This is a genomic window from Klebsiella sp. 141153 (assembly GCF_032601995.1).
Taxonomy (GTDB): Bacteria; Pseudomonadota; Gammaproteobacteria; order Enterobacterales; family Enterobacteriaceae; genus Klebsiella; species Klebsiella aerogenes.
In genome coordinates, this window is the sequence record NZ_JAQIRJ010000001.1 from 1 (window position 1) to 56,299 (window position 56,299).

Below are 56,299 nucleotides of genomic sequence, written 5' to 3' on the forward strand. Positions count from 1 at the left end.
ACCGAAGGGCCGTGTCAGACGCGAGCGCAGCAGTCGACGTTATTGGTACCAATAACGGCGCGCGCGAATTTTTGCATCACGTAGTTGGTTTCATTACCGGTCCCGCGGGAGGAGCCGGTGGTCTGGATCGCGTCCGGGCCATATTTTTCTTTAATGGCGCCAAGGCGGGTGGCGACGTAATCGAGCGCCTCGTCCCAGGAGACGGCTTCCAGTTTGCCGCTGCGCTTACGACGGATCATGGGGGTTTTGAGACGCGGGGTCAGGATCTGGGTATCGTTAATGAAGTCCCAGCCATAATAACCTTTCAGACACAGGGTGCCCTGATTGTTTTTCCCCATGGCCGCTTCGGCGCCGACGACCATGCCGTCGTCCACCACCAGCCGCAGCTTACAGCCAGCGGCGCAGTAGGGACAGACGGTGGTTACTTTTTCCATCGTGTGACTCCTTAAAAATAGTACGGCAGCAGATAGATAAAACGGCTGTTAATTCCGAGGGTAATGGCGTCCTGGATGGCGGGAACCGCCATCAGGGCCATCATCAACAGTGCAAAAAGCAGACGTTGCGACATAGACATAATCACTCCTGGCCGTCAGCGGCGGTTTGACCTTTCTGTACCTTGCGCAGCAGTAGCCACATGCGCACCGTACGCACGGCCATGTTGCGGGCAGCCGCGCTCGGCGGCGCCGGGTCCGGTTCCGGGACATCGTGAGAAATACGGAACGGCACGCTGCCGTTCAGCGTCAGGTTGGCGACAATCGCCGTCAGGGTGCCGATAGTGATGCCGCTATGCAGAAACAGCTGCATCATCGGCGGGAACTGGGTAAACAGATTCGGCACCAGTACCGGCATCATGCCGAGACCAAGGGTGAGCGCGACGACCATCCCATTGTTATTGTTGCGATAGTTGACCTGGCCGAGAGTACGAATACCGGAAACGGCAACCATGCCGAACATAACGATACCGGCGCCGCCGAGGATCGGTTTCGGAATCAGTACCACCAGCGCCGCCATTTTGGCGAAAATGCCCATTAGCATCAGGATGACGCCCGAGACCGACACCACGAAGCGGCTGCGTACGCCGGTCAGGCCAATCAGGCCGACGTTTTGCGCAAAGGCCGCGTAGGGAAACAGGTTGAAGAAGCCGCAGATCGTCGTCGCCAGTCCGCAGGTATTCAGGCCGTTACGCAGCATGCTGGCCGTGACCTGTTTACCGACGATATCGCCGGTCGCCATGATGGACGACATGGTTTCGACCATCACCACCACCATGACCATCGACAGCAGGGCGACCGGCACGATATGAAACTCAGGCCGGGCGAACTGCATCACCTGTGGCAGATGCAGCCAAGGCGTAGCGTTGACGAGGTTAAAATCCAGCGGCTTGAAGAAGCTCCATAAAATAGTGCCGATCACCAGCCCGATCAGCACCGAGGTGTTCTTGACCACGCCGGTGGCGAAGGTATAAAGGTTAAGAATAATGACCAGCGTGATGGCCGCCATCAGCAGCGAGAAGAGATCGCCGAAACCGGCCATCTCGCTGCTGCCGCCGCCAATCCATCCTCCCGCGACCGGCATAATAGAGAGGCCGATCAGCGTCACAATGCCACCCATCACCACCTTCGGAAAGAAGCGAATGAGACGGCTAATCCACGGCGCGCAGCAGAGGATAAAAATGCCGGAGACGATAACCGAGCCGGAGATCGCCCCGATACCGTACTCTTTGCCGATAAGCACCATCGGGATCAGCGCGGCGAAAGTACAGCCCTGGATCAGCGGTAAGCGGCAGCCCAACCACTGCTTGATGCCCATCGATTGCACGATGGTTGCGGCGCCGCAAATAAACAAATCGGCGCTGATTAATAAAATAATATGCTCCGCAGGCAAACCGACCGCGTTACCCACCACCAGCGGCACCGCCACCGCCCCGGCGTACATCACCAGCACGTGCTGCAATCCATAGAGAATCATTTGCGTAATTGGCAGGACCTCATCGACCGGCGCGACAGTCGCCGTATTGCGTGAGGCCGGAATGGCAAAATCTTTCATGAAGTAGTTGTCTCCTTTACGACTTCTTCCCGTGCCGAACTGAAAGGGCAGAAGTTACGATTCGAAGGCCATTGCCTCCCTCTGCTGATGATGTTCACCAGCGTATAACGCGCACGGAGTTGCTTATGCGTTAGGAGGGTTATGCGTAAGCTGTGCCAAAAATGAGCGAAGCGGCAGTGGAAGAATATATTTGTGAAATCAATCACGGGTTGGCATGTTTATTTCTTGCAGGCCCGTTTAACGCTGCGAGCGGGCATCAGAAATAAAAATGGCGAATATCAGTTTGAGATATATGCCGTCTCATTTTGGTAGGCGAAATAAGCGCTAAGAAGGTAAAAATGATAAAAAGGCAGGGCGGGCTTGATATGCCATCCCGGTGATTTGATGAGCTTTTATTTATTCGAGAGTGACAGGCGAGTAATAATTTGAGCTGACTCGCAAAAATGAATGGCAGCAGAAGGTGAGCGCCCAATATCGCCCGAATATTGCAATCCATCCCTGAGACTATTCCAGAAGAATAAAAGGGAAGCAAATGAATCGATTTATTGTGGCCGATGTTGCGAACTGTATTGGATGTCATGCCTGCGAAGTAGCCTGCGTCACGGCGCATCATCAGGATGCCTGGCCGGCACAGCGCAGCGCCTTTGTTCCGCGCATCCATGTTGTCTTCCACCGGAATGCCAGTACTGCGACCACTTGCCACCATTGCAACGACGCGCCTTGCGTCACCTCCTGCCCGACTCAGGCGCTGTATGTCGCCAACGACAGCATCCAGTTTACCCAGTCCGAGTGTATCGGTTGCAAAAACTGCGTCGTCGCTTGCCCATTTGGCGCAATCGAGATGGTCGCCAGCGGGGAAGATGGCCCGCAGCTGGCGCAAAAATGCGATCTTTGTCGCGAGCGCCCCTCCGCAGAACAGGCCTGCGTGGCCAGTTGTCCAACTCAGGCGCTGCGCGTAATGGACGAGAGCGCGCTCCAGCGGTTACAGCGGGAAAGACAAATCCGCTCCGCCCAAGGGCAGCCGCTGGCCGAGCGTCGTGGCGCAAGGCGCGAAGCGATCCTGGATAAAGCGCCGCGGGTGGGGGCGAAGAAGCTTGCCGCGGAGGAGCGAAAAGCGCATTTTGCCGAGATCTACCAGCGCCTTAGCGAATGTGATGCCGAATATGAAAGCGAGCGTTGCCTGTACTGCGCGCAAAAAGCCTGGTGCAACTGGACCTGCCCATTACACAACCATATTCCCGATTTCATCCGACTGGTGCGTGAGGGCAAAATTATTGAGGCCGCAGAACTCTGTCATCAAAGTAGTTCGCTTCCGGAAATCTGCGGCAGGGTCTGCCCACAGGACAGGCTATGTGAGGGCGCCTGTACGCTGAAAAACGAAGGCGGCGCGGTGGCGGTTGGCAATCTGGAACGCTATATCACCGATACCGCGCTGGCGATGGGCTGGCGGCCAACCACAGGCGAGGTTGCGCCGCGTCGGGAACGCGTGGCTATTATCGGCGCCGGACCGGCGGGACTGGGCTGCGCGGATATTCTCGCGCGCGCCGGGGTACAGGTTGATGTTTTTGATAAACATCCTGAAATTGGCGGGCTGCTGACTTTCGGCATTCCGTCTTTCAAGCTGGAAAAAACGGTAATGGCGCTGCGGCGTGAGATCTTCAGCGATATGGGGATTCGTTTCCATCTCAATCAGGAAGTGGGGCGCGACGTGGCCTTCAGCGACCTGGTTGCTAACTATGACGCGGTCTTTTTAGGCGTCGGCACCTATGGGCTGATGGGCGCTGGTCTTGATGGCGAAGACGCGCCAGGTGTTATTCAGGCGCTGCCGTTCCTGATTGCCAATACCCGTGAGGTGATGGGGCTTGAAGAGAGCGCCGAATATCCGTTAACCGACATTAAGGGTAAGCGGGTGGTGGTGCTGGGCGGTGGCGATACGGCGATGGACTGTCTGCGCACCGCGGTGCGTCGCGGAGCCGAGAGCGTGACCTGCGCCTATCGTCGCGATGAGTTAAGCATGCCGGGCTCGAAAAAAGAGGTGGTGAACGCGCGGGAGGAGGGCGTGGCGTTTCAGTTTAACGTTCAGCCGCTATATATCCTGCGTAACCGTAAAGGCCAGGTCAGCGCCGTCGGGATGATCCGTACCGAAATGGGTGAACCAGGGCCGGATGGCCGCCGCCGCCCGCGGCCAATTGCCGGTTCAGAATTCGAACTCCCGGCCGATGTGCTGGTGCTGGCGTTTGGTTTCCAGGCCCATGACATGCCGTGGCTGCGGGGGCACGGCATCAAACTTGACCGCTGGGGGCAGATTGTGACGGGCGGCAAAGGTCGCGGCACCACGCAGACCAGCCATGACAAAATCTATGCCGGCGGCGATGCGGTGCATGGCGCCGATCTGGTGGTGACGGCAATGGTTGCCGGGCGCCAGGCCGCAAGCGAAATGCTGGCGCGATTTGACCATAAGGAGCGGTGATGACCCATTTTATTCTTGCCAGTTCACAGGCCTGTATCGGCTGTCGTACCTGCGAAGTCGCCTGCGCACTGGAGCATGTGGCGGAGGGGGCGGAATTTCATCCGCGATTGAAGGTGATGCGACTCGACACGTTGAGCGTGCCGGTGATGTGCCATCAGTGTGAGAACGCGCCATGCGTTGGGGTCTGTCCGACCGGCGCATTGGCGATGGGCGCCGAACGGGTCGAGGCCGATGCCGGGCGTTGTATTGGCTGCCAGAGCTGTGTCGTCGCCTGCCCATTTGGCGCGATTACTATCGAGACATCGGCGGCGCATCCGCCGGTTATCGTGAAGTGCGATCTCTGCGAGCAGCGAGACGGCGGCCCGGCCTGCGTATCGGTATGCCCAACGGCGGCGTTATCGCTAATGACCGATGACGCGCTGGCGGCGCTGCAGAAACAGAGAACGATCGCCAGCGCCAGCTTGTTGAGTTTGTAGGAAAGTCCCGGATGGCGACGCGCCGCGCGTCTTATCCGGGCTACCCGAACGATGTTTCTGCGCTATTTATAGCCCCGCTAGAAGCCAAAAAATAAACCCGGTACAGCGACCGGGTTTTGTTTTTGCGTGATGGGATTACGGCAATGCATCCATCCGCTGCCACATCTTCTTCGCCACCTTCCGCGCTTCGGCGAAAATCGTATCGCAATCAATAGCGAACTGCCGATCCTCATAGACCATGACGCCATTCACCATCACGCTATGAACGTGGCTGGCCCCCATACCGAAGGCGATGTGCCCGGCGAGATTAGCCGCCAGCAGCGGCGTCGGCGGAATATAATCGCTGATGGTTAAATCCGCCTTATAGCCCGCCTCAATACGGCCGAAACGGTCGTTAAAGTTGCGGCTAAGCAGCGTGTTGCCGTTGCTTAATGCCTGCGCAAAGCTATCCGGCCACAGCGGCCCGCCGGCATCACGGTGTTTAAAGAAGGCGAACTTGAGCTCTTCAAACATATCGGAGCCGATACCGTCGGTGCCCAGCGCCAGGTTGCGAAATGCCGTCAGCTGCTGGTTATAGCCAACATGGTTGTTCATGTTAGAGCGGGCGTTATGGACAAGAAAACCATCGTGCGCGTTCAGTAGTTCAATATCCGCGTCCGACAGATACAGCCCGTGAGCCACCAGCGTTTTACTATCGATGAGATCGAACTCCGCCAGGCGTACCAGCAGATCTTTACCGTAGTGATGGTGGCTGTGGGAAACGTCGTAACGGTCTTCCGCCATATGAATATGCAGGCCGCGCCCGGTTGCTTTTAATGCTTCGCGAAGCATCAAAAGCCCCTCATTGGGAACCGTAAACGGCGCATGGGCGCCGATATGCGCTTCTACCAGATAGGGTTCGTCGCCGTTTTCCCGCGCCCGATCGATTTCGTGGGCAAAACGGATATTTTCCTCCACGCTTGCCTGAAGTTCCTGCTGGCCGCCGTTACGGTCGGTGGTTTCAAAACAGGTCATGCCGCGCAGGCCGACCTTGATGAAAGCGTTACGTAACTGACTTAATGATCCAGCGATATAGTTCGGCGACGCGCTGTGGTCAATGACGGCGGTACAGCCGCTGCGAATGGCCTCCAGCGAACAGATAAGCCCGCTGTAGTATAAGGACTCCTCATCCAGCGCGCGGTCCAGGCGCCACCACAGGTTTTTCAGCGTGGAGATAAAATCGGGACTCGGCGCAATATTGGCCTGAATTCCGCGCGACAGTCCGGAATAAAAATGGTTATGCGAGCAGACCATTCCCGGCATCACCAGCCGGCCGCGCATTTCTTTAATACGCGCCTGCGGATAACGCTGGCTCAGGTTCGCGCCTGTTTCGATAATTCTGTCATTTTCGATGACGATATCGACACCTTCTTCCACTTTTGCCGGATGAAGCTGGGCAAGGGTGGCATTTTTAAGCACTAAGATACTCATACTTCGACGGCTCCCAGCAAATAGTGATGATGTTGATGGACGTGGCTGATGATGCGGCACATGGCATCCAGCTGCGGCGGAACTTCAGCGAACTGACCCTTAGTATCGATTTCCAGCTGCCAGATCAGGCCATCCTGACGGACATGAACCCGCTGCTGTTCCACGAGGAAACCAGGATTGCTGCTGTTGTTGAAATCCTGTTCGAGGCTAAAAACGGTGACTTTGTCCTTATAAGGTTTGCCTTGCCATGGGCAGAACTGCGCGCAGTTGCCGCATTCGTTGCAGTACGCGTCGAGGTGCAGCGTCTGGAAGCGGTTGTCGAACCCCGGCACCGCGATTGAGACGTTGGCGCGGTTCGGGCAAACATCCACGCACTTGCTGCAGACGTAATTACATTCGAGGCAACGCTCCGCCTCCTGCGCGACAAAGGCATCGCGGTCGTCTTTATCAACCTGAGCGATAGCAATGGTTCCTTTGCGGCGGTAAATATCCGCGGGATCGACGTTATTCCACTGTTTATCGCCGAAGTGGCTGCGGATATTCTCGCGCTTCAGGATCGCATCGCTGGCGCGACGGGCGTTGCCTATCGCCGAGACGATCGAAGAAGGGCCATGCTGTACATCGCCAATCAGGAAGACGTTAGCCAGACGGCTTTCGCCATCAGCATTGACCTCAGGCCAGCCGTGGTCGTTGAGCGGGATCCCCATCGCCGCCAGCGCTTCGCCATCCTGCTGTTCGCCGATAGCGGTAATCAGCGTATCGACCTGCAGCGTCCAGGTTTCATCGGTGGGCAATGGGCGACGTCGACCCTGTTCATCAGGTTCGCCGAGGGCCATGGCGCGAACGGTCAGCGTGCCGTCAGCGGCGAAGTGCTCCGGGTTACTGAGGAAGCGGAACGTAACGCCATCCTGAAGGGCTTCTTCGTACTCCTCGCGCCATGCTGGCATCTCCTGCTGCGAGCGGCGATAAATCACCGTCGCTTTCTCAACGCCGGGGATGTGCAGCGCCGCGCGGGCGCAGTCCATTGCAGTATTGCCCGCGCCGACAATGGCCACGTGTTTACCCACGTTCAGGCGATCGCCGCGGTTGAACGCGCGCAGGAAGTTGAGCGATTTATGAATATTCGTGTTGTCGCCGCCAAGCTTCACGCCGCTGTTTTTGTCGGTACCAGTGCCGACCAGTACATAGCGATAACCCTCCTGACGGAGTTTTTCGACGGTGAGATGCGGGTCGCAGCCGTAGACAATATTGACGCCGTGATTAACAACGAACTCGATATCCTGCTGGATAAGTTCCGCGGGAATGCGGAAATGCGGAATGATGTTTTTTACCACTCCGCCAGCGTTAGCTTCGCGCTCAAATAGCGTGACCGGGTGGCCGGCGCGGGCGAGGAAGTAACCCGCCGCCAGCCCCGCCGGGCCTGCGCCAATCACCGCCACCGGGTTACGGCTACCGGAACCAGCCGGTTTATGCCAGCGGCGTTGGTATTCCGGCCAGCCTTTCTCAAGGGCGATTTTTTTCAGCTCGCGGATATTTAACGCGCTGTCATAATCAAGACGCGTACAGTTGTACTGGCACTGGTGATCGCAGATATGGCCGGTGATCGCCGGCAACGCGTTACGTTGATAGATAAGCTCCAGCGCATCGGCATAGCGCTGCTCGCCCATCAGGCGAATGTATTCCGGAATATCCTGTTTGATGGCGCAGGCGCTGACGCAAGGGGCGACGTAGCAGTCGGTTAACGGCAGCGGCTCGCCAACGTCGATGCGATCGTCCGGCTTCCAGTGTTTTTGCGTGTACTCCATGCTCACCGCTTTTTCCGCCAGCGCGTTCAGGCGCTTGACGTCGACCTGATTCATTTCCCAGCCATCGGCCGGTTCCAGCTCGCGCATGCACTGGCTAAGACGCAGGTAACCACCGGGTTTTAGCAGATCGGTCGCCATGGTAATGGGGCGGATCCCGGTTTCAAAGATATCGCGGATATTGAGCTGGCTGGCGCCGCCGGAGTAGGAGATCGGGAGTTTGCCGTCGAATTCACGCGATAGCAGCGCCGCAACGTTGATGGAGAGGGGGAACAGGGCGCGGCCGGACATATACATCTCATCGCCGGGCAGCGCGCCTTTATTGTTGACCGTGCCGAGGGTGTTGGTTAGCTTCACGCCGAAGCCGAGTTGTTTACTTTTCGCCAACGCCATCAGACGCGTCAACATTTCCAGCGCCTGGCCGATTTTAAGATCGTGTTCAAAAGATTCTTCATTCAGACCGATATAGTCAAAGCCGCAGGTGTCGAGAATTTCGCGTACGCGCGGGTAGCCCAACAGCGTCGGATTAAGCTTCACGAAGGTGTTGAGCTGCTTCTCTTCCAGCATATAGCGGCAAATGGCTTCGATTTCATCCGGCGGGCAACCATGCATGGTAGAGAGAGTAACCCCTTGTACCAGTTTTGCCGGAATGCGTTCCGCGAGCGTCGCCAGCCGCGGGCGGATATCATCCAGCGACAGGCGGGCAAGGAAGGCGTCATCATGCAGCCAGCGGTTCAGCGTGTCGCGGTACTGGGTAAATTTCGGCTGCCCGGCGGCGTTCATCATATTATCGATAAACTGCTGCATCGGCGGTTGTTTGATGCCTTCCAGGTTATAGCCGACGCTCATATTGAAAATAAATGACTTGCCGTTTTGCGCCGGCGTGAACGGGAAAATCTCTTCCAGCAGATGCAGAATAAACCATGCTTTAAGGTATTCATCCCACGCTTTTTGCAGCGTGAATTCCGTAGACCATTCGGTATTGAAACATTCGTCTTCAGCGTCGATGCAGGGTTTTTCCAGCTCAAGCCGGTCGAGGATCTGTACGGTTTTCAACTCGATAAACCGCCCGCCGGTGAGCCAGGCGGTGATGATATTCTGCGCCAGTTGGGTATGCGGGCCGGCGGCCGGGCCGATTGGGGTGGCGCAGCTTTCGCCGAAGACGCTTACCCGGCGTTGGTTGGTGGGCGAATAGAACTGCTGCTCAGGAATACCAAAAATGGAATGGTGTTGTTGATACTCATCGAAAATGCGCGTCAATAATTCCTCAAACGGGACGGGACGCATGATATCCCCCATAACCCTCTCCTTTATCTGTGCAATCAAATTTGCCGGTTAGTGGTGCTTATTCCGACGGATAGTTAAGGAAGAGCAACAATCGAACCAGTTATTAAAGGCAGAAGGTTTGAATAATTAAAAATGTGAGAGAGATCTAAAGAACACCTGGCTTTGTGAATAGGCTCACGCTATGGTAATGAGAATTAAAATCACTCTATATTTTTATCCGCCGGGATTTCTCAAAATAAACGGCGAAATATCACAATGATAATTTCCCGACAAAGGCATTATTAATCCTGGTTTTGCAGGCGAATAAAATCAGCAGGGGTATCGATATCCCAGACCATTTGCGGAAAATCTAACTCCAGACAGCGATGGCGGCTTTGTAATAACCGTTTGCGCATTGAGCCGGGTCCATCGTGAGTGATAAGTTGGCGCAACTGCGTGCCGGCAATAAGGATTGGATGACCCGGTACGCCTTGATATTGCGGAAGAAGCGCGCTGTCGCCCCGTTGTTGCCACAGCCGCTGGAAAAGCGCAGTCGGCAGGCAGGGTAAATCGCCGAGGGTGATAAAACAGTAGTGGTTTCGCACCTGGCTTGCGCCGGCGCAAACAGAAGTAAACAGACCCTGCTGATAGTTGGGATTATAAACCAGGGTTATTTTCGGATGCGCCGAATAGCGTTGATGTAACTCCTCTGCGCGAAAACCGCTCACCAGAATAATACGCGAGCAGAATTGCAGGGCGTTTTTTATACTTGCATCAAGTATTGTCGTTCCGCGCCAGGGTAACATCATTTTCCACTGTCCCATCCGGGAGGACAATCCGGCGGCGGTAATAATACAATCGACCTGTTTCATACTCCTCCCTGAATAATGGAATCCTGTCCAGCGCATGGAAAATATACCGCATCTGCAATCGCTGTTTTGTGATTTAGGCGTAAATGATGGTCCGCTGCTGATTTCCGCCGTCGGCGCGGGAGGTAAAACCAGTACCTTAATGTGGCTGGCGCAGCGTTTTCGTGAGGCTGGCCGGCGAGTTCTGCTCACCACGACCACCCACATGTATCTTCCGACAACCCTACCTGTGCTGATTTGCCGCGATCCGCTGGCGCTGCCTGACGAGGTTTGGCTGCGGCCGCTACAGGCCTGCTACGCCTCATGGCTCGCCCCTGCGGGTAAAGTTCGTGGGTTTAGCCCGCAACAGCTTGATGCGCTGGTTGCCGCAGGTTGCGTGGACGTGGTGCTGGTAGAAGCTGACGGGGCTCACGGTTTCGCCTTAAAAGCGCCAGCTGAGCACGAACCTTGCATACCTCAATCCTGTTGCTGCGTTATTGCCGTCATGGGGGCCTGGAGGCTCGGGCAAAACGTTGGGCCAGCGACCGTTCATCGCTGGCCCCTTTTTTCCCGGATAACCGGCGCGGCGCCGGATACAGCGCTGAGGTGGCCGATGCTGCATCGCTTGATCGCGCATCCGCAGGGAGCGTTTAAAGGCGTTCCGCCCGCCAGTCGCCGGATCCTGCTGCTGAATCAGCTTTCTCAAAATGAGAATTTACCGGAGGAGGCGCTGTTGCAGCAGTGGGGGATTAACGCACTGTGGGCGGGAGCAGTACAAGAGCAACCCGCGATAACGCGGCGACGAACAACAGAGTGACGCCCCGGCTTGGGCGCATGGCGGATATCCATTGAGGTTGTTATGAATATTTTCTCTGAAGCGGCAAAACTCGAAGCACAGAATCGCCCGTTTGCCCTGGCGCAGATTGTCGATAGCCGCGGCTCAACGCCGCGCCATTCGGCGCAGATGTTAATCCGTGAAGATGGTTCGATAGTCGGCACCATCGGCGGCGGCATGGTTGAGCGTAAAGTGATTGAACAGGCGCTGGAAGCGCTCAGCGAAAAAGCGTCGCGCATGTTTCATGGGCGGATGGCGCGCAGCGGCAGCGATGCGGTCGGCTCCGATTGCGGTGGGGCGATGTCGGTCTATATTAGCGTACATGGCCTGCGCCCGCGGCTGGTGCTGATCGGCGCCGGGCACGTTAACCGCGCGGTGGCGCAAAGCGCGGCGCTGCTGGGTTTTGAGGTGGCGGTGGCCGATATCTATTCTGAAAGCCTGAACCCCGACTATTTTCCGCCGACAACGCAGTTGCTGCATGCTGAAACCTTCAGCGAGGCAGTGGATTCCCTGGCGATCCGCGGTGATGACTTTGTGTTAATCGCCACCAATAACCAGGACCGTGAAGCGCTGGATAAACTGATTGAACGACCGGTCGCCTGGCTTGGGCTGCTGGCCAGCCGCCGTAAAGTCCAGGTATTTTTACGCCAGCTGCGGGAGAACGGCGTTGCCGCAGAACATATTGCCCGCCTGCACGCGCCGGTTGGCTATAACATTGGCGCCGAAACGCCGCATGAGATAGCGATTAGCATTCTGGCGGAAATCCTGCAGGTAAAAAATCGCGCGCCCGGCGGCCTGCTGATGGCGGCTGCCACGCCTGCGCAGCAGCAGTTGGTCGCTATTCGCGGCGCCGGCGATATCGCCAGCGGCGTGGCTCTGCGCCTGTGGCATGCGGGGTTCAAAGTGGTGATGCTGGAAGTGGCGAAGCCGACGGTTATCCGCCGCAGCGTCGCTTTTGCCCAGGCAGTCTTCGACGGTGAAATGACGGTAGAAGGGGTGATGGCGAAGCGGGTGTCATCCGCTCAGGAGGCCATCCAGGTGATTGAGAATGGCGTGATTCCGGTATTGGTGGATCCGCTGTGCGAATCGCTGACTGAACTGCGCCCTGTCTGCGTCGTGGATGCCATTCTGGCGAAAGAGAATTTTGGTACGCAACGAGAAATGGCGCCGGCGGTAATTGCGCTGGGCCCGGGTTTTTGCGCCGGCGTGGATTGTCATGCGGTAATTGAAACCAATCGCGGCCATTGGCTAGGGCAGGTGATTTACGATGGCAAAGCCCAGGAGAACACCGGGATTCCTGGTAATATTCTTGGGCATACTTCACGACGGGTGATCCGCGCCCCGGGTGCCGGGGTGATGCATGCGAAGGTGGCGCTGGGGGATATCGTTAATGAAGGCGATATCATCGCCACTATCGGCGAGGTCGAGATTATTGCGCCACTAAGCGGTATGGTGCGAGGTTTGCTCAGCGATGGGTTAGTGGTCGATAGCGGCTTTAAAATTGGCGATATCGACCCGCGCGGCGCCAGCGCCGATTTTACCAGCGTCTCCGATAAGGCGCGCGCCATCGGCGGCGGGGTGCTTGAGGCGCTGATGACGCTGATGAATCAGCGGGTAAAAGAGAAAAGCGTATTGTTGTCGGTGGCGTAGATAGCGGCACGAAGCCGCTTTTTTGCCGGGTGGCGGCTACGCCTTACCCGGCCTACCATTCGTGCGACCGGCCTTTAATTTATTCACTACGCTGGATGAAGCCGGTGTTGGTGGCCTCAAAATCCCCGGTGGCGCTAACGCTTACCGGGGCTACAGTACTGTGCGGTCTGGTAGCCCGGATAAGGCGCAACGCGCCGCCTCCGGGAAAACAGTATCTACATTTCGTACCTTTTTACCCTTCAATAACCGTACCGGTGTTTCCTTCAATTCCTTCTTTGGCTTTATTTAATACGGTGATGAGCGCTTTGCGCCCCGGACGTGAACGGGCGAATGACGCGGCGGCCTCAACTTTCGGCAGCATCGAACCCTTAGCGAAGTGACCCTCACGAATGAACTGTTCGGCATCGCTGAGCGACAGCTTATCCAGCCACTGCTCGTTGGGTTTGCCAAAGTTGATCGCCACTTTCTCGACCGCGGTCAAGATGATCAGCATGTCGGCGTCGATCATCGCCGCCAGTTTAGCGCTGGCCCAGTCTTTATCAATTACCGCGCTGGCGCCGCGCAGATGATTGCCTTCGCGGATTACCGGGATCCCGCCGCCGCCCGCGGTGATCACCACGTGACAGGCATCCATTAGCGCTTTTACCGTCTCTTTCTCAATAATATCGACCGGCTGCGGCGAGGCGACAACCCGGCGATAGCCGCGCCCGGCATCTTCTTTCATGACGTAGCCCTGACGCGTGAGCTGTTCCGCTTCCTGCTCGGTGAAAAAAGAGCCGATAGGTTTGGTCGGATTTTTAAACGCCGGATCGTTGGCGTCGACTTCCACCTGGGTGATGATTGTCGCCACCGGGATATGCATCGATCGCGACAGCAGCTCCTCGCGCAGGGCGTTTTGCAGGTCATATCCGATATAGCCCTGGCTTAGCGCCACGCAGACCGACATGGGCAACATCGGGGTATGGGCCTCGGTTTTGGCTGCGGCTTCGAAAGCAAGGTTAATCATCCCAACCTGCGGGCCGTTGCCGTGGGTCACGACCACCTGGTGGCCATGGGCTATCAGGTCGACAATAGCCTGCGCGGTTTGCTTGACGGCCTGCATTTGCCCGGCCAGATCCTCGCCAAGCGCGTTACCGCCGAGGGCGAGTACAATTTTCTTACTCATGAATGCCTCACTTAAGATGTGGTTCCGCTGACCGGAAGGTGAGCGGTAGAAAAGGGATCGCGGCGTAAAAAACGCCCCTGGCCAGCGCTGCCGGTGAAGGTGCCGTTATCGAAAATAACCCGGCCATGCGATAAGGTCTGGCGAATCGCGCCCTGGCAAATAAAGCCCTCCCAGGGCGAATAGTCGGCGTTGTCATGCAACATCTCATGGCGGATCGTGGTGGTGCGCTGCGGATCGATTATGACAACATCGCCGTCTGCGCCGGGTGCCAATAGTCCTTTTTTCGGCCACAGGCCAAATAGCTTCGCGGGGGTGGCGCTGGTGAGCGCGACGAAACGCTGCGGTGAGATCCGCCCGGTCATGACGCCGTGGGAAAACATGAGCAACAGGCGGTTTTCCACCCCAGGTAGGCCGTTCGGACAGCGGCTGAAATCGCCGCCGGAGAGCTGCTGGCGTTGGGCCATTGAGAAAGCGCAGTGATCGGTCGCCACCACGTCGATCGAGCTATCGGCGATACCGCACCACAGCGCATCATTGTTGCTGGCGTTGCGCAGCGGCGGGCTTAACAAATAGCCCAACGCGTCTTCGCGTTCATAGCACCGGTCGTCAAGCAGCAGATATTGCGGGCAGGTTTCAATCCACACCGGCTGATGCCGCCGCTGGGCGAGACGCAGATAATCCAGCCCCAGGCCGTTGGAGAGATGAACGATATACAGCGGCGCATTGTCGGCGAGCTGGGCGAGGTTGATCATCCGCGCGATAGCCTCCGCTTCACACTCCAGCGGGCGGCTAAGGGCGTGGTAGCGCGGCGCGGTTTTGCCGGCCGCCAGAAATTCGGCCCGTTTACGGGCGATAGCGGCGTCGTTTTCCGGATGAACGGTGGTTAGCGCGCCGGCGCGATGGAGATGGCGCATCGCCTGCAGCACTTCGTCATCGTTCAACTTATACTGGTAGGTCAGGTAGAGCTTGAAGCTGCTAATTCCGGCTTCCACCATCATCGGGATTTCATCGAGGATGGCATGGTTGATATGCTGGATAACGCCGTGAAAACTGTAGTCGATCACCGCTTTGTAGGCGGCATATCCGTGATAGGCCTCTAGCTGGTGACGAAGCCGGCAGCCGGCGGGGCCGAAGCCCATATGGTCGACGATAGTGGTGGTACCGCCGCAGGCGGCGGCGCGGGTGCCGGTGAAGAAATCATCGCAGCTGCGGGCGTGCCCGGTATCGATATTAAAGTGAGTATGAACGTCAATGCCGCCGGGCATGACGTAGCAACCTGCGGCATCGATAGTCTGGCAAGGTTCGGTCGGGGTTATCCGTTCGGCGAGCTGGCTGACCAGGCCGTTTTCAATCAGCAGATCCTGTTTTGCCTGGCCGTCGGCGTTGACCACGATGCCGTTTTTAATCAGTACGCGCATAAAAACTCCAGACTCCCGCCGACGCGCGGCGGGAGGAATAACCGTACGAACTTACTCCGTTGCCAGCCAGCTCAGCGGGATTGCGGCGTACATAGCGGCGCAGGTCACCAGATGCTGTTTCCAGGTTTTTTCATTTGGCGCATGGGCTTCCGGCTCTTTACCCGGACCGAAACCGATAACCGGGATGCCGTGACGGCCCATGATGGAAACGCCGTTGGTGGAGAAGGTCCATTTGTCGACCACCGGCGCTTTACCGAACAGCCCTTCATAGGCGTTGCTGAGCGCGCGTACGGTGAAATGATCCTCTTCAACTTTCCAGGTCGGGAAGTAGCATTCCGTTGGATAAACCAGCCCGGTCCATGACGGGCGTTCATAGTTGTACATTGAGACCACGGCGCCAGCCTTCTGCACGGCAGGCAGGGCGCGGATCTCATCCAACGCGCCTTCCCAGGTTTCGCCCCAGGTCAGACGGCGGTCGATAGAAACCGCGCAGCTGTCGGCAACCGCGCAGCGGCTTGGCGAGGTGAAGAAAATTTCTGAAACGGTGAGGGTGCCTTTACCCAGGAATTCATCGTTGCCAAGGTTATGGGACAGCTCCTGCAGCTCGTTAAGAATCGGCCCCATTTTGAAAATGGCATTATCGCCGCGCTCCGGCGCCGAGCCGTGGCAGCTCACCCCCTGAACATCAACGCGAATCTCCATACGCCCGCGCTGACCGCGATAGATTTGGCAATCCGTCGGCTCGGTACTGACCACGAATTCCGGGCGAATGCCGGACTGCTCGATGATGTACTGCCAGCACAGACCGTCGCAATCTTCCTCCTGGACGGTACCGGTCACCAGCAGGGTATATTCATCTTCCAGACCGAGGTCCTTGATGATTTTTCCAGCGTAGACCATCGACGCCATCCCGCCTTCCTGGTCGGACGCGCCGCGTCCGCCGATCAGCTCATCGGTTTCCATCCCCTGGTAGGGGTCGAAGGTCCAGTTCTTGATGTTACCGATGCCGACGGTATCGATATGCGCGTCCATGGCGACCAGTCGCGGGCCGTGGCCGATATAGCCCAGCACGTTGCCCATCGGGTCGATCTCGACTTTATCGAAGCCGACTTTTTCCATCTCTTCTTTAATACGATGCACGACGCGTTTTTCGTCACAGCTTTCGCTGGGGATGGCGATCATATCGCGCAGGAAGCGGGTCATATCCTGCTGGTAGTGGTTTGCTTTTTCGACAATCAGTTTGAATGGAATGTGCTTAGCCATGAATTAACTCTCCGGTCCTGATTTCCCGCTTCGCGGGATGAATATGTTGAATAAATTGAACGTTTATTGTGCTGCCGGCAGCTTGCCTTCCCAGACGACCTCGCGGTAATGCTGCACGTCGGTGTCGCCTTCGGTGCTGATGACCAGCACCACGGAGTGGTTATCAAGCCCCAGTTTGTTCATCAGCGCCTGGCGCTGCGGATGGAAGTGGACGGCGGCCAGCGTCCCGAGCCCGACGGCGCCGGATTCCCCGGAGATAACCCGGTGATCATTGCCGACGGGATTACCGAGTACGCGCATACCGAGGGCGGCAACGGCATCCTGGCAGGAGATAAATTGGGTGGCGCAATTGCGCAGGATTTCCCAGCCCAGCGGGTTAGGTTCGCCGCAGGCCAGTCCGGCCATGATGGTGGCCATGTCGCCGCCGACGTTGACGATGTCGCCTTTTACCCCGGAGCGATAGATGCAGTCCGCCAGTTCAGGTTCGACGATCACCGAGTGCAAATCGCGGGCGCCGAAGACGTCGACCAGATAGCCGAGCACGCCGCCTGCCATCGCGCCGACACCGGCCTGCAGGAAGACGTGGGTAGGGCGAGCAATGCCCATCGCCGCCATCTGTTCTACCGCTTCATCGGCGAGGGTGGCGTAACCTTGCATAATCCAGGTTGGGATTTTGGTGTAACCTTCCCATGCGGTGTCCTGTACCACTTCCCAGCCGTTTTTCTGCGCGGTTTGCATGGTAAAGCGCACGGTATCGTCGTAGTTCATATCGGTAACGATACATTCCGCGCCGAGGCGCAAAATGGCATCCACGCGTTCCTGCGCTGAACCTTTCGGCATGTATACCACCGCGTTTTGCCCTAGCTGCTGGGCGGCCCAGGCGACGCCGCGCCCGTGGTTGCCGTCGGTGGTAGTGGCGAAAGTCATCTTCTCTTTGATGGTGGATTTCAGGGTATCAAACGAGAAGGCGTTAATATCGAGACGGTATTTTTCACACAACAGCTGGGCGATGGCGTAGGCGCCGCCGAGCATTTTGAAGGCGTTGAGGCCAAAGCGCTGGGATTCATCTTTTACCAGGATGTTCTTTACGCCGAACAGCGCCGCCAGTTCCTTCAGGGCATACAGCGGCGTCGGTTGGTAACCGGCGATTTTTTGATGAAAATGACGCGCCTGTTGCGCCTGCTGACGGGAAAACAGCGGCGAGGTTTCACCGGTAAAGAAGCGGTTGTCGGCAATATCCATTTTCAGCGAAAAAGCAGACATATTCTGTCCTTATCCTTCTTTGGAGTCGGGGAAGCCGGCCCGCAGACCGGCTTGCGAGGTTATTTGATGCGTTTTTGCGCGTCCTGCAGCAGTTGCTCCAGCAACTGACCGGGTTTGGCATATTTGCGACAGAGGATCATGGCGGCGATGATGTACGGCTTCCAGCTGGCCTCTTTATAGGTGGCGATACGGTATTTTTCGAACACCGCTTCGGTGACTTCGCCTTCCTCGCAGGAGACGCCGGTAATATCCGCCGGCAGGCAGTGCATATACAGCGCGTCACCGTCTTTGGTGTGCTTCATCATCTCTTCGGTACAGTGCCAGTCTTTGTGATTGGCGTTCTGGGCGAGACAGGCTTTTTCCAGTGCTTTCAGCCCGTCATGGTCGTTGGCGCGCAGTAGCTCGGTGCGCTGTTCCATCACTTTGTATGGCGCCCAGGATTTCGGGTAAACGATATCGGCGTCTTTAAAGGCTTCCGCCATATCGGTGACCTGACGGAAGCTGCCGCCGGATGCCGCGGCGTTTTTCTTCGCCACTTCGATAACATCCGGGATCAGATCGTAGCCTTCCGGATGGGCGAGGGTGACGTCCATACCGAAGCGGGTCATCAGACCGATGATCCCCTGCGGAACGGAAAGCGGTTTGCCGTAGCTTGGCGAGTAGGCCCAGGTCATGGCAATTTTTTTACCTTTCAGATTTTCCAGCGAGCCGAAGTGTTCACGCAGCCAGGCCAGATCGGCCATCGCCTGCGTCGGATGGTCGATGTCGCACTGCAGGTTTATTAATGCCGGGCGCTGCGGCAGCACGCCCTGTTTGTGGCCGTCATCCAGCGCTTCGCCGACTTCACGCATATAAGCGTTGCCGGCGCCGAGATACATATCGTCGCGGATACCGATGGCGTCAGCGCAGAAGGAGATCATATTGGCGGTTTCACGTACCGTTTCACCGTGGGCGATCTGCGACTTGCCTTCGTCGAGGTCCTGCTGCGCCAGGCCGAGCAGGTTTAACGCCGAGGCATAAGAGAAGCGGGTGCGGGTCGAGTTATCGCGAAAGACCGAAATACCCAGCCCGCTGTTAAAAACTTTGGTAGCGATGTTTTCCGCCCGCAGCGTTTTCAACGCCGCGGCAACATCCAGCACCTGCTTCAGCTCGTCCGGCGATTGCTCCCACGTAAGCAGGAAGTCTTTTTCATGCAGGTTGGAGTTGAGCTTATTGATATCCTTGATCAGTTCGTTAACAGTTTTCATATTTCGATCCTGGTAGTGAATGACGGCTTATTGATTGCTGTGCAGTCGAAATGACATTGATGTAAGTGGCGACGGCCAGCGCTGTATTACCACTAACAATAAGCGTGCCAGTTGTAATTCAGTCGCGGTGCGCGAGCGAAAAAGTCGGGAATTATGCGAGGCGGGTCACGAAAAATGGCTTATAACGGTCAATTGATAGAAATGAAATTCATTCGCCAGTTGTCACGATAAATTAAATTTGATCCATCAGACGAGCGTGGATATCGTTCTGCGACGGTGATTTCGACACCAAAATGATAATTTCGGCCTGTGGATTATCATATTGAGAGGAAAATGTGATACCTCTTCCATATTTTCTTTAAGCCGTAAAAAAGCGCAGGGTTGGCACCTTTTTTCAAGTTGTGCAGCGGTAGTATGATAAACGCAGAATAAAAAGAGTCGATCTTCAGCTTTTCTCTTTCGGCTACTGATATTAAAAGGTCAATTATGATTCCCTCCAATTCTCTATCCGTTTTAATGCAGATTCAGCCAACGATTCAACGTTTTGCCCGCATGCTCTCCAGCGTGTTACAACTCGAGGTCGAGATTGTCGACAATACGCTGTGCCGCGTCGCCGGTACTGGCGCCTACGGTAAATTCCTGGGGCGAAAATTAAATACAGATTCGCGACTTTTACGTTACATAATAGAAACAAAAAAAGAAAAGGTCGTGACTCATTCGCGTTTTGACCCCTTGTGTAAGGGGTGTACCAATAAAGAGAACTGTAAAGAGAAGGCATTTCTGGGCACTCCGGTCATTTATCAGGAACAGTGTGTCGGGGTTATTAGCCTGGTCGCCCTAACTCGCGAGCAGCAGGAGCGCATTAATGACAACCTCCACGAGTTCTCAGATTATGTACGACACGTTTCTTCAATATTTGTCTCCCGCCTGTTAGAAGACCAGGGTGGGGGAGACAATATGCTAAAAATGTTTTCCACCATGATTGAAAACATGGATCAGGGCGTGCTGGTGGTTAGCCAGGATCAAAAAGTTAAATTTGCCAATCAGGCGGCAATGAAAATCCTTGGCGCGAATCACGGTAGTATGATTGGTAAAACTATTCATTTTCGTCCGCTGACTTTTGCGCAAAATTTTATTCGCGGCCACGTTCAGCACGTCATTTCTTTTGATGATAAGAAAGAGCTGATTATCGGCCAGCTGCACGCTATTCAGGATCAATGGCTGTTCTTAATGGCCTTCCATCAGTCGCATTCGTCGGCCGATCTGGCGCCGCCGCAGGATGGCCCGCAGATTGAACAGATGGTTGGCGAATGTCGGCCAATGCGTCAGCTGAAAAAACTGATTACCCGTGTGGCGCCAAGCCCGTCGAGCGTAATGATCGTCGGCGAAAGTGGAACCGGCAAAGAGGTGGTCGCTCGCGCGGTACATAAGCTCAGCGACAGACAGGCAAAGCCTTTCATCGCCATCAACTGCGCGGCCATCCCCGAGCAGCTACTGGAGAGCGAGCTCTTTGGTTACGTCAAAGGCGCATTTACCGGGGCGTCGGCAAACGGCAAGACCGGGTTGATTCAGGCAGCTAATCACGGCACGCTGTTTCTCGATGAAATCGGCGACATGCCGTTAACCCTGCAGGCTAAGCTGCTGCGGGCGATTGAATCGCGCGAAATTCAGCCGGTGGGGGCGAGCCATCCGGTGCCGGTCGATATCCGCATTATTTCGGCCACTAACCAGAATCTTGAGCAGTTCATTGCCGAAGGCAAATTCCGCGAGGATCTGTTCTATCGGCTTAATGTCATCCCACTGCGCCTGCCGCCGTTGCGCGAGCGTCAGGATGATATCGAATTGCTGATTCACTATTTCCTGCACCTGCACACCCGGCGGCTGGAGCTGGTTTATCCCGGCGTGTCCCCGGAAGTTATCGCCTTACTGAAGAACTACCGTTGGCCGGGCAATATTCGCGAGCTGAGTAACCTGATGGAGTACCTGGTTAACGTGGTTCCCTCCGGTGAGGTGATCGATCTGTCGCTGTTGCCGCCAAATCTTATCAGCAGCGGCAAAGTCAACGAGCGTGAAAGCACCGGGGCGGCGCCAGCCAGCGTTGCGAAAGAAGAAGAGGGGGGAACGGCGCTGGAGGAGATGGAAAAGCAGATGATCCGCGATGCTTTGACGCGTTATAGCAATAAAAAGCAGGCCGCCGATGAACTCGGGATCGGCATTGCGACGCTATATCGTAAAATCAAAAAATATGAACTGGTCGGGGTTTGATAACCCGTATCACTCTGAGAGCAATGTTTATCAAAATCGCCGATCGTTATTGATCTGGCATGCATCACGCGCCGAATGCCCGGAAAAGAGAAAATCACTACCGATGATTTTCTCTTTTTTTACAGCTTTCAACTCCTCCCTCCTGGCTTAACTGTTCTGCTTGCTCGCTTCAGTCACCATTTTCTGTTCGTTTTTTCAGCAGGTGGCATTGTTCTTGCCTTTATCGTTTGCCATCGGCTGCTGCGATAGCCGGCAAACAAACATGATAAGGACAGGAACATGGTGCAGATAAATGAGAATCTCGCGACTCCGCCCGTTTCATCGTTGAGTCGTTTTTTTGCTAAGCCCCGCATTATTGCTAAACCTGGATTTAACCGCTGGTTGGTCCCACCGGCGGCGCTGGCGGTGCATTTGTGCATTGGTATGGCCTACGGCTTTTCAGTCTACTGGCTGCCAATGTCGCAGCTGATCGGCGGCAGCGCGCCGCTGCAGTGTCCGGTCGATATGTCATTCTGGCAGCAACTGGTTACCCGCCAGTGCGACTGGAAAATTTCCCTGCTTGGCTGGACCTATACGCTGTTCTTCGTTTTTCTCGGCTGCTCCGCGGCGCTCTGGGGGAGCTGGCTGGAGAAGGTTGGCCCGCGTCTGGTGAGTTTCGTTGCAACCCTTTGCTGGTGTGGCGGCCTGCTGCTGGCGAGCGCGGCAATCTATTTTCATCAGCTGTGGCTACTGTGGTTGGGCGCCGGTGTGATTGGCGGCATTGGCCTGGGGCTTGGCTATATTTCGCCGGTCTCAACGCTGTTGCGCTGGTTTCCCGATAAGCGGGGGATGGCCGCGGGAATGGCGATCATGGGCTTCGGCGGCGGGGCGCTGGTGGGGGCGCCGCTGGCGAATTGGCTGATTAATTTTTTCGCCGATGGTCAGGAAACTGGGGTATGGCAAAGCATTCTGGCGCTGGCGGTGATTTATGCGCTGTTTATGCTCTGTGGGACATTCGGCTATCGCCTGCCACCGATGGGCTGGCATCCGCGCGGCGCGAAAGCGCAGCAAGTCATCGGCAAACAGCCAACCATTCAGGTTCACGTCAGCGTCGCGTGGCGCACTCCGCAGTTCTGGCTGCTGTGGCTGGTGCTGTGGCTTAACGTTACCGCCGGGATCGGCATTCTCGGCATGGCCTCGCCGATGCTGCAGGAGATTTTTGCCGGTAAGTTACTATCGCTGGATCTGGGCTGGCAGGAACTTAATACAGAACAGCTGAAGCGCATCGCGACGATGGCGGCGGGATTTACCGGCCTGCTCAGCCTGTTTAATATTCTGGGGCGCTTTTTCTGGGCTTCTGTTTCCGATATGTGCGGCAGGAAGGTCACCTTCGCGCTGATCTTCTTTCTGGGAACCCTACTTTACGGCACGCTGCCGCTCATTAACCACGGCGGCTACGTGGCGTTTTTTGTCTGTGCGCTCTGCGTGATTATCTCTATGTACGGCGGCGGGTTCGCGACCATCCCGGCGTATCTCGCCGATGTATTTGGCTCACAAATGGTTGGCGCGATCCATGGCCGTCTGCTGACTGCCTGGTCGGCGGCCGGGATCAGCGGCCCGGTGCTGGTCAACTATTTGCGTGAATACCAGCTGGCGCAAGGCGTGGAACCCGCGAGAATATATGACATCACGCTGCTGGCGTTGACCGGGTTGCTTATCATCGGCTTTATTTGTAATCAGCTGGTTCGGCCGATTTCGCAGAAATATGCCATGACCGCGGAGCAACAGCAGCAGGCGAGGGGCCTGTATACTATCAATAAAGACGCGCAGCTGAGCTGGGAACCGACGCCCGCGCCGCTGCTGCTGACGCTAAGCTGGCTGGCGGTCGGCATACCCTTGCTGTGGGGGATGGGGACCACCTTGCAACAAGCGGTGAAGTTCTTTATGTAGACCCACAGAGGTAAGCACCCAAAGGAGAGGTTGGGTGCTTATTGTGCAGCTATTACCAATAACGATTCCCATTCTGCGCTTCGGTGATACACTAACTAAATGTGATCTTTGTCATATCGTAATTACTACAGAGAAAAGAGACACTGCTATGCAACATATCATTGAGGGCTTCCTCAACTTCCAGAAAGAGATTTTCCCGCAACGCAAAGAGCTCTTCCGCAGCCTGGCGTCGAGCCAGAATCCTAAAGCGTTGTTCATCTCTTGTTCCGATAGCCGCCTGGTTCCGGAACTGGTTACCCAGCAGGAACCTGGGCAGCTGTTCGTTATTCGTAATGCCGGTAATATTGTGCCCTCATTTGGACCGGAGCCGGGCGGCGTGTCTGCCACCATTGAATATGCCGTTGTCGCCCTTGGCGTGACGGATATTGTTATCTGCGGTCACTCCAACTGCGGCGCGATGAAAGCCATCGCCACCTGCCAATGTCTGGAACCAATGCCTGCCGTTTCCCACTGGTTGCGCTACTCCGACGCGGCGAAAGCGGTGGTTGAGAAGAAAACCTGGGCCAGTGAAACCGATAAAGTGAACGGTATGGTGCAGGAAAACGTCATTGCCCAGTTGAACAACATTAAAACGCATCCATCGGTCGCGGTTGGCCTGCGTGACAAAACCCTGCGTCTGCACGGCTGGTTCTATGATATCGAAAGCGGCGATATTCGCGCGCTGGATAAAGACACCAAAACCTTCGTTTCATTGTCGGAAAACCCGGAAGTCTACTTCGAATAATATCCCCCAGGGCAAGGAAGCCCTGAGCATCGTAATAGATAATTCATGAGCCCATCTCATAGGTCTGTTCGTTAACACCTGGCTAATCAACGCCCTGCCAAGTTTCTATAATCCTCTTCTCCTGTCGATACTTTCCGCTTGGAGAACAAACGATGCAAAACCCATTGAACGCGCGCCAACAGGCGCTGATCCCGGTTGGCGCCCTGGCCGCTGAAGGCAATATCGCGGCATTGGCCCCGGCGCTGGAGACCGCGCTTGATATCGGCCTGACAATAAATGAATTAAAAGAGACGCTGGTGCAGTTGTATGCCTACTGCGGCTTTCCGCGGAGCCTGAATGCGCTCTCCTGCCTGATGAGGGTGATAACCGAGCGCCAGGCGCGAGGCGTTATTGATAACGAGGGGGCGACAGCGACCCCGTTACCGGAGAACTGGGATAGCCTGCAGGCCGGTAGCCGTAATCAGACACAACTGGTAGGGCAAACGGTCAGCGGACCGCTATTTGATTTTGCGCCGGCCATTGACTGCTATCTGAAGGCACATCTGTTTGGCGATATTTTCCAGCGTGACGTTCTGGATTGGTCGACGCGCGAGCTGGCGACGATCTCAATGCTGGCAGCGCTATCCGGCGTGGAAAGCCAGCTGAAGAGCCATTACGCGATTAGCCTGCACAACGGCCTGACGGCGCAGCAGCTGCGCGGATTTATTAACGTGTTGGCGACAAAAGTCAGCGCTGGGATAGCGGATAAGGCCTCGGTGGTGCTGGAACAAGTGGTTATTGAGCAGCAGCAGGATGGAAAAGGCGTTTAATGGCTGCGGTCTCTTCCAGCCGGTTGAATCATTGGCGGAGAGTACATCTCATTAATGGTTGGAAGAGGTGAACGACGGAGGGGACAACAAAATTGTCTTCGCTAAAAAGCAGCGCGGCGCGCCAGAGAGAATGTCTGACGCGCCATGCTCGCACTATTATTTGCTCAGTTCGGCAGTCATATAGACGCGGTTATTGAACTGGGCGCTGGTGATTTTATAAGACGCGCCTTGCTCTGCAGCCTGCGCGGCAATTTTCGCTTCCGCACGGTCGAGGGTCGAAGCGGTTGCCGTCACGCTCTGCGCGAAAGCACCGAATGACATCAGGGACAGAACGGTAACAGCAGCAAAAGTTTTGATGGATTTCATGGTCATATTCCTTAAATTTTTTGTTTGGGGAGGAGCACTGTTGCTCCGATGTGATAAGAATAGAACCAATGCCGGTTGTTTAAAATCGAAACAATTTGCGTATCTCATTCAAAATTTATGATCAATATTGGCGGCGAATGTTTATCTGAAACGGAGGCGGGGATGATAGGGCGGGCTGATAGGGTGGCGGCTTTACAAAGCCACACAAATGTTGAAGGAACTTGCCGTAAAGCGTGCTACTCTCTATCTGAAGTTGTTGAATTTACTACGGAATGGTTAACGCCTGAAGGAGAACGCTATGGTAATGACCACGCTATCCCCCTTAGTAGTGACGCGTTGGAGTGAAAGCCCGGCGGTGCAGGAACTACAAGATACCCAATTGCTGCGGCCTTGGGCAAAAGCCACCGCCTGCTGTCGTAGCAAGAAAGCCTGGAAGAGGCGTTATGTCACTCGCCAGAAACAGGCCGAATAAACCGAAACGGTATTTGCCGGTCTATTCCTGGTGTTGCGGTTGATAGCGTAGTGGATACTCCGCAAGTGGATGGGGCAGGTTCATATTATGGCTGCCCTCAATCTCGGCAACGATGGTTTGATAACCGGCAATCCAGCGTTGCCCCTGCGCTTTAGCCTGCTGGTGTTGCAGATGGTTCATCATCATTTCCATAGACTGTCGGTCACGCCAGTAGTAATTATTGATGATTCTGCCGCTGGCGGCATCATGATAGCTCTCCATCCCGATAAACCCTTCTAGCGACCGGGTGTAGCGTTCGATTACGCCGTCCAGTTGATAAAAGTCGTCGTCGTACTCTTTCTTCTCGAAGATAAAACTGGTTAAAAATAGTGACATCGCCTGCTCCTGCGCCTGCCTTTACAGACTGATTAACGTGGACTGGTGACTCAGGCCGGGCATCATCTGCTCCAGTCCCTCGGTAAGCATCCGCCCGGCCTCATGCAGCGCTTCGAGCGGCATTTCCGGCAGGCTTTCCAGAATAAACCACATCTGCGGGTCGCGAGCGCTCAGACGGGTGCGAACTCCCTGTCGCCAGTTCCAGCGGCGGCAGGTAACGCCGCGATCGTCACGCCAAATGACTTCTCCCGGTTCCGCTGATTCAACGGCGGCTAAGCCTTCCTTCATCGTATCAAAAAGCTCAGAACCGTCGGCGATAACCAGACGCGGCGCGCCGCAATAGGCGGCGATGTTCTCACCCCCGACCGGAACGGCATACCGCAGGCTGACGGCATTGTAGAGGTCAACGACCGGGTCAATTGCCGGCATGGCGCCCTCGCGCAGTACGCGTTTACGCAACGCCTCCGCGGAGCAGGGCGTGCGTTTTGGCTTAGCGCCAAACGCTTTGAATACCGTAGACCAAGCCGCGAGATGATCTTCCGCCCAGGCGGGCTGTCCGGCTAATACCGCCTGACAGGCTGTGGCCAGCGCGGCTTCACCGATAGAATCCTCACGTAGCGGTGCAGCGTTGACGGTAATACTCAGCGCCCGAAACCCCGGGGCGATCGCAGCTAACTGTGGGCTAATTGACGGTAATGGGTGAGACATTGCATAATCCTGTAACGACTGATTTAGAGCATAATATCGACCGATGAACGATAAAGTCAATATAACGACCGATAATAGCAACGACCTAAGCCGTATTAATGAGGCAGTATCGCGGCGTATTAAGCAGTTTCGACGCGAAAAGAAGATCTCTCTCGACGAGCTTTCCCGTCGCGCAGGCGTCAGTAAAGGGATGCTGGTGGATATCGAAGGGTGTCGGGCGAATCCCAGTATCGCGTTGTTGTGCAAAATCGCTGCGGCGATGGGGGTGTCGGTGGCGGAGTTTGTCAACGTCGCCAGTGAACCGATGGTTCATCTTATCGACCGTGACGCAATTCCGGTATTATGGCGCGGCGAGCAGGGCGGCAGCGCCAGACTGCTGGCCGGCACCAGCGGACCGGATATGCTTGAGCTCTGGCAGTGGCGGATGCTGCCTGGCGAATCGTTCCGTTCGCCGGGGCACCCGGCCGACACCTACGAGCTGCTATACGTGACCGAGGGGCAGCTCACCCTGACGGTGAATAATGACCAATATCAGGTGGCAGAGGGATGTTCTGCGGTAGCGCGTACTGATGCGCCGCATGAATATTGTAATGTTAGCCAGTTGCCCGTCGTCTTTACCATGACGGTGTATGAGAAAGGGCGCTGACGCGGACTCTGGCGTAAATCTGGCTTCACCACTACGCTCAATAATTCACTCCCTGGATAGAGATAGTATCCAGGGGAACGCGGTGAGCCAGAGGAAGCCTTATGAGTGAAGTCAAAATTGTTGCCACGCTGACCCCTTATCCTGAATATATCGATACCATCAGAAATGCGGCATTAGCCATGGTGCCGCCGACGCACAGAGAAGCAGGGTGCCTGCATTACGACCTGCACGAAAGCCGGGAGATCCCTGATGTCAGGCAGCTTTCCCAACAAGGAAAGATCTCATTTGTGTTTATTGAGCGTTGGCGTTCGGAAGACGATCTGAAACAGCACGTTGCGATGCCCTATCATGATGATTTTCTGGCGATACTGGACGGTAAACTGGAGAGTATTCAGGTACAGCGATTGATGGCGTTGTAGATAAAAGCAAGAGGAAAAAAGAGAAGTGCGCACCAAATCAATAATGATTGAAATGGTGCGTCCGAGTGGACTCGAACCACCGACCCCCACCATGTCAAGGTGGTGCTCTAACCAACTGAGCTACGGACGCAAATGGTGCGTTTAATTGGACTCGAACCAACGACCCCCACCATGTCAAGGTGGTGCTCTAACCAACTGAGCTATAAACGCAAATGGTGCGTTCAATTGGACTCGAACCAACGACCCCCACCATGTCAAGGTGGTGCTCTAACCAACTGAGCTATGAACGCAATGTTGTGGTGACAACGGGGACGCATATTAACGGCAGGGAGGCCATGTGGCAAGAGGCAAACGTCACTTTTCTTGCAGAATAGACGCGTTTGCAGAACTTTTATCCATGTCGCACATATTTTACTGATGATAAAGGATATTTCTTCAGCAATATCCCGCTTCGTTGCGTTTTTCTGCCCGGATTGGCAGGGGAGACGCTCACCGACTTTATGCTAGAGTGTGCGGCAAATAAACGACGGAGCGCAGTAATGAAAGCAATTGGCATTTTTTGTGGTTCTTCTACCGGGGACAACCCGATTTATCAGATTTACGCGCAACAGGTTGGCAAGGCGCTGGCGCAAGCCGGGGTGGAGCTCGTGTATGGCGGCGGTAAAGTAGGACTCATGGGCGCCGTGGCAGACGCGGCGTTAGAACACGGCGGGCGGGTCATTGGCGTGATGCCGCGCGGGCTGGTGGAGCGTGAGATTGCGCATAGCGGACTAAGCGAGCTGCATGTCGTTGAGAATATGCATGAGCGTAAAAACAAAATGTCGCTGCTGGCGGACGGCTTCATTGCCATGCCGGGCGGAGCCGGAACGCTGGAAGAAATTTTTGAACAGTGGACCTGGGCGCAGCTCGGTATTCATGAAAAACCCTGTGCTTTTCTGAATGTGAACGGCTATTACAATCCGCTGCAGGCGATGGCGGAAAAAATGGCCGCCGAAGGGTTTATGCACCGCCGCTATGCTGAGATGCTGACTTTTAGCGATGATGTGCAGGAGATTTTGACCGCATTCCACCGCTATGAGCCGCCGCAGCGCAAATGGCTTGCGAAGTAGCGCTATTTTTAAGTCGATTTATTATTTAACGCCAAAAAAAGGGCAAACCGCGTCAACGGCTTGCCCTTTTATTTAGCATTTTTGGTTAGCGCGCTGCGCGCTGCAGGATAATGCTGGACGGCTGACGCTGCAGGAAGCGCATGCGCAGCATCATCATGATGGCAGCGGAGGTCAGGCCGATGATAAAGCCGCACCAGAAGCCCGCAGGCCCCATCCGCGGCACCACAATATCGGTCAGCGCCAGCAGATAACCGCTTGGCAGCCCCAGTACCCAGTAAGCGGTGAAGGTAATAAAGAAGATCGACCGCGTATCTTTATAACCGCGCAGAATACCGCTGCCGATCACCTGAATGGAGTCGGAAATCTGATAAATCGCCGCCAGCAGCATCAGCTGTGAGGCCAGTAGCACCACCTCAGGGTTATCGTTGTACAGCAGGGCAATCTGCTTACGCATCAGGATCGTGAAAATCGCGGTGATCATTGCCATGCAGACGCCCACGCCGACGCCGGTACGCGCGGAGGTCTGGGCATCCAGCGTCGAGCCCTGGCCGAGACGAAAGCCAACGCGAATGGTCACCGCCGCCGCCAGCGAGAGCGGAAGAACGAACATCAGCGAACTGAAGTTGAGCGCGATTTGATGCCCTGCGACATCGATAATTCCCAATGGCGAAACCAGCAGCGCCACAACTGCGAACAGCGTGACTTCAAAAAACAGCGCCAGCGCGATTGGCAACCCCAGCTGTACCAGCCGTTTTAATACCGAAAAATCAGGTTTACTGAAACGCTCAGCGCAGCGGATATCGCGCATTGAGCGCGCGCGGCGTACCCAGGTCAGCATGCTGGCAAACATGACCCAGTAGACCGAGGCGGTCGCGACCCCGCAGCCGATACCGCCAAGCTCCGGCATGCCGAAATGACCATAGATAAAAATGTAGTTCACAGGAATGTTGACCAGCAGGCCGATAAAACCCATCACCATTCCGGGTTTGGTTTTTGCCAGCCCTTCGCACTGGTTACGCGCGACCTGGAAAAACAGATATCCCGGCGCTCCCCACAGCAGCGCACGCAGATACCCCACCGCTTTGTCGGCAAGCTGTGGGTCGATGTTGTGCATCGAGCTAATGATATAGCCTGCATTCCACAGCACCACCATCACCAGTACGGAGACAAAGCCCGCCAGCCAAAAGCCCTGGCGTACCTGCTGGGCGATACGATCGCGGCGGCCGGAGCCATTGAGTTGGGCGATAACCGGCGTTAGCGCCAGCAGCAGACCGTGGCCAAACAGGATGGCAGGTAGCCAGATCGAGGTGCCGATAGCCACGGCGGCCATATCGGTTGCGCTATAGCCGCCGGCCATCACCGTATCGACAAAACCCATCGCCGTCTGGGCGACCTGCGCCAGAATGACCGGGATAGCCAATGCTAATAACTGACGCGCTTCTATAAAGTACTTCTGCACGTGAACACCTTTATATTGTTGTTATTTTGAGACTAAAAAAGCCGCCTTAAATGGCAGCAAGAAGAAAAAACAGGAGGAATTTCCAGTCTATTGTAGCGAGGATTAGCCATTAAGCCAGTGAAAAAATGGTGGGGGCACGATGCGCGCTGGCAACCTGTTTGGTCAACTGTTATTGTTCCGCGTATATATAACGGTAATGATACCGTCACGATTCTCAACAGGAGCAAAGTATGTTTACTGGTATTGTACAGGGGACTGCGAAAGTGGTGTCCATCGATGAGAAACCGAATTTCCGCACCCACGTGGTGGAGCTGCCGGCGCATATGCTCGACGGCCTGGAGACCGGTGCTTCGGTGGCGCACAATGGCTGTTGCCTGACCGTTACCGAAATTGACGGCCCGCGAATCAGCTTTGATTTGATGAAAGAGACGCTGCGGATCACCAACCTTGGCGCTATCCATGAAGGCGATATGGTCAACGTTGAGCGAGCGGCGAAATTCAGTGATGAAATCGGCGGCCATTTGATGTCCGGCCATATTATGACCACCGCCGAAGTCGTTAAAATCCTCACCTCGGAAAACAATCGCCAGATTTGGTTTAAGGTACAGGACCCGGCGCTGATGAAATATATCCTGTATAAAGGGTTCATTGGCGTGGACGGTATTAGCCTGACGGTTGGCGAGGTGACCCCGACTCGTTTCTGCGTGCATCTGATCCCCGAAACGCTGCAGCGTACGACGCTTGGGGTGAAAAAACTCGGCGATAAAGTGAATATCGAAATCGATCCGCAGACTCAGGCGGTGGTGGATACCGTGGAACGCGTGCTGGCGGCAAAAGAAGCGGCGCAAAAAAGCGCGGAAGAATAATTAAAAAAGCCCCCGTAGAAGCGTATTTCTGCGGGGGCTTTTTTTAGCGAGTCTAGCGGGCTACGCGCAGGCCGTGTTCAACACCACGCGAGAAGACGACCTGCCAGAGCTGAATATCGCGGGCGCGGAAGGCACCGGCGCAGGCATTCAGATAATAGGTAAACATGCGTTTGAAACGGTCCGAATAGTTATCGGCAATATCCGGCCAACTGGCAAGGAAACGCTCGTACCAGGCCATCAAGGTGGTGTCATAATCGGCGCCAAAGTTATGCCAATCTTCCATCACAAAATGCTTCTCGCTGGCATCGGCGATATGGCGTACCGACGGCAGGCAACCGTTAGGGAATATATATTTATTAATCCACGGATCGACGTTGTGATCGGTAATTTTTGAGCCAATGGTGTGCAGCAGAAAACGACCGTTTGGTTTTAAATTACGATCGACAACTTCAAAATAAGTGGCGTAATTTTTAGGCCCTACGTGCTCGAACATCCCGACGGAGACGATGCGGTCAAAACTTTCGTGGAGATCGCGATAGTCCTGCAGCAGAATATTGACATCTAATCCCGCGCAACGCTCTTGCGCCATTTTTTGTTGTTCAGCCGAAATGGTCACGCCCGTCACGCTGACGTTATAGTTTTTGGCCATGTAATAGGCCAACCCACCCCAACCGCAACCGATATCCAGCACTTTCATTCCCGGCTCAAGCTGCAGTTTGCGACAAATAAGATCTAATTTATCCTGCTGCGCCTGCTCCAGATTTTCGGCCTCTTTCCAGTATCCGCAGGAATATTGCATATAGGGATCGAGCATGCGGTGGAAAAGGTCGTTGCCTAAATCGTAGTGTTCTTTACCAACAATCCAGGCGCGTTTTTTGCTTTGCAGATTGAACAGACGAGCGCCAGCGATACGTAGCGTATCTTTGAAGTGGCGGGGGAGTTGCTTATCCAGCCCGGCGCGCAATACCTTGTGAAAGAATATATCCAGGCGTTCGCATTCCCACCAGCCGTCCATATAGCTTTCGCCTAATCCGAGAGACCCTTCCTGTAACACGCGTTTAAAAAAGAGCGGGTTTTTTACCCGGATATCGGAGGGTGCGGAACCATTGATTTCAATTCCGGCACGGCCCAATAATTCAGCTGCAATCCGGTACCAATCATCGTTTGGTACACTTACTTCTTCTATACACGATGAACTCATAGCTTCTCCATCACGCCCAAGTGATCAGAACCTTAAAACAGCGTAGACGCTTTTTTGGCTTTGTGAGAAATCTCACGAAAAAATCGTGAGGGTGCTATCCGACGTAGAACAGAGGAAGGGAGATAACCCTTGCCGAAAGGCCTTCCATGGTTAAACGGGCTGCGTCCTGCCCCCGTTAATATCTAAAAAACTTTCTATTTATGTGATGCCGGATCCAGTATAGGCCGCTAAAAACCGCCTTTCAATAAAAATATATTAGCAGGCTAATGACTGGTCCGGGATATCCTTTAAAAATTCATCAAGCGTGAGATGATTCACTCACTAACTGTACGCGTCGTTGCTGCATCCAGAAACCGATGCCTGCCAGGACGATGGAAATCAGCATCACGCTGGTGGTGGTCAGAAGCGGAGTGGCGATAAGGCTTGAGACCAGCAGGCTTGCCAGGAAGCACAGGCCAAGCTGCAGCGTATTCTGCAGGGCGGCGGCGCGGCCGGTCGCCTGTGGAAAAGGTTTCAGCGCCTGGGCGACAACGATAGGGTAAATGCCGCCATTCACAATCGCCATAATGCAAAACGGAACCATTAACGCAACCAGCGACGGATGATCCTGTATTCCGGCAAGCCAGGTCGCGGCTACGCTCAGCGAAAAAACAACCAGCAGCCAGGGCAGCATCTGATGACCCTGCCATTTTTGCAGCGCCGCGCGGCAGCCGTAACCGCCGATCAGGAAGGCGATAGTTTGCGGCACGTAGCTAAGACCAATCACCGTCGGACCATAGCCCATTTCATGGAGGATAAATGGCGAACCGGTGAGCCAGGCGAAGAAGCTGGCGGAACACGCCGCATAAATGAGCACGTTACCGCTATATTCACGTGAACGCAGCAGGGACATAAAGGTAAGTTTCTGCTGGGTTTCGCCAGCAGGTTTGACGACCGCCTTCAGACGAAAAGCCGGTAGCATCAACAGTATGGTGATAGCGAACAGGGTGGCGAAGATAGCCTGCCATTCCAGATGGACTAACAGCCAACTGCCGAGTAACGGCGCCAGCGCCGGAGAGAGCCCGACCAGCGGCATGATCGTCGCGAAAATGCGGTTGGTGCGCTGGGCCGGATAGTAGTCGGTCACCATCGCCTGCCAGGTCACCGCGGCGGCGCATACGCCAATCGCCTGGACAAAACGCAGTACCAGCATCAGCGTCGCATCGCGTACCCACAGCATCCCAAGGCAGCCAAGAGCGAAGATAGCCAGCCCGGCGAGCAGAATCGGTTTCCGACCATAGCGGTCCGACAGCGGCCCCCAGAACAGCTGGCCGATCGCGAAGCCCGCGAGGAATAAGCTCAGGCTGGCGCTAACCGATGCGGCAGAGGTGTTGAGGTCTTGCTGAATGGCGGCAAAGGCCGGTAGATACATGTCGGTGGCCAGAAAGCCAAGCACGCTCAGGCCGCCCAGCCACACTAAAAATCCTTTCCCAGGTTGTTGCATAACGTTCTCTTTCTACTGATGCAGGTACGATGCCGCAGAGTGTAGGGAGTGTAATCCGCCTTGTGAAACGCTATTATTTGTCACATGCATTCAAAAATTTTGCAGGCAGAATATGTGGTCTGAATATTCCTTAGAAGTGGTTGATGCTGTGGCGCGTAACGGGAGTTTCAGCGCCGCGGCGCAGGAGTTGCACCGTGTACCTTCGGCGGTGAGCTACACGGTGCGACAACTGGAGGAGTGGCTTGCGGTTCCGCTTTTTGAACGTCGCCATCGTGATGTTGAATTGACCCCCGCCGGGCACTGGTTTTTGCAGGAAGGACGTTCTGTTATCAAAAAAATGCAGATCACCCGCCAGCAGTGCCAGCAGATTGCTAACGGCTGGCGTGGCCAGCTGTCGATTGCGGTGGACGATATCGTTAAACCGGCGCGGATGCGCCAGATGATCGTTGATTTTTATCGCCATTTTAGCGATGTCGAACTGATCGTTTTTCAGGAAGTTTTCAACGGCGTCTGGGATGCGTTAGCCGATGGGCGGGTAGAATTAGCTATTGGCGCGACGCGTTCGATTCCGGTGGGCGGGCGCTACGCTTTCCGCGATATGGGGATGCTGAACTGGCACTGTGTCGTCGCCAGCAGCCATCCGCTGGCGCAGATGGAAGGGCCGCTCAGCGATGACGTGTTGCGCAACTGGCCGTCCCTGGTGCGCGAAGATACCTCACGTTCGCTGCCGAAGCGCACAACCTGGCTGCTGGATAACCAGAAGCGGGTGGTGGTGCCGGATTGGGAATCTTCAGCCACCTGTCTTTCGGCAGGATTGTGCGTCGGGATGGTGCCTGGCCACTTTGCCCGCCCGCATATCGATAGCGGGGAGTGGACGGCTTTGACGCTGGAAAACCCATTCCCGGATGCCGCCTGCTGCCTGACCTGGCAACAAAGCGATACCTCACCCGCTTTGAGCTGGCTACTTGACTATCTTGGCGACAGCGAAACGTTGAATCGGGAGTGGTTGCGGGCGCCGGAATAACCGGCGCCGGGGGGAGGGCGTTAGCGGCGATAATCGACGAACGGGCCGTCGGCAACCGAGCGGCGCTCGATAAGACGCGGATGTACCTCGATGGACTGCGACTCTTCACGTTTATTAACAATGCGATCGAGCAGCATATTGAATGCCGCTTCCCCGAGCGAGTCCTTTGGCTGATGTATAGTGGTCAGCGCCGGGCTGAAGTAGCGGGCGTTACGCACGTTATCATAGCCGATCAGCGAAATGTCCTGCGGTACGCGCAGGCCCATTTCGTCGGCGGCGCAGATAGCGCCCATCGCCATGATGTCGCCGCCGCAGAACACGGCGGTTGGGCGGTGCTGCTGATTGAGGATCTGCTGCATGGCGCGGTAGCCGGATTCCGGTTCAAAGTCGCCCTGAACAATCCAGTTTTCCGGCACATTGATATGCGCTTCTTTCATCGCCTGCATGAAGCCTGCCAGGCGTCCGGCACCGGTGTTACGCTCAAGCGGGCCCGGAATAACGCCAATTTCGCGGTGGCCGCGTTCAATCAGGTAACGGCCGGCGATATAGCCGCCTTCAAAGGCATTATCGATAACCGAGTCGGTAAAGTCCGCTTTGGCTTCGCCCCAGTCCATCACCACCATCGGGATATGACGATACTCTTCAAGCATACTGAGTACGGACTCCGGGTACTCGGAACACATCACCAGCAGGCCGTCAACGCGCTTTTGCGCCATCATAGACAAGTAGGCGCGCTGTTTTTCCGGATCGTTCCAGGCGTTGCCCAGAATCAGGGTATAGCCTTTCTGGAAGCAGCTTTTTTCTACGGATTCGATAATTTCAGCGAAATAGGCCGCTTCGCTACTGGTGGCCAGCAGACCGATCGATTTAGTGTGATTGACTTTCAGGCTGCGAGCCACGGCGCTTGGCGAATAGTGGAGTTCTTTAATTGCCGCCCACACCGCATTGCGCGTCTCTTCCGCAACGAAACGGGTTTTGTTAATCACATGTGACACAGTTGTAGTGGAAACGTTTGCGCGTTTCGCTACATCTTTAATAGTTGCCATTACTTCTCACTCCAGACCTTGACCTGATCGTCTGATTATCGATACGTAAACGTTTGCCTATACACACCCTGTATACAATGATCAACATTGCAACACCTGGGAAAACGACACAGAACGACAGGAAGGGGTCAATGGCCGATACGCTTTCAAATTAGCGTGGGATTTTGTCCTATCTCGCGGCAAAGGGGAAGAGCAAAAATGTGCATCACTCTAAATCCGGGAAGATTTTTGCATATTTTTGTGCAAAAATGAGCAAGCTCACTTTCTATGTGGGGATAATCAGGGGAGAAAATTGATGGACACAAATTTAAAGTTTTCGCTGACAACGACGGTTATTGTTCTGGGTCTGATCGTCGCCGCCGCGTTGACCGCGGTACTGCACTGATTCCAGCAGGGAGGGGGCTTCCCCTCCCATCCCGCCATTATTAGCAGATCTGCAAAAATCTTTTGTCATTTCGTTTACTTCTGTTTTTCTGTGATTGATGTCATGCTTTTGGCTTCTGATGTAATGCCGTGTCCTGAATCGGCCTGATGGAGTCTCTGAATGAAAATCAACTTTCCCTTACTCGCGTTGGCGATCGGTGCCTTTGGTATCGGTACCACCGAGTTTTCCCCGATGGGATTACTGCCGGTTATCGCCAAAGGCGTAGATGTTTCTATTCCGGCCGCGGGGATGCTGATTAGCGCCTATGCCATTGGCGTGATGGTTGGCGCGCCGTTAATGACGTTACTGCTGTCGCATCGCGCTCGCCGCAATGCATTGATCTTCCTGATGGGGATCTTCACCCTCGGCAACGTGCTCTCTTCTATTGCGCCGGATTACACGACGCTACTGCTGTCGCGCATTATCACCAGCCTCAATCATGGCGCGTTCTTTGGCCTTGGCTCGGTCGTTGCCGCAAGCGTGGTGCCAAAACACAAACAGGCCAGCGCGGTCGCGACCATGTTTATGGGGCTGACCATTGCCAATATCGGCGGCGTACCGGCTGCCACCTGGCTTGGTGAAACCATCGGCTGGCGAATGTCGTTCCTGGCCACGGCGGGTCTGGGGTTAATTGCGATGGTAAGCCTGTGGTTCTCCCTGCCGAAAGGTAGCGCCGGCGAGCGTCCGAACGTGAAGCGCGAGCTGTCGGTATTAATGCGGCCTCAGGTACTCTCTGCGCTGTTGACCACCGTGCTGGGCGCCGGGGCAATGTTCACGCTGTATACCTACATTTCTCCGGTACTGCATACCATCACCAACGCTTCACCGCTGTTTGTTACCGCCATGTTGGTATTAATCGGCGTCGGTTTCTCGCTTGGCAACTATCTGGGCGGTAAGTTTGCCGACCGTTCAGTCTCCGGCACTTTGAAAGGATTCCTGTTGTTGTTGATTGCCATCATGTTGGCTATTCCGCTGCTGGCGCAATCGCAACTGGGTGCTGCCGTCAGCATGGTCGTGTGGGGCGCGGCAACCTTCGCGGTGGTTCCGCCGCTGCAGATGCGGGTAATGCGCGTAGCGCACGAAGCGCCGGGTCTGTCATCATCGGTGAATATTGGCGCTTTCAACCTCGGTAACGCGTTGGGCGCGGCGGCGGGCGGCGCGGTGATATCCGGCGGTCTCGGGTATGCTTTTGTGCCGGTGATGGGGGCGATTATTGCCGGGCTGGCGTTGGCGGTGGTGCTGTTTGGCGGGCGTTCTCAACCAGAAGAAGCATTAGCGAATAACTAAGTCGCACTAAGAAAAAACCGCAGCGGGGTAACCCTGCTGCGGTTTTGTTTTTATGCTGCCAGGTTAGCGGCAACAAATTTCCAGTTTACCAGCGCCCAGAAGTGTTCCAGATAATTAGGACGGGCATTGCGGTAGTCGATGTAGTAGGCGTGTTCCCAGACATCAACGGTCAGCAGCGGCGTCGCATCGGTAGTCAGCGGAGTGCCGGCGTTGCTGGTGGAGACGATAGCCAGGCTGCCGTCTGCGTTTTTAACAAGCCAGGTCCAGCCTGCGCCGAAGTTTTTTGCCGCGGCATCGGTGAATTTCGCTTTAAAATCAGCGAAGCTACCGAAAGATTTGTTAATCGCTGCGGCCAGTTCGCCTTCCGGCTCACCGCCGGCGTTCGGCGCCAGGCAGTTCCAGTAGAAAGTGTGGTTCCAGACCTGCGCTGCGTTATTGAAGACGCCGCCTTCAGAAGAGCGAACGATCTCTTCCAGAGATTTGCCTTCAAAAGCGGTGCCTTTGATCAGGTTGTTGAGGTTGGTCACGTAGGCCTGGTGATGCTTACCGTAATGGTATTCCAGGGTTTCAGCGGAAATGTGCGGCGCCAGGGCGTCTTTTGCATATGGTAATGCAGGTAATTCGAACGACATTGCTACTCTCCTTATAACTTTTTGTTTTTTCTCACATTAATTAGGTGAAGATTCACCTGAATACAGTATTTACTGTGTAACGCTGTCGCGAGTGTTACATGTTATTGTGTTGAGAATGTTAACATTTGCTGAAGTCAGTTAAAAGACTTACAACAACAAAGGTTATTCATTGCTAACGCGACTGATTAAGCCTTCGCCAGTCTGGCGCATGGCGAGCGATATGATTCGCAAATTCCCCATCGACGCGCCTGCCTACGACTAAAACGCTTCGTATCTTCACCGCCTGTTATCTTTTTAGATCGCTATAAAACATTAGCTTGCGAGCATTATGCGTAATGGGAATGACTTTCATGCCCAATAATCATTAGGATTAATTTTAATTGTATGACAAATATAATTGTCTCTGCAGGCAACGGACCTCGGAGTAAGAAATCGTTATTGAACAAGCATAAAGCTCATAATTGATGGATGAAAAGAGATGGCGCACAAACATGAAATGGTCAGTGAACATATCATTCCGATCGTCATAGATATTATCGAATGGATCGAAGACAACATTTTTACCGCGCTCCCCGTTACCGCGATCTCGCGAAAATCGGGTTATTCGCACTGGTATTTTCAGCGTCAGTTCGCGCTGATTACCGGTTATACGCTGGGAACATATGTGAGCCGACGCAAAATGACCATTGCCGCCGGCATTCTCAAACAGACGAAGGATTCGGCGCTGAGTATCTCATTGCTGCTCGGGTTTGAAGGCCAGGCGACATTCTGCCGTACTTTCCGTCGTCATTTTGGTATGTCGCCGACCAGTTATCGCCGTCACCCCGCGCTACTGGAGGAACGTATGCAGTATCCGCTGAATCTGCAAGAGGAGGGGAATGTACAGCAGAACGGTATGCCGCCGCAGCGGCAAACCGGGATCGGCGTTTCTTAACGAATGGTTTTTGGCGTCATCACGCGGCGCGCGCCGACGTAGTGGCGAACCCAGTAATCTTCGCTTAAAGAGGTTATCTGGATGTCACGGCCGGTACGCGGCGACTGGATAAACTTTCCGTTTCCAACGTAAACGCCAACGTGGTCGGCGGTGCCGCGTCCGCGGGTGCGGAAGAAGACCAGGTCGCCGCTTTGCAGTTCATCGCGGTCAACCGGGCGGGCATCGCGCAGGTGATACATTTCGTTAGCGGTGCGCGGAATATGAATTTTAACCAGATCTTTATAGGCGTAATAAACCAGCCCGCTACAGTCAAAACCGGTGCGCGGAGAGGAGCCTCCCCAGCGGTAAGGCTTGCCTAGCTGATCCATGAGTTTATTCATCGCGGTGCTTTGCGCTTTTTGCACCCGGGCTTTGTGCGCATCGGCAATCGTCAGATTCGGTTCATCGGCAACAGGTTTACAGCGCTTTTTGTAGCCTTTACGCACCACGCATTTGCTTTTTACGCTGTTTAACGCCAGCGTCGTTGCTTCGCTGGAGGTTACCGTTTTCGCACACTGCTTTTTATAACCTTTGCGCAACACGCATTTTTTGCTGGCGCCGGCGGCTTGACGATTAAGTGCGGTTTGGCTTGCTGCGGTAGTACGGGTAGGGTGCTTTGCGCTTGAGGTTTTTTTACGGGTAGTTTTAGCGGTGGATTTAGATTTATTCTGTGCCGCTTTCTTCTTACGCTCGGCGGTGGAGCCTTTCGCCGGATGCGCCTTCGGCGTAGCCGAAGCGTGCGTATGCCCTGAAGCATGCGCCAATGGCGTAAGCGAGATAGATGTAAACAGTAATGCACAGAGCGATATCGCGATTTTATTGAGCCGCGCCACTGAGCAATCCCCTGATTAAATTACAGACATATACCAATGCCTGACGGTGAATGACAAACCGGAATGATTCTAAAGCATAAAAAGCCAGAAAGTTAATACTCTTTTGTATCTAAAATGTCGTTTGGTTAACGATTGCAAAAAAATAAGTCAGAGAATCGCCGACCCGTACAGAAAGTGCGCAATTCGCCTCGCGGCGGCGTTACAAAGTGATATTTTTAAGGCAACTTCAGACGACAGAAGATAAAATGTGGTGAGTGAAAAAAATGTTATTATCGGTCCTGCGTCCAGGACGCTACAATGACAAATTACTGCCGTAAAGATGTTTAAGGAAGCACGACAATGAGCACCACTTTAGAAACGATCCAACGTCAAATCGCTGAAAACCCAATTCTGCTGTACATGAAAGGCTCTCCGAAACTGCCGAGCTGCGGTTTCTCCGCTCAGGCAGTGCAGGCGCTTTCCGCTTGCGGCGAACGTTTTGCCTACGTAGACATTCTGCAGAACCCGGATATTCGCGCTGAACTGCCGAAATACGCTAACTGGCCGACCTTCCCGCAGCTGTGGGTTGACGGCGAACTGGTTGGCGGTTGCGACATCATCATCGAAATGTATCAGCGCGGCGAACTGCAGCAGCTGATTAAAGAAACGGCTGCCAAGCACAGCGCTGACGAGCCGAAAGCAGAGTAATTCTTCGCTGCAAAGAAAAAGCGACTTCCCCGGAAGTCGCTTTTTTTATGGCTTATGCTTCGATCGGCGCTAGCGGCCAGCCGCCAAGGCGCTTCCAGCGGTTGACGATTTCGCAGAATAGCTGGGCGGTTTGCTCGGTATCGTACAACGCGGAATGGGCCTTGCTGCCGTCAAACTCCATTCCTGCGGCGATGCAGGCTTTAGATAATACGGTTTGCCCTAAGGCCAGCCCGCTCAGCGCGGCGGTATCGAAGGTCACGAAAGGGTGGAACGGATTGCGTTTCAACCCGGCGCGCTCGGCGGCGGCCATCGTGAAGCTGTGATCGAAAGTCGCGTTATGCGCCACCATTATCGCCCGGCTGCAATCGCTCTCTTTCATCCCTTTGCGGACCATCTTAAAAATAGCGTGCAGCGCATCGTATTCGCTTATCGCGCCGCGTTCAGGATCGTTTGGGTTAATTCCATTGAAAGCCAGCGCTTCTGGCTGCAGGTTGGCCCCTTCGAAGGGAGCCACGTGAAAATGCAGCGTTTCGTCCGGCATTAGCCAGCCCTGCTCATCCATCTTCAACGTAATAGCGGCGATCTCCAGCAGGGCGTCGGTTTTGGCATTAAACCCGGCGGTCTCAACATCAATCACCACTGGGTAAAAACCGCGAAAACGGCCGCACAGACCATTAAGTTGAGCGTTCTCGGACATCAGATTCTCTTAGCTGGAAAAAAGTAGCGCGCATTATGGCAAATTTTGCCGCGGCTTGCAGCAGGAAGGGAGAAAACATCGGGCGCGAACGCGCCCGATGAAATTGATGATAAACGTCATGCAATCAGTGGGATTTCAGATTGCATTAGACAAATAACAAGGAAAATCAATTTATTGATTTTCGGCTGATAACCACAAAGAAGGAAAAACCACGCTGTTTCCTTCTTTGTCAGCAGCCTGACGGGCGCGAATGCGCCCGAATTAACTTAGTTGCCGAGACCTTTTCCGGCATCTTTCTCTTCGATCAGCTCAATTTTGTAGCCGTCCGGATCTTCAACAAAAGCGATAACCGTGCTGCCGCCTTTCACCGGACCTGCCTCGCGAGTGACATTGCCGCCGTTCTGACGAATACGTTCGCAGGCTTCCGCCGCGTTATCGACGCTCAGCGCAATGTGGCCATAGGCGGTACCGAGCTCGTAGCTATCAACGCCCCAGTTATAGGTCAGTTCGATAACCGCGGTATCGCTCTCTTCGCCGTAGCCGACGAAAGCCAGCGAGTATTTGTACTCAGGGTTTTCGCTGGTACGCAGCAGCTTCATGCCCAGCACGTTGGTATAAAACTCAATAGAACGTTGCAGGTCGCCAACGCGCAGCATGGTGTGAAGTAAGCGCATAATTTCCCCTATGCAGTTTGTTTTGATACATCAGAGTCTTGAGTATAGCGGCGATGGTACGCCGCTATCAATGGAGGGATTACAGGGTTGGATAATCGGTATAACCTTCCGCGCCGCCGCCGTAGAAGCTTTCCGGGCGCTGCGGGTTCAGCGCCGCTTTCTTCTGCAGACGCGCCACCAGATCCGGGTTGGCGATGTAATCGCGGCCAAAGGCCACGGCATCGATCAGTCCTTTATTGATAAGGTCGTTGGCTTTCTCCACCGTGTAGGCGCCAGCACCGATAATCGCGCCCGGGAAACGATCGCGAACTTTCTGGCGGAATTCGTCGCTATACGGTTGACCGCCGGCCCAGTCTGGTTCGGACATATGCAGATAAGCGATACCGCGTTTCGCCAGTTGCTCAATAAGATAGAGCGCATCGGCTTCTTCGTTCGGGCCGTTATCGACGTTCTGGAAACTACCGATTGGCGACACGCGAATGCCGATACGGTCGGCGCTCCACTCTTTGCTGACGGCATCGACCACTTCCAGCACCAGACGAGCGCGGTTTTCAACGCTACCGCCGTACTGGTCGGTACGCTGGTTAGAAGAAGGCGACAGGAACTGGTGCAGCAGATAACCGTGCGCGGAGTGCAGCTCTACCAGATCGAAACCCACATCGCGGGCATTGCCTACCGCCTGACGGAAGTCATCAACGATGCCTGGGATTTCGTCCGTTTCCAGCGCGCGCGGCATCGATGTATCGACGCGAATGGCATGACCGTTTTCATCACGCAGCGAAGTACGCGTGCCTGCGCTCAGCGCCGATGGCGCAACCGGCGCGGCGCCGCCTGGCTGCAGACTGTTATGAGAAATACGCCCGGTGTGCCACAGTTGCACGGCGATATGACCATTTTCAGCATGAACGCCAGCGGTGATTTTTTGCCATGCGGCCATTTGCTCTGGGCTATGCAGGCCCGGCGCGCCGGCATAGCCTTTCGCCTGGGCGGAAATTTGCGTCGCTTCGGTGATAATCAGGCCGGAGCTGGCGCGCTGACGATAGTACTCAGCCATCAGCGGAGTAGGGATATCGCCAGGTTCGATGCTGCGCAGACGGGTCAGCGGAGCCATAAATACGCGGTTAGGTACGGTCACCGCACCGACTTTTAACGGGCTGAACAATTTAGATTCTGACATAATGACTCCTGAGTAGACCGGTCGTCTTGTAACTGGTTAAATAAAACGCCTGTTAAACCGCAGGCGCTGCAATGATCTGTTTGGCGTGAGCAAGGGCGCTTTCCAGCGGCGTTGCGCTACGCGTAATTTTGGCCTGTAAATTGGCTCCCAACCACAACGAGTACAGCACCTGTGAAAGGGTAATTGCTTCCCCCTCAAACAGCAGGCTACCCTCCAGGCGGCCTTTTTCCAGCGCTTCGCCCAACAGGGCGATAATCTGGCTGGCGCCTTTATCCATGGCGGTACGCATATCTTCCGACAAGTCGCACACCTCTGCCGACAGCTTCACGGTTAAGCAACCGCTGATAATGCCCTGTTGGCAAAACTGATTCAGCGTGTGCTGATAGTAGGCCAGCAGTCGGTCGCGGTAGTTGCCTTCGCCATGGTCAAAATGGTCAACCAGGCGCTGCAGATAGCCGGTGTAGTGATGTTCAAGCAACGCGACGCCGAAGGCTTCTTTTGAGCGAAAGTAGTGATAGAAAGAGCCTTTCGGCACTTCCGCGGTTTTCAGAAGTTCACTTAAGCCCATTCCGGTAAAACCACGATGCATGCATAGTTGTTCGCCGGTGACGAGGATGTGTTCTCGGGTATCGCATTCGCTGTGTCTGTTCATGGGGCACACTGTAGTAGACCGATTGGTCTAATGCAAGCAAAATGATCATTCTGCGAGGATAACAAACCAACAAAAGTTGCGCGCGAGCGGCAGAGCGTCTTCAATGAGAGACAGAGAGAATAAACGGGAGAGCGGTGGTGGCAGAGCAGCTTGAGTTTTTCCCGGTACAGAGTCCGTGCCGGGGAATATGTCAGTCCGATGAACGCGGTTATTGTCGCGGCTGTTTTCGTAGCCGTGATGAGCGCTTCAATTGGCAAAAGCTGAGCGATGCGCAAAAACAAGAGGTCCTGCGTCTGTGCCGCCAGCGTTTACTGCGTAAAATTCGCGCGGCTAAGCAGGCGCCCGCGGAAGAACCGCAGCAACCCTCACTGTTTTGAAGACAAATATGCGTATACTCAGAACACTTTTTTGTCGAGGAAGCGTTTATGGTTCAGCGTATTGCTATGGCTCCGCAGGGGCCGGAATTTTCACGTTTTGTTATGGGTTACTGGCGGCTAATGGACTGGAAAATGTCCACAGACGCGTTGGTTGGTTTCATTGAGCAGCACCTGGATCTAGGAATTACTACCGTCGACCACGCCGATATCTACGGCGATTACCAGTGTGAAGCCGCTTTTGGCGAAGCGATGAAGCGAGCGCCGCACCTGCGTAGCCGTATGGAAATCGTTAGCAAGTGTGGGATTGCGACTAAAGCGCGTGCGGAAAATACCATTGGTCACTATATCACCGATCGCGACCACATCATTCTTAGCGCCGAACAATCGCTGCGCAATCTGGCGACCGATCATCTCGATTTACTGCTGATTCATCGCCCGGATCCGCTGATGGATGCCGACGAAGTCGCAGAGGCTTTCCTCGCGCTACATCATAGTGGGAAAGTGCGCCACTTTGGCGTATCTAACTTTACGCCGGCGCAGTTTACGCTATTACAATCGCGTCTGCCTTTCACCCTGGCTACTAACCAGGTCGAGATCTCACCGGTACATCAGCCTCTATTGCTTGACGGTACCCTCGATCAGCTCCAGCAGTTGCGCATTCGACCGATGGCCTGGTCGTGTCTCGGCGGCGGACGCCTGTTCAATGACGAGAGCTTCCAACCGCTGCGCGACGAGCTGGCGCAAATTGCCCAGGAGCTCAATGCAGATAGCATTGAGCAAGTCGTCTATGCGTGGGTGCTGCGCCTGCCGTCGAAACCGCTGCCGATTATCGGCTCGGGCAAAATCGAGCGCGTGCGCTCGGCGATTGTGGCGGAAAAACTGCCTATGACGCGCCAGCAGTGGTTCCGCATTCGTAAAGCGGCGCTGGGTTACGACGTTCCTTAAACCATCTTACGCCTCCGGATGCCGCTACCTGGTTTACACTTATCAGGGATACAGCCAATCCGGAGGTGTTATGCAACGATGTTTACTCGCTATTTTCACTCTCGCATTTTGCGCTGGCGCGCAGGCCGCCAGTGAAGATGTCTCCCTTAATCTTGTCACCAGCCAGAGCGTTGGCCAGGCCGTCGGTAGCGTTAAAATTACTGAAACCGACAGAGGCCTTGAATTTACTCCTGATTTACGCGCGCTTCCGCCGGGCAAACACGGTTTTCATATCCACGCTGAGGGAAGCTGCCAGCCGGCGATAAAAGACGGTAAAGCGGTCGCCGCCGGCGCGGCGGGCGGTCATTTCGATCCGCAACATACCGGTAAGCATGAAGGGCCGCTGGGCGCAGGGCATCTTGGCGATCTTCCACTGCTGGTGGTCAACGACGATGGGGTGGCTAACCAACCGGTTATTGCCCCGCGCCTGAAAACGCTCGCGGAAGTGAAGGGCAAAGCGCTGATGGTTCATGTCGGCGGCGATAATATGGCCGATAGCCCGCAGCCGCTGGGCGGCGGCGGCGAGCGTTTTGCCTGCGGGGTGATTAAGTAGTCCGTTCGGTAATGGTGCCGGCAATTGGCGCCTGTTCCAGCTGCGATAGCGAGCAGTATAACCGCCAGATTATCGCTGCCAGCTCTTTAGCCGCCGGCTGATGATGATGGTTAAGGGTATCGCAGATCCGCTGCAACTCCAGCAACGTCGAGGCAAGTGGACGTTGCTGGACGCCGCGTTCGCTCATGACGTCGCGAAGCAGGCTGATACACAAGTCGCGTACTTGTGAGAGGGGGTCTGAACGTGTCTCCCAATCACGTAGTTGCCACACGACATGCGAGCAGTTGAGCAGCACTACGCCCCAGCGCAGCAGCCAACGTCGCGCCAGCGCGTCCTGGCTGCTGCTCAACTGGCTAATGTGGTGATACACCAGAGACTCAAATTCGTGCTCGCTATGCTGCGGGCGGCGGCTCAACTGATCGACAAAGTGACGCCGTAACGCACGGATATGGCGGCGACTTTTCCGCGCATCTGAGCCGGGACTGATAACCGCAAAGGCAAGCCACGCCAGACCAACACCGATAATTTTGCCGAGATTATCATTAAGAAACGAGGCAAAGTCATAAACCGGAGGGTTGGTGACCGAAATAAACGATCCCATAAAGACGATTAACTGCCCCCATAGCCCAGCGAACTTCGGCATCTGGAGTTTCAATAACTGCATGGTGGTGAGCAGCGGGAACAGAAACAGTAAAAACTGCCACAGGTCGGTTATCTGCACCATTAAGCCAAACTTCACCACAAAACTGAACAGCGACAACAGCACCAGGGTACGCATCAATAAGGTGAGCGATTTAAATGGCGACGGCGATATTGAGTAGAGTACGCAGCTAATGGCGGCGAGGGTGAGCGCGGCGGCGCAGGCCTGCCATTGGGTGCTGATACCCCAGGCGCCCACGGCCACCAGCGCGCAGAAGGTACGTAAGCCGTTCCATAACGCTTCAGCCTGATCGGTATGACGCGACAGCGCCGGCGCCGAAGGGACGTTAAACTCGGTGATAGCGCTGGCGTTCTCGATGCGGCGGATCCAGCGGCTGCTTTCGAGATAGATACGACAGAAATAACGCAGCCGTTTCCAGAACGCCAGATGGCGATAGTTGGCGTTAGGGCCGGGGGCCAGCGGTACCAGAATCCGCGCCACGCTATAAACATTTGCGTGCGGATTGGCGAGCTCGCTGAGTAGCGTTTCGAGCACCGCTCGCGTATTGCCAGGCGCATCCGGCCAGTTCAATAACATTCTTCGCAGGCTGGAGATGACGCTGGTCATTCGCAACTGCTGATGAAGCAGATAATTCAGCAAGGGATTCTGCCGTCTGAAACGGTAGTGGCTCCAGAAGGCCTGGATACGCAGCAAATTCATGGTCAGGATCTGGCCGATGACGCTTTCATGGGCGCTACGAATCGCATCGGTGGTTTCCGGCACCCACAACAGGCTGGCATGCTCTAATAGCCGGGAATGCATATTCTTCAGTGCCGTCAGCAGCGTGACGCCATCTGAGGTACTGGGCAGGATCATCATCATGAACCCGCCGGACAATATCCCCACAATCACTTCACAAACTCGCGACTGAGCGATAGTCCACAGTTCATTCGCGTCGGCAACATTAATAACCGGGAAGGCGATAATTGCGCAGGTATAGCCTGCCAGTTGAAAAGCGTAGGCGACGTTATTGGTGAACATCGCGCAGGCCCAGGTACAGAGCGCAATCCAGGCTGAGATACTGAACAAGAATAGCCACGGGTCGTTAAGGGTATGGCCGGCCAGCAGCAGGGCGGCGCAGGCGCCGAGCAGGCTGCCGGCGATACGGCCAAAGCTCTTGCTGATAACGCCGCCAACTGTTGGGAAGCTGACGACCGCGGCGGAGGTCATTGCCCAGTAGGGCTCATCAAGATCCAGCGCATAGGCGATGCTAAGCGCCAGACACATCGCAATGCCGTTGCGTAACGCGTAGCGCCATTGCGGACGGCTGGCTTTAAACCACGGCAGTGATTGCCAGCGCAGAGCCTGCAGCTTCATTACTGTCCGCCAATCGATACGGTGCAAGTGGTACCTGAAACCAGCGTGACGTCCGCAGGCAGCTTATCGAACTCAATACGTACCGGTACGCGTTGCGCGAGGCGTACCCATGGAATGTTGGGTTTAATATTAGCGACCAGCGCCGAACCGCCTTCGACGCTCTGATCAACGATGGCGCGGCCGATGCTGGAAACGTGACCCTGTAACGTTTGTTTGCTGCTATAGAGAACGACCTGAGCGCTAGCGCCTTCGCGGATGTGACGCAGTTTGGTCTCTTCAAAATAACCCAGGACATAAAAAGAATGACTATCAACCAACGCAAATACCGGGTGGCCGACGGAGGCGTAATCTCCGACCCGCGTTGACAAATTAGTGATCCAGCCATCAACCGGCGCTTTGACCTCGGTTTGCGTCAGCTGCCACTGCGCATGTTCCAGCGCGGCTTGCGCCACGCCAACCACCGCTTTAGCCGCCTCATAAGTGGTATTGGCGGTATTCAAAGCGGTATTAACGGTTTCCATATCTTCAGCGGAGATGAAGTTTTGCGAAAGACTGCGGCGGCGAGTAACGTCGCTGGCGGCCTTGGTTTGCTCGGCTTTGGCTTTTGCCAGTTCCGCTTTGGCTTTTGCCAACTGCGCCTGAGCGTTTAAAACCGCAATGCGATAGGGGGTATCGTCAATGCGGAACAAAACGTCGCCGGCTTTGACCAACTGGTTGTCTTTAACATTCAACTGCAAAATACTGCCGGAAACCTGAGGCGTAATGCCGACCTGTTCGGCGCGAATTTTGCCATCCCGCGTCCATGGTGACTGAGTGTAGTAATTCCATACCAGCCAGGCGGCGATAATCGCAATAGCGGCAATAATTAAGGTTGAGAGATATTTTAGTTTCTTCATGAAATGAGCATCACAAGAGAGTCAGGAGAACCAGCGCCAGGCAAACGGCCAGCGCAAACAGGGAAAGGTCCATCAGCAGGGGATGCCAGATTTCGCCGGCGTACATCCAGTCGCGTAGCTGACGATGAACGATTAACCAGATAAAGAAACCAAGCACGACGGCTTTAAATAACGGGGGAAAATAGATAGAAGCGCCGAACACCAGGTCCTGTAGCGACAATCCGGGAGTGTTAAGACTCAGTTTCACAAGCAAAAATCCTTTGCCGTTGCAGGGATAATGTTCTTGGTGATGAATTAGTTCACATTGTAAATCATTGTCTTGAATTTAGTGAATCAAGTAATTCATTTGTTTTGGTAATTTAAATGCTGCACACTATTCTAAAAGCAGTATAATAACTTAGCAAGCTAATTATAAGGAGATGAAATTGGAATCGCCACTTGGTTCTGATCTGGCACGTTTGGTACGCGTTTGGCGCGCGCTGATCGACCATCGCCTAAAACCTCTGGAGTTAACGCAGACGCACTGGGTCACGCTGCATAACATTCATCAGCTACCTCCTGAGCAGTCGCAAATCCAGCTGGCCAAGGCTATTGGTATTGAACAGCCCTCTTTGGTGCGCACGCTGGATCAACTGGAGGAGAAAGGGCTTATTTCTCGCCAGACTTGTGCAAACGATCGCCGGGCGAAACGTATCAAGCTCACGGAAAAGGCGGAACCGCTGATCAACCAAATGGAAGACGTGATCGGCAAAACGCGTGATGAAATCCTTGCGGGTGTATCTAAGCAGGAAGTCGAAACGCTGCTCAACTTAATCCGTAAACTTGAAAACAATATCCTCGATCTTCAGGCAAAAGACTAGCCGGGAAAAGGGCTTTGCGTTCGCAAAGCCCTTTCTCTTATTCCTGCCAGACCACCACGCGATTGCGGCCACCGTTTTTCGCCGCGTACATAGCCGCATCCGCGCGTTTGACGCACTCTTCAGCCCCAATGTTGGAGCTCGAAACGGTGTAGACCCCCATACTAATCGTCATCCGTTCCGGCAGTGATGCCTGCCCGGCGCTGACCATCTGGCGAATTCGCTCGGCTATCGCCAGCGCATCATCAGCATCAGTATTTACCAGCAACAGGGCAAACTCCTCGCCGCCGATACGGGCGGCAATATCCTCACGGCGCACATGAGTTTGTAGTACGCTGGCGGCAAACTGAATTACCTTGTCGCCCTGAACATGGCCGTAGTTGTCATTGATGCGCTTAAAATGATCGAGATCGCTGACGATGACCGATAGCGGTCGTGTTGCTGAAGTCTGCGGTAGCAAACCGCTGAGCGTGTCGTAAAAGTAGCTGCGGTTGTACAGTCTGGTCAGCGGATCGCGGATAGAGTTCTGATACGAATTGATGTATTTGTTGTTAGAGTCGCGATAGAGAATAAAAACGTCACTTAACAGTACGAACAGCATAAATAACGTACTCAAAGTTTCGAACAGGCGCGCCTGATTCCAGGCGATAATATGCTGACTACCTGTCGCTGTGAGTAATACGTTTAGCGTAAATATATAGGCAGCACAGAAAAATGCGCCGCTATACCAGAAGATATTACGTAGCTTGGTTAGTATAACCAATAATATCAACGTAAATACCCAGGCGAAAAATAGCAGCCAGCCCATCCAGTTATGCCATAACGGAGTAAAAGTGCTGGTGATGTCGTCGATAAAATCGATGCTTAATAATGGGCTGTTACTGGAGTGTAACCACGATAAAATAAGAATAGTAGCGCTAAAAATAAAACATCCCGTCAATATTAAAGTATGCGCGCCGGCCGCTTGATTAAGATACTGACGATAGCGGTATATAATAATGGCAGTGATGAACAACACGACCATCAAAATATTACGGAATGAGTAAAAAATCAGCGCGTCATTTTGTTTAACAATATATTCGCTGTTGCACAGTAGCCAGCCGGGATAGCTGCTCAGGGTGCCCAGCATCAGTAAGGCGGAGCTGGCAAAGGCGAAGGCGATAGGCATCAGATAGAGACGGCTTTTATCACACCAATACTTCATGCTCATGAAGCAGGAAATAGTAATGTGAAAAATCATTAATATAATTGTCAGCAAAGGAAAAAGTGGTGATGAAGTCGTAGGGATACGATTAACGACTGAATCAGATAGTATATCAATCGTAATAATTGCCAGGCTGCAGGCGATGATATAAGCGAATAAGCGGTGCGATAATCGATTTAAATTCAGAGGCACAGGTAAACTCCCGCGATAAAAATGGGGGGGGGTAAAAACGACGCGCAGGTCGCTAAATGAAAAAATCCACTTCAGGCTAACGAATTAATTAACGGGGAATATTGCGCAAACGCAAGTTGCCGTGCAGAAATATCAATAATATTGATATATGTATGATGAATATTTTGGTGGTAAATAATGAATCTGGAGAATTAATGCGGCCAATTAAGGCCGCATTAGAGAGGCTTAACGCGGGGAAACCGTCACTTGACTGCCGCTGCCGGCAATGGCTACGCGCTGACCAACGGAGAACGGGGTGCTGCCCTGTTTCTGAACCACCATGATGGTATTGCCGTCATCTTTGCGGATTTCCAGCTCAACGCCTTGCGTTTTGTTCATCGCGCCCTGTACGCCCTGACCGGCTACGCCGCCGGCAACCGCGCCTGCAGCGGTTGCAAGAGAACGACCGGTGCCGCCGCCAATGGTATTACCAAGGAAGCCACCGAGTACCGCGCCGCCAATCGCGCCGATAGCATTGCTGTCATCGCCGCTTTGGATCTGGACCGCACGGGTATGTACGATGGTACCGTAGGTCACGCTTTGCACCTGCTTGGCTTCTGATGCTGTGTAAACATCGCCAGATAGACCGCTGCTGCTGACGCAACCCGCCAGGGTTAAGCCAATCATCGAGACAGCCAAAACACGTAAAATCATTTATGAATCTCCTGTGTACCAAAAATGTTCCAGTGAACTTCCATGTGGTCAATTATATGGCATTTAAGCGTTCGCTGGCATAGCTTCCTTATGGACTGTTTAAAAATAATAAGGTTCGCTTTAACGACGAATAAACGTAAGTACTTTACCTAACAAATCGTCGCGGCAGAACTATTGTTAAAAAGTATTAGTGCGCCATAGCATTGAACCCTGCTTTATGATGCACTGATGGTTCTGCAAAAGTCATGGAATGAGGGTAGGCGTATGAAATCAGGTCGTTTTATTGGCGTAATGTCTGGCACCAGCCTTGATGGCGTAGATGTCGTTCTGGCGGCGATAAATGAAAACATGGTGGCGCAGCAGGCGAGCCTCTCGTACCCCATCCCGGTCAAACTGAAAGAAGAAATATTAGCGATTTGCCAGGGGCAGCAGCTGACCTTGTCGCAACTGGGACGTCTGGATACCCGTTTGGGGCGGCTTTTTTCGGATGCAGTATTAGCGCTGATGCGCCAGCAGAACCTTCAGCCTGAAGATGTTGTCGCCATCGGTTGCCATGGTCAGACTGTGTGGCATGAACCGACCGGCGATGCCCCGCACACCATGCAAATAGGCGATAACAACCAGATCGCTGCGCATACCGGCGTGACCGTTGTGGGGGATTTCCGCCGCCGCGATATGGCGCTTGGCGGTCAGGGCGCGCCGCTTGTCCCGGCCTTCCATGAGGCTCTGTTGGCGCACCCGGTTGAAAGGCGCATGGTGCTTAACATCGGCGGCATTGCCAACCTCTCGTTGCTGGTTCCGGGGCAGCCGGTACGCGGTTATGACACCGGGCCGGGGAATATGCTGATGGACGCCTGGATCTGGCGCCAGTGCGGTAAACCCTATGATAAAGACGCGCAATGGGCCAGTGAAGGCAAAGTCTTACTACCACTTCTGCAGGATATGTTAAGCGACCCCTGGTTCGCGTTACCCGCGCCGAAGAGCACTGGTCGTGAGTATTTCAACTATGGTTGGCTGGAAAAGCATCTGGCGCGCTATACCCATCTGCGGGGGCAGGATGTTCAGGCCACGCTGACAGAACTGACCGCGGTGTCCATCAGTGAGCAGGTTTTGTTAAGCGGCGGCTGCGAGCGTTTGTTAGTTTGCGGCGGCGGGGCGCGGAATCCGCTGTTGATGGCGCGTCTGGCGGCATTGCTGCCAGGGACTGAAGTCACGACCACCGATGACGCTGGTATCAGCGGTGACGATATGGAAGCGTTGGCCTTTGCGTGGCTGGCGTGGCGTGCGCTTGCCGGTCTGCCGGGGAATCTTCCCTCCGTCACCGGCGCCAGCGAAGCGACAATTCTTGGCGCCATCTATCCCGCGAATCGAGCGCAGAATCAGAGTTAACTGAAGTCGCTATTTTTTATTTACCGGTAAACTGGACGAAATTCCGGGAGGGCGGTTTGCTCTCCTGACCGGGAAAGTCGAAGGCATACACATGAAAAAAATTCTTATTGCGGTAGTTCCTTTTATGCTCGCTGGGTGTAGCTATTACAACCAATTCGTTGAACGGATGCAGACCGACACCCTTGAATATCAGTGCGATCAAAAACCGTTGACCGTCCATTTGAACAACGCTCGTCAGCAGGTGAGCTTTATCTATGATAATCAGCAATTAAACCTGACCCAGGGGCTCTCGGCTTCCGGGGCTCGTTATACTGATGGCGTTTATGTGTTCTGGTCGAAAGGCGACAGCGCCACCGTTTATAAACGCGACCGCGCGGTGTTGGATAACTGCCAGTTACAGACCGCGAAACGTTGAGATTTCCGTAGCGGGGGCGCACAATAACGCCACCCTATGACAACGATCTCAATGGTTATGTCTGATAACGACGAATTGCAGCAAATCGCGCATCTGCGCCGTGAATATACCCGTGGCGGCCTTCGTCGCCACGATCTTCCCGCTGAACCCCTGACGTTATTTGAACGTTGGCTGCGTCAGGCCTGCGACGCTAAGCTCGCAGACCCGACGGCGATGGTAGTCGCGACCGTTGATGAAAACGGCCAGCCCTATCAACGCATCGTATTGTTAAAGCACTATGACGAAAAAGGGCTGGTGTTCTATACCAACCTGGGTAGTCGCAAAGCACATCAAATCGAAAAAAATCCCCGTATCAGCCTGCTGTTTCCCTGGCATATGCTGGAACGCCAGGTCATGGTAATAGGTCAGGCAGAACGTCTGTCGACGCTGGAAGTGGTGAAGTATTTCCACAGCCGACCGCGCGATAGCCAGATTGGCGCGTGGGTCTCCCAACAGTCCAGCCGTATCTCCGCTCGTGGGATCCTGGAAAGTAAATTCCTCGAGTTGAAACAGAAATTCCAGCAAGGCGAAGTGCCGTTGCCAAGTTTCTGGGGCGGTTTCCGCGTTAGCATCGAACAAATGGAGTTCTGGCAGGGCGGTGAACATCGTCTGCACGACCGCTTTTTATACCAGCGGCAAAATGATGGCTGGCAAATCGACCGTCTGGCGCCATAAAGGACGCAAAATGTTGTTTTAAGCGCTGGTGCTACGTGCTCCGGCGCTTTATTCTATGTACCTTTCGCGTCTGGCGAAAAGTCGTGTACCGGCAAAGGTGCAGTCGTTTATACATGGAGAATTTGATGGCAAGCAGTAACTTGATTAAACAATTGCAAGAGCGGGGGCTGGTAGCCCAGGTGACGGACGAAGAAGCGTTAGCAGAGCGACTGGCGCAAGGCCCGATCGCGCTCTATTGCGGCTTCGATCCTACCGCTGACAGCTTGCACTTGGGGCATCTTGTTCCATTGTTATGCCTGAAACGCTTCCAGCAGGCAGGCCATAAGCCTGTGGCGCTGGTCGGCGGCGCGACCGGTCTGATTGGCGACCCGAGCTTTAAAGCCGCTGAGCGTAAACTCAATACCGAAGATACCGTGCAGCAGTGGGTGGATAAAATCCGTAAACAGGTTGCGCCATTCCTCGATTTCAACTGCGGCGACAACTCGGCGATTGCCGCGAATAACTACGACTGGTTCGGCGGCATGAACGTGCTGACCTTCCTGCGTGATATCGGCAAGCACTTCTCTGTGAACCAGATGATCAACAAAGAAGCGGTGAAGCAGCGTCTGAACCGTGACGATCAGGGGATCTCTTTCACCGAGTTTTCCTATAACCTGCTGCAGGGTTATGACTTTGCTTGCCTGAATAAACTGCACGGCGTGGCGCTGCAAATCGGTGGTTCCGATCAGTGGGGCAACATCACTTCAGGTATCGACCTGACTCGTCGTTTGCACCAGAATCAGGTCTTCGGTTTGACCGTTCCGCTGATCACCAAGGCCGACGGCACCAAGTTCGGTAAAACCGAGGGCGGCGCGGTATGGCTGGATCCGAAGAAAACCAGTCCGTACAAATTCTACCAGTTCTGGATCAACACCGCGGACGCAGACGTTTATCGCTTCCTGAAGTTCTTCACCTTCATGGACATTGCCGAGATCAATGCGCTGGAAGAAGAAGATAAGAACAGCGGTAAAGCGCCGCGCGCGCAGTACGTACTGGCAGAGCAGGTGACGCGTCTGGTCCACGGCGAAGAAGGCCTGGAAGCGGCTAAGCGCATTACCGAAAGCCTGTTCAACGGCAATCTGAGCGACCTGAGCGAGGCGGATTTCGAACAGCTGGCGCAAGACGGCGTGCCAATGATCGAAATGGAAAAGGGCGCCGATCTTCTGCAGGCGCTGGTGGATTCCGAGCTGCAGCCGTCCCGCGGTCAGGCGCGTAAAACCGTAGCCTCCAACGCGGTGACCATTAACGGTGAAAAACAGTCCGATCCGGAATATGTATTCAGCGATAGCGACCGCCTGTTCGGCCGCTACACCTTACTGCGTCGCGGTAAGAAGAATTACTGCCTGGTCTGCTGGAAATAAAAAATAAAACCAGGGCGTGGGAAACCACGCCCTTTTTTCTTTTTAGGGTTGTGGTAAGAAAATGAAGAACATCCTCGCCATTCAGTCTCACGTCGTGTTTGGCCATGCGGGCAACAGCGCCGCTGAATTTCCGATGCGCCGTCTCGGCGCCAACGTCTGGCCCCTCAATACCGTACAGTTCTCCAACCATACGCAATACGGCAAATGGACCGGCTGCGTCATGCCGCCTTCGCATTTGACCGAAATCGTGCAGGGGATTGCCGATATCGATAAGCTGCAGAGCTGCGATGCGGTACTGAGCGGCTATCTTGGTTCCGCCGAGCAGGGCGAACATATTCTCGGCATCGTGCGTCAGGTGAAAGCGGCGAATCCGGCGGCAAAATACTTTTGCG

General features: G+C 54.6%; 55 protein-coding genes, 3 tRNA genes and 1 pseudogene (1 of these 59 cut by a window edge). 27 read left to right on the forward strand and 32 right to left on the reverse strand.

The window, feature by feature from the left end; translation table 11 throughout:
* Positions 1-17 precede the first annotated feature (17 nt).
* The 3 genes and pseudogenes from PGS10_RS00005 to PGS10_RS00015 all read right to left on the reverse strand — a co-directional run.
* Positions 18-434 (reverse strand): annotated as a pseudogene (locus PGS10_RS00005) (molybdopterin-dependent oxidoreductase); the annotation flags it as partial.
* Between the two features lie 11 nt (positions 435-445).
* Positions 446-574, reverse strand: coding sequence for a hypothetical protein (locus PGS10_RS00010; RefSeq protein WP_015366915.1), 129 nt, complete (start codon positions 572-574; stop codon positions 446-448).
* Positions 575-576: 2 nt separating this feature from the next.
* Positions 577-2,046 carry a nucleobase:cation symporter-2 family protein gene (locus PGS10_RS00015; RefSeq protein WP_015366914.1) on the reverse strand — a complete coding sequence of 490 codons (1,470 nt, stop codon included), beginning with the start codon at positions 2,044-2,046 and terminating at the stop codon, positions 577-579.
* A 532-nt stretch (positions 2,047-2,578) separates the two neighbouring features.
* Between PGS10_RS00015 and ygfT the strand changes: the two genes are divergently transcribed.
* Together ygfT and PGS10_RS00025 are read left to right on the forward strand one after the other, a co-directional pair.
* Positions 2,579-4,516, forward strand: coding sequence for a formate-dependent uric acid utilization protein YgfT (ygfT, locus tag PGS10_RS00020; protein WP_316422184.1), 1,938 nt, complete (start codon positions 2,579-2,581; stop codon positions 4,514-4,516).
* Positions 4,516-4,992: a 4Fe-4S dicluster domain-containing protein gene (locus PGS10_RS00025; RefSeq protein ID WP_047042737.1), complete on the forward strand. Its 477-nt coding sequence runs from the start codon at positions 4,516-4,518 to the stop codon at positions 4,990-4,992. Before ygfT ends, PGS10_RS00025 begins: the two co-directional genes overlap by 1 nt.
* Positions 4,993-5,127: 135 nt before the next feature.
* Here the strand turns inward: PGS10_RS00025 and ssnA are convergent, their stop codons facing one another.
* The 3 genes from ssnA to PGS10_RS00040 form a co-directional block, all read right to left on the reverse strand.
* The gene (gene ssnA / locus PGS10_RS00030; RefSeq protein ID WP_316422185.1) at positions 5,128-6,462 is read right to left on the reverse strand and encodes a putative aminohydrolase SsnA; all 1,335 of its coding nucleotides are present in this window, start codon (positions 6,460-6,462) and stop codon (positions 5,128-5,130) included.
* On the reverse strand, positions 6,459-9,563 hold the full coding sequence (ygfK, locus tag PGS10_RS00035; protein WP_315710211.1) for a putative selenate reductase subunit YgfK: 3,105 nt from the start codon (positions 9,561-9,563) through the stop codon (positions 6,459-6,461). The genes ssnA and ygfK overlap by 4 nt, the downstream gene beginning before the upstream one ends.
* A 269-nt stretch (positions 9,564-9,832) precedes the next feature.
* Entirely contained in the window at positions 9,833-10,402 is a 570-nt protein-coding gene (locus PGS10_RS00040; RefSeq protein ID WP_316422186.1) for an NTP transferase domain-containing protein, read from the reverse strand.
* 34 nt (positions 10,403-10,436) lie between these two features.
* Between PGS10_RS00040 and yqeC the strand changes: the two genes are divergently transcribed.
* Together yqeC and yqeB are read left to right on the forward strand one after the other, a co-directional pair.
* Complete coding sequence (gene yqeC, locus PGS10_RS00045; protein ID WP_045392537.1) at positions 10,437-11,195, forward strand: selenium cofactor biosynthesis protein YqeC; 759 nt, start codon at positions 10,437-10,439, stop codon at positions 11,193-11,195.
* A gap of 42 nt (positions 11,196-11,237) precedes the next feature.
* Positions 11,238-12,863 (forward strand): selenium-dependent molybdenum cofactor biosynthesis protein YqeB, encoded by a 1,626-nt coding sequence (gene yqeB, locus PGS10_RS00050; protein ID WP_047077694.1) that lies wholly within the window; start codon positions 11,238-11,240, stop codon positions 12,861-12,863.
* Positions 12,864-13,095: 232 nt separating this feature from the next.
* On the opposite strand, the gene arcC is transcribed toward yqeB, so the two are convergent.
* From arcC to ygeW, 5 genes are all read right to left on the reverse strand, one after another.
* Positions 13,096-14,028, reverse strand: coding sequence for a carbamate kinase (gene arcC / locus PGS10_RS00055; protein WP_289576498.1), 933 nt, complete (start codon positions 14,026-14,028; stop codon positions 13,096-13,098).
* Positions 14,029-14,039: 11 nt separating this feature from the next.
* Entirely contained in the window at positions 14,040-15,446 is a 1,407-nt protein-coding gene (gene hydA, locus PGS10_RS00060) for a dihydropyrimidinase (RefSeq protein ID WP_063415915.1), read from the reverse strand.
* A gap of 51 nt (positions 15,447-15,497) precedes the next feature.
* Positions 15,498-16,709: a YgeY family selenium metabolism-linked hydrolase gene (locus PGS10_RS00065; protein ID WP_015705213.1), complete on the reverse strand. Its 1,212-nt coding sequence runs from the start codon at positions 16,707-16,709 to the stop codon at positions 15,498-15,500.
* Positions 16,710-16,772: 63 nt separating this feature from the next.
* On the reverse strand, positions 16,773-17,972 hold the full coding sequence (gene dpaL, locus PGS10_RS00070; protein ID WP_045392528.1) for a diaminopropionate ammonia-lyase: 1,200 nt from the start codon (positions 17,970-17,972) through the stop codon (positions 16,773-16,775).
* A gap of 59 nt (positions 17,973-18,031) precedes the next feature.
* Positions 18,032-19,219 carry a knotted carbamoyltransferase YgeW gene (gene ygeW, locus PGS10_RS00075; protein ID WP_015366901.1) on the reverse strand — a complete coding sequence of 396 codons (1,188 nt, stop codon included), beginning with the start codon at positions 19,217-19,219 and terminating at the stop codon, positions 18,032-18,034.
* A gap of 486 nt (positions 19,220-19,705) precedes the next feature.
* Here ygeW and PGS10_RS00080 point away from each other — a divergent pair, with 486 nt between their 5' ends.
* From PGS10_RS00080 to PGS10_RS00095, 4 genes are all read left to right on the forward strand, one after another.
* Entirely contained in the window at positions 19,706-21,484 is a 1,779-nt protein-coding gene (locus PGS10_RS00080; protein ID WP_047042759.1) for a sigma-54 interaction domain-containing protein, read from the forward strand.
* Positions 21,485-21,763: 279 nt separating this feature from the next.
* Positions 21,764-23,413, forward strand: coding sequence for an OFA family MFS transporter (locus PGS10_RS00085; protein ID WP_047042761.1), 1,650 nt, complete (start codon positions 21,764-21,766; stop codon positions 23,411-23,413).
* Positions 23,414-23,561: 148 nt separating this feature from the next.
* On the forward strand, positions 23,562-24,197 hold the full coding sequence (locus tag PGS10_RS00090) for a carbonic anhydrase (protein ID WP_015366898.1): 636 nt from the start codon (positions 23,562-23,564) through the stop codon (positions 24,195-24,197).
* Between the two features lie 110 nt (positions 24,198-24,307).
* On the forward strand, positions 24,308-25,006 hold the full coding sequence (locus PGS10_RS00095; protein WP_316422423.1) for a carboxymuconolactone decarboxylase family protein: 699 nt from the start codon (positions 24,308-24,310) through the stop codon (positions 25,004-25,006).
* Positions 25,007-25,162: 156 nt separating this feature from the next.
* On the opposite strand, the gene PGS10_RS00100 is transcribed toward PGS10_RS00095, so the two are convergent.
* Positions 25,163-25,372, reverse strand: coding sequence for a YdgH/BhsA/McbA-like domain containing protein (locus PGS10_RS00100; RefSeq protein WP_015366896.1), 210 nt, complete (start codon positions 25,370-25,372; stop codon positions 25,163-25,165).
* Positions 25,373-25,676: 304 nt separating this feature from the next.
* On the opposite strand from PGS10_RS00100, the gene PGS10_RS00105 reads away from it, so the two are divergent.
* Complete coding sequence (locus PGS10_RS00105) at positions 25,677-25,844, forward strand: hypothetical protein (RefSeq protein ID WP_162184057.1); 168 nt, start codon at positions 25,677-25,679, stop codon at positions 25,842-25,844.
* Positions 25,845-25,865: 21 nt separating this feature from the next.
* Here the strand turns inward: PGS10_RS00105 and PGS10_RS00110 are convergent, their stop codons facing one another.
* Positions 25,866-26,219, reverse strand: a complete 354-nt coding sequence (locus tag PGS10_RS00110) for an antibiotic biosynthesis monooxygenase family protein (protein WP_047042767.1) — start codon at positions 26,217-26,219, stop codon at positions 25,866-25,868.
* A 21-nt stretch (positions 26,220-26,240) separates the two neighbouring features.
* Complete coding sequence (locus tag PGS10_RS00115; RefSeq protein ID WP_316422188.1) at positions 26,241-26,927, reverse strand: B3/B4 domain-containing protein; 687 nt, start codon at positions 26,925-26,927, stop codon at positions 26,241-26,243.
* A gap of 43 nt (positions 26,928-26,970) precedes the next feature.
* On the opposite strand from PGS10_RS00115, the gene PGS10_RS00120 reads away from it, so the two are divergent.
* Positions 26,971-27,573, forward strand: coding sequence for a cupin domain-containing protein (locus PGS10_RS00120; RefSeq protein WP_316422189.1), 603 nt, complete (start codon positions 26,971-26,973; stop codon positions 27,571-27,573).
* Between the two features lie 101 nt (positions 27,574-27,674).
* Positions 27,675-27,992, forward strand: coding sequence for a putative quinol monooxygenase (locus PGS10_RS00125; RefSeq protein WP_316422190.1), 318 nt, complete (start codon positions 27,675-27,677; stop codon positions 27,990-27,992).
* A 53-nt stretch (positions 27,993-28,045) separates the two neighbouring features.
* On the opposite strand, the gene PGS10_RS00130 is transcribed toward PGS10_RS00125, so the two are convergent.
* The 3 genes from PGS10_RS00130 to PGS10_RS00140 form a co-directional block, all read right to left on the reverse strand.
* A tRNA-Val gene (locus PGS10_RS00130) sits at positions 28,046-28,122 on the reverse strand.
* 3 nt (positions 28,123-28,125) lie between these two features.
* Positions 28,126-28,202, reverse strand: a tRNA-Val gene (locus PGS10_RS00135).
* A gap of 3 nt (positions 28,203-28,205) precedes the next feature.
* Positions 28,206-28,282 (reverse strand) — tRNA-Val (locus PGS10_RS00140).
* A gap of 249 nt (positions 28,283-28,531) precedes the next feature.
* Between PGS10_RS00140 and PGS10_RS00145 the strand changes: the two genes are divergently transcribed.
* Positions 28,532-29,101 (forward strand): TIGR00730 family Rossman fold protein, encoded by a 570-nt coding sequence (locus PGS10_RS00145; protein WP_047042772.1) that lies wholly within the window; start codon positions 28,532-28,534, stop codon positions 29,099-29,101.
* A gap of 85 nt (positions 29,102-29,186) precedes the next feature.
* On the opposite strand, the gene mdtK is transcribed toward PGS10_RS00145, so the two are convergent.
* The gene (mdtK, locus tag PGS10_RS00150; protein WP_047064934.1) at positions 29,187-30,560 is read right to left on the reverse strand and encodes an MdtK family multidrug efflux MATE transporter; all 1,374 of its coding nucleotides are present in this window, start codon (positions 30,558-30,560) and stop codon (positions 29,187-29,189) included.
* Positions 30,561-30,790: 230 nt separating this feature from the next.
* Between mdtK and PGS10_RS00155 the strand changes: the two genes are divergently transcribed.
* The gene (locus PGS10_RS00155) at positions 30,791-31,426 is read left to right on the forward strand and encodes a riboflavin synthase (protein ID WP_015366888.1); all 636 of its coding nucleotides are present in this window, start codon (positions 30,791-30,793) and stop codon (positions 31,424-31,426) included.
* A gap of 52 nt (positions 31,427-31,478) precedes the next feature.
* Here PGS10_RS00155 and cfa read toward each other — a convergent pair whose 3' ends face one another.
* Both cfa and punC read right to left on the reverse strand, forming a co-directional pair.
* The gene (cfa, locus tag PGS10_RS00160) at positions 31,479-32,627 is read right to left on the reverse strand and encodes a cyclopropane fatty acyl phospholipid synthase (protein ID WP_045392498.1); all 1,149 of its coding nucleotides are present in this window, start codon (positions 32,625-32,627) and stop codon (positions 31,479-31,481) included.
* A gap of 298 nt (positions 32,628-32,925) precedes the next feature.
* Positions 32,926-34,110 carry a purine nucleoside transporter PunC gene (gene punC / locus PGS10_RS00165; protein ID WP_047042780.1) on the reverse strand — a complete coding sequence of 395 codons (1,185 nt, stop codon included), beginning with the start codon at positions 34,108-34,110 and terminating at the stop codon, positions 32,926-32,928.
* Between the two features lie 112 nt (positions 34,111-34,222).
* Between punC and punR the strand changes: the two genes are divergently transcribed.
* Positions 34,223-35,134, forward strand: a complete 912-nt coding sequence (punR, locus tag PGS10_RS00170; RefSeq protein WP_047077699.1) for a DNA-binding transcriptional activator PunR — start codon at positions 34,223-34,225, stop codon at positions 35,132-35,134.
* Positions 35,135-35,154: 20 nt separating this feature from the next.
* On the opposite strand, the gene purR is transcribed toward punR, so the two are convergent.
* Complete coding sequence (gene purR / locus PGS10_RS00175) at positions 35,155-36,180, reverse strand: HTH-type transcriptional repressor PurR (protein ID WP_015366884.1); 1,026 nt, start codon at positions 36,178-36,180, stop codon at positions 35,155-35,157.
* A 295-nt stretch (positions 36,181-36,475) separates the two neighbouring features.
* Here purR and PGS10_RS00180 point away from each other — a divergent pair, with 295 nt between their 5' ends.
* Both PGS10_RS00180 and PGS10_RS00185 read left to right on the forward strand, forming a co-directional pair.
* Positions 36,476-36,565: a YnhF family membrane protein gene (locus PGS10_RS00180; protein WP_032705726.1), complete on the forward strand. Its 90-nt coding sequence runs from the start codon at positions 36,476-36,478 to the stop codon at positions 36,563-36,565.
* A 159-nt stretch (positions 36,566-36,724) separates the two neighbouring features.
* On the forward strand, positions 36,725-37,891 hold the full coding sequence (locus PGS10_RS00185) for an MFS transporter (RefSeq protein WP_015366882.1): 1,167 nt from the start codon (positions 36,725-36,727) through the stop codon (positions 37,889-37,891).
* Between the two features lie 50 nt (positions 37,892-37,941).
* Here PGS10_RS00185 and sodB read toward each other — a convergent pair whose 3' ends face one another.
* Positions 37,942-38,523 carry a superoxide dismutase [Fe] gene (gene sodB / locus PGS10_RS00190; RefSeq protein ID WP_015366881.1) on the reverse strand — a complete coding sequence of 194 codons (582 nt, stop codon included), beginning with the start codon at positions 38,521-38,523 and terminating at the stop codon, positions 37,942-37,944.
* A 478-nt stretch (positions 38,524-39,001) separates the two neighbouring features.
* Between sodB and PGS10_RS00195 the strand changes: the two genes are divergently transcribed.
* Positions 39,002-39,457 (forward strand): helix-turn-helix domain-containing protein, encoded by a 456-nt coding sequence (locus tag PGS10_RS00195; protein ID WP_047077700.1) that lies wholly within the window; start codon positions 39,002-39,004, stop codon positions 39,455-39,457.
* On the opposite strand, the gene PGS10_RS00200 is transcribed toward PGS10_RS00195, so the two are convergent.
* Complete coding sequence (locus PGS10_RS00200) at positions 39,454-40,329, reverse strand: C40 family peptidase (RefSeq protein ID WP_047077701.1); 876 nt, start codon at positions 40,327-40,329, stop codon at positions 39,454-39,456. The two genes, PGS10_RS00195 and PGS10_RS00200, sit on opposite strands and share 4 nt — an antisense overlap.
* A gap of 339 nt (positions 40,330-40,668) precedes the next feature.
* On the opposite strand from PGS10_RS00200, the gene PGS10_RS00205 reads away from it, so the two are divergent.
* On the forward strand, positions 40,669-41,016 hold the full coding sequence (locus tag PGS10_RS00205) for a Grx4 family monothiol glutaredoxin (protein ID WP_045392486.1): 348 nt from the start codon (positions 40,669-40,671) through the stop codon (positions 41,014-41,016).
* Positions 41,017-41,068: 52 nt separating this feature from the next.
* Here PGS10_RS00205 and rnt read toward each other — a convergent pair whose 3' ends face one another.
* The 4 genes from rnt to PGS10_RS00225 all read right to left on the reverse strand — a co-directional run bounded on the left by rnt (position 41,069) and on the right by PGS10_RS00225 (position 44,216).
* Complete coding sequence (gene rnt / locus PGS10_RS00210) at positions 41,069-41,713, reverse strand: ribonuclease T (protein WP_045392483.1); 645 nt, start codon at positions 41,711-41,713, stop codon at positions 41,069-41,071.
* A gap of 266 nt (positions 41,714-41,979) precedes the next feature.
* On the reverse strand, positions 41,980-42,387 hold the full coding sequence (gene gloA, locus PGS10_RS00215) for a lactoylglutathione lyase (RefSeq protein WP_045373539.1): 408 nt from the start codon (positions 42,385-42,387) through the stop codon (positions 41,980-41,982).
* Positions 42,388-42,466: 79 nt separating this feature from the next.
* Entirely contained in the window at positions 42,467-43,564 is a 1,098-nt protein-coding gene (locus tag PGS10_RS00220) for an alkene reductase (RefSeq protein WP_045392480.1), read from the reverse strand.
* A 52-nt stretch (positions 43,565-43,616) separates the two neighbouring features.
* The gene (locus PGS10_RS00225) at positions 43,617-44,216 is read right to left on the reverse strand and encodes a TetR/AcrR family transcriptional regulator (protein ID WP_045392477.1); all 600 of its coding nucleotides are present in this window, start codon (positions 44,214-44,216) and stop codon (positions 43,617-43,619) included.
* Positions 44,217-44,350: 134 nt separating this feature from the next.
* Here PGS10_RS00225 and PGS10_RS00230 point away from each other — a divergent pair, with 134 nt between their 5' ends.
* The 3 genes from PGS10_RS00230 to sodC all read left to right on the forward strand — a co-directional run bounded on the left by PGS10_RS00230 (position 44,351) and on the right by sodC (position 46,130).
* Positions 44,351-44,593, forward strand: a complete 243-nt coding sequence (locus PGS10_RS00230; RefSeq protein WP_161801910.1) for a DUF1289 domain-containing protein — start codon at positions 44,351-44,353, stop codon at positions 44,591-44,593.
* A gap of 48 nt (positions 44,594-44,641) precedes the next feature.
* Positions 44,642-45,538 (forward strand): aldo/keto reductase, encoded by an 897-nt coding sequence (locus PGS10_RS00235; RefSeq protein ID WP_045392474.1) that lies wholly within the window; start codon positions 44,642-44,644, stop codon positions 45,536-45,538.
* Between the two features lie 70 nt (positions 45,539-45,608).
* Positions 45,609-46,130: a superoxide dismutase [Cu-Zn] SodC gene (gene sodC / locus PGS10_RS00240; RefSeq protein ID WP_015366871.1), complete on the forward strand. Its 522-nt coding sequence runs from the start codon at positions 45,609-45,611 to the stop codon at positions 46,128-46,130.
* Here the strand turns inward: sodC and PGS10_RS00245 are convergent.
* The 3 genes from PGS10_RS00245 to PGS10_RS00255 are packed head-to-tail and all read right to left on the reverse strand — an operon-like array spanning position 46,123 to position 49,290.
* Positions 46,123-48,147 (reverse strand): FUSC family protein, encoded by a 2,025-nt coding sequence (locus PGS10_RS00245; RefSeq protein ID WP_316422193.1) that lies wholly within the window; start codon positions 48,145-48,147, stop codon positions 46,123-46,125. The two genes, sodC and PGS10_RS00245, sit on opposite strands and share 8 nt — an antisense overlap.
* Positions 48,147-49,043, reverse strand: a complete 897-nt coding sequence (locus tag PGS10_RS00250) for an efflux RND transporter periplasmic adaptor subunit (RefSeq protein WP_045392466.1) — start codon at positions 49,041-49,043, stop codon at positions 48,147-48,149. The genes PGS10_RS00245 and PGS10_RS00250 overlap by 1 nt, the downstream gene beginning before the upstream one ends.
* Positions 49,044-49,053: 10 nt before the next feature.
* Entirely contained in the window at positions 49,054-49,290 is a 237-nt protein-coding gene (locus PGS10_RS00255) for a DUF1656 domain-containing protein (protein ID WP_015366868.1), read from the reverse strand.
* Positions 49,291-49,462: 172 nt separating this feature from the next.
* Here PGS10_RS00255 and slyA point away from each other — a divergent pair, with 172 nt between their 5' ends.
* Positions 49,463-49,903, forward strand: coding sequence for a transcriptional regulator SlyA (gene slyA, locus PGS10_RS00260; protein WP_020078997.1), 441 nt, complete (start codon positions 49,463-49,465; stop codon positions 49,901-49,903).
* 37 nt (positions 49,904-49,940) lie between these two features.
* On the opposite strand, the gene PGS10_RS00265 is transcribed toward slyA, so the two are convergent.
* Complete coding sequence (locus PGS10_RS00265; RefSeq protein WP_047042794.1) at positions 49,941-51,296, reverse strand: sensor domain-containing diguanylate cyclase; 1,356 nt, start codon at positions 51,294-51,296, stop codon at positions 49,941-49,943.
* 225 nt (positions 51,297-51,521) lie between these two features.
* Positions 51,522-51,989: an outer membrane lipoprotein SlyB gene (gene slyB, locus PGS10_RS00270; RefSeq protein ID WP_045392464.1), complete on the reverse strand. Its 468-nt coding sequence runs from the start codon at positions 51,987-51,989 to the stop codon at positions 51,522-51,524.
* Between the two features lie 264 nt (positions 51,990-52,253).
* Here slyB and anmK point away from each other — a divergent pair, with 264 nt between their 5' ends.
* The 5 genes from anmK to pdxY all read left to right on the forward strand — a co-directional run.
* On the forward strand, positions 52,254-53,378 hold the full coding sequence (gene anmK, locus PGS10_RS00275; protein WP_047077704.1) for an anhydro-N-acetylmuramic acid kinase: 1,125 nt from the start codon (positions 52,254-52,256) through the stop codon (positions 53,376-53,378).
* 85 nt (positions 53,379-53,463) lie between these two features.
* The gene (mliC, locus tag PGS10_RS00280; RefSeq protein ID WP_161801899.1) at positions 53,464-53,793 is read left to right on the forward strand and encodes a C-type lysozyme inhibitor; all 330 of its coding nucleotides are present in this window, start codon (positions 53,464-53,466) and stop codon (positions 53,791-53,793) included.
* A 57-nt stretch (positions 53,794-53,850) separates the two neighbouring features.
* Complete coding sequence (gene pdxH, locus PGS10_RS00285; RefSeq protein WP_045392565.1) at positions 53,851-54,507, forward strand: pyridoxamine 5'-phosphate oxidase; 657 nt, start codon at positions 53,851-53,853, stop codon at positions 54,505-54,507.
* 125 nt (positions 54,508-54,632) lie between these two features.
* Entirely contained in the window at positions 54,633-55,907 is a 1,275-nt protein-coding gene (tyrS, locus tag PGS10_RS00290; protein WP_045392458.1) for a tyrosine--tRNA ligase, read from the forward strand.
* A gap of 61 nt (positions 55,908-55,968) precedes the next feature.
* Positions 55,969-56,299 carry the beginning of a pyridoxal kinase PdxY gene (gene pdxY / locus PGS10_RS00295; RefSeq protein WP_015366860.1) on the forward strand. It continues 530 nt past the right edge of the window, so only the first 331 of its 861 coding nucleotides appear in the window; the start codon lies at positions 55,969-55,971; its stop codon lies beyond the right edge, outside the window.

Coding starts and splice junctions, on each gene's coding strand:
- PGS10_RS00010 (WP_015366915.1), bottom strand. CDS start 574: ATGTCTATGTCGCAACGTCTGCTTTTTGCACTGTTGATGATGGCCCTG.
- PGS10_RS00015 (WP_015366914.1), bottom strand. CDS start 2,046: ATGAAAGATTTTGCCATTCCGGCCTCACGCAATACGGCGACTGTCGCG.
- ygfT (WP_316422184.1), top strand. CDS start 2,579: ATGAATCGATTTATTGTGGCCGATGTTGCGAACTGTATTGGATGTCAT.
- PGS10_RS00025 (WP_047042737.1), top strand. CDS start 4,516: ATGACCCATTTTATTCTTGCCAGTTCACAGGCCTGTATCGGCTGTCGT.
- ssnA (WP_316422185.1), bottom strand. CDS start 6,462: ATGAGTATCTTAGTGCTTAAAAATGCCACCCTTGCCCAGCTTCATCCG.
- ygfK (WP_315710211.1), bottom strand. CDS start 9,563: ATGGGGGATATCATGCGTCCCGTCCCGTTTGAGGAATTATTGACGCGC.
- PGS10_RS00040 (WP_316422186.1), bottom strand. CDS start 10,402: ATGAAACAGGTCGATTGTATTATTACCGCCGCCGGATTGTCCTCCCGG.
- yqeC (WP_045392537.1), top strand. CDS start 10,437: ATGGAAAATATACCGCATCTGCAATCGCTGTTTTGTGATTTAGGCGTA.
- yqeB (WP_047077694.1), top strand. CDS start 11,238: ATGAATATTTTCTCTGAAGCGGCAAAACTCGAAGCACAGAATCGCCCG.
- arcC (WP_289576498.1), bottom strand. CDS start 14,028: ATGAGTAAGAAAATTGTACTCGCCCTCGGCGGTAACGCGCTTGGCGAG.
- hydA (WP_063415915.1), bottom strand. CDS start 15,446: ATGCGCGTACTGATTAAAAACGGCATCGTGGTCAACGCCGACGGCCAG.
- PGS10_RS00065 (WP_015705213.1), bottom strand. CDS start 16,709: ATGGCTAAGCACATTCCATTCAAACTGATTGTCGAAAAAGCAAACCAC.
- dpaL (WP_045392528.1), bottom strand. CDS start 17,972: ATGTCTGCTTTTTCGCTGAAAATGGATATTGCCGACAACCGCTTCTTT.
- ygeW (WP_015366901.1), bottom strand. CDS start 19,219: ATGAAAACTGTTAACGAACTGATCAAGGATATCAATAAGCTCAACTCC.
- PGS10_RS00080 (WP_047042759.1), top strand. CDS start 19,706: ATGATTCCCTCCAATTCTCTATCCGTTTTAATGCAGATTCAGCCAACG.
- PGS10_RS00085 (WP_047042761.1), top strand. CDS start 21,764: ATGGTGCAGATAAATGAGAATCTCGCGACTCCGCCCGTTTCATCGTTG.
- PGS10_RS00090 (WP_015366898.1), top strand. CDS start 23,562: ATGCAACATATCATTGAGGGCTTCCTCAACTTCCAGAAAGAGATTTTC.
- PGS10_RS00100 (WP_015366896.1), bottom strand. CDS start 25,372: ATGAAATCCATCAAAACTTTTGCTGCTGTTACCGTTCTGTCCCTGATG.
- PGS10_RS00105 (WP_162184057.1), top strand. CDS start 25,677: ATGACCACGCTATCCCCCTTAGTAGTGACGCGTTGGAGTGAAAGCCCG.
- PGS10_RS00110 (WP_047042767.1), bottom strand. CDS start 26,219: ATGTCACTATTTTTAACCAGTTTTATCTTCGAGAAGAAAGAGTACGAC.
- PGS10_RS00115 (WP_316422188.1), bottom strand. CDS start 26,927: ATGTCTCACCCATTACCGTCAATTAGCCCACAGTTAGCTGCGATCGCC.
- PGS10_RS00120 (WP_316422189.1), top strand. CDS start 26,971: ATGAACGATAAAGTCAATATAACGACCGATAATAGCAACGACCTAAGC.
- PGS10_RS00125 (WP_316422190.1), top strand. CDS start 27,675: ATGAGTGAAGTCAAAATTGTTGCCACGCTGACCCCTTATCCTGAATAT.
- PGS10_RS00145 (WP_047042772.1), top strand. CDS start 28,532: ATGAAAGCAATTGGCATTTTTTGTGGTTCTTCTACCGGGGACAACCCG.
- PGS10_RS00155 (WP_015366888.1), top strand. CDS start 30,791: ATGTTTACTGGTATTGTACAGGGGACTGCGAAAGTGGTGTCCATCGAT.
- cfa (WP_045392498.1), bottom strand. CDS start 32,627: ATGAGTTCATCGTGTATAGAAGAAGTAAGTGTACCAAACGATGATTGG.
- punC (WP_047042780.1), bottom strand. CDS start 34,110: ATGCAACAACCTGGGAAAGGATTTTTAGTGTGGCTGGGCGGCCTGAGC.
- punR (WP_047077699.1), top strand. CDS start 34,223: ATGTGGTCTGAATATTCCTTAGAAGTGGTTGATGCTGTGGCGCGTAAC.
- purR (WP_015366884.1), bottom strand. CDS start 36,180: ATGGCAACTATTAAAGATGTAGCGAAACGCGCAAACGTTTCCACTACA.
- PGS10_RS00180 (WP_032705726.1), top strand. CDS start 36,476: ATGGACACAAATTTAAAGTTTTCGCTGACAACGACGGTTATTGTTCTG.
- PGS10_RS00185 (WP_015366882.1), top strand. CDS start 36,725: ATGAAAATCAACTTTCCCTTACTCGCGTTGGCGATCGGTGCCTTTGGT.
- sodB (WP_015366881.1), bottom strand. CDS start 38,523: ATGTCGTTCGAATTACCTGCATTACCATATGCAAAAGACGCCCTGGCG.
- PGS10_RS00195 (WP_047077700.1), top strand. CDS start 39,002: ATGGCGCACAAACATGAAATGGTCAGTGAACATATCATTCCGATCGTC.
- PGS10_RS00205 (WP_045392486.1), top strand. CDS start 40,669: ATGAGCACCACTTTAGAAACGATCCAACGTCAAATCGCTGAAAACCCA.
- rnt (WP_045392483.1), bottom strand. CDS start 41,713: ATGTCCGAGAACGCTCAACTTAATGGTCTGTGCGGCCGTTTTCGCGGT.
- gloA (WP_045373539.1), bottom strand. CDS start 42,387: ATGCGCTTACTTCACACCATGCTGCGCGTTGGCGACCTGCAACGTTCT.
- PGS10_RS00220 (WP_045392480.1), bottom strand. CDS start 43,564: ATGTCAGAATCTAAATTGTTCAGCCCGTTAAAAGTCGGTGCGGTGACC.
- PGS10_RS00225 (WP_045392477.1), bottom strand. CDS start 44,216: ATGAACAGACACAGCGAATGCGATACCCGAGAACACATCCTCGTCACC.
- PGS10_RS00235 (WP_045392474.1), top strand. CDS start 44,642: ATGGTTCAGCGTATTGCTATGGCTCCGCAGGGGCCGGAATTTTCACGT.
- sodC (WP_015366871.1), top strand. CDS start 45,609: ATGCAACGATGTTTACTCGCTATTTTCACTCTCGCATTTTGCGCTGGC.
- PGS10_RS00245 (WP_316422193.1), bottom strand. CDS start 48,147: ATGAAGCTGCAGGCTCTGCGCTGGCAATCACTGCCGTGGTTTAAAGCC.
- PGS10_RS00250 (WP_045392466.1), bottom strand. CDS start 49,043: ATGAAGAAACTAAAATATCTCTCAACCTTAATTATTGCCGCTATTGCG.
- slyA (WP_020078997.1), top strand. CDS start 49,463: ATGAAATTGGAATCGCCACTTGGTTCTGATCTGGCACGTTTGGTACGC.
- slyB (WP_045392464.1), bottom strand. CDS start 51,989: ATGATTTTACGTGTTTTGGCTGTCTCGATGATTGGCTTAACCCTGGCG.
- anmK (WP_047077704.1), top strand. CDS start 52,254: ATGAAATCAGGTCGTTTTATTGGCGTAATGTCTGGCACCAGCCTTGAT.
- pdxH (WP_045392565.1), top strand. CDS start 53,851: ATGTCTGATAACGACGAATTGCAGCAAATCGCGCATCTGCGCCGTGAA.
- tyrS (WP_045392458.1), top strand. CDS start 54,633: ATGGCAAGCAGTAACTTGATTAAACAATTGCAAGAGCGGGGGCTGGTA.